This window comes from Aromatoleum sp., assembly GCF_032027225.1.
GTDB lineage: Bacteria > Pseudomonadota > Gammaproteobacteria > Burkholderiales > Rhodocyclaceae > Aromatoleum.
Genome location: NZ_JAVSMM010000001.1, coordinates 1 through 57671 on the forward strand (window position 1 = coordinate 1; position 57671 = coordinate 57671).

Annotated in this window: 51 protein-coding genes (1 of these 51 running past the window's edge); 28 read left to right on the forward strand and 23 right to left on the reverse strand. The window is 65.8% G+C overall.

Translation table 11 applies throughout. The features are described 5' to 3' along the window. Positions 1-304: 304 nt before the first annotated feature. Both ROZ37_RS00005 and ROZ37_RS00010 read left to right on the forward strand, forming a co-directional pair. Positions 305-1282, forward strand: a complete 978-nt coding sequence (locus tag ROZ37_RS00005; protein ID WP_312656489.1) for a diacylglycerol kinase family protein — start codon at positions 305-307, stop codon at positions 1280-1282. Beyond that, a complete protein-coding gene (locus ROZ37_RS00010) occupies positions 1279-2133 on the forward strand; it encodes a metallophosphoesterase (RefSeq protein WP_312656491.1) in 855 nt (284 codons plus the stop codon). Before ROZ37_RS00005 ends, ROZ37_RS00010 begins: the two co-directional genes overlap by 4 nt. A 9-nt stretch (positions 2134-2142) precedes the next feature. Here ROZ37_RS00010 and tyrS read toward each other — a convergent pair whose 3' ends face one another. Continuing rightward, positions 2143-3342: a tyrosine--tRNA ligase gene (tyrS, locus tag ROZ37_RS00015; RefSeq protein ID WP_312657464.1), complete on the reverse strand. Its 1200-nt coding sequence runs from the start codon at positions 3340-3342 to the stop codon at positions 2143-2145. 75 nt (positions 3343-3417) lie between these two features. On the opposite strand from tyrS, the gene ROZ37_RS00020 reads away from it, so the two are divergent. Next, positions 3418-4746 (forward strand): M23 family metallopeptidase, encoded by a 1329-nt coding sequence (locus ROZ37_RS00020; protein WP_312656493.1) that lies wholly within the window; start codon positions 3418-3420, stop codon positions 4744-4746. Positions 4747-4813: 67 nt separating this feature from the next. On the opposite strand, the gene erpA is transcribed toward ROZ37_RS00020, so the two are convergent. The 4 genes from erpA to rplM form a co-directional block, all read right to left on the reverse strand. Further along, positions 4814-5164, reverse strand: a complete 351-nt coding sequence (erpA, locus tag ROZ37_RS00025) for an iron-sulfur cluster insertion protein ErpA (RefSeq protein ID WP_312656495.1) — start codon at positions 5162-5164, stop codon at positions 4814-4816. An 89-nt stretch (positions 5165-5253) separates the two neighbouring features. Continuing rightward, on the reverse strand, positions 5254-6282 hold the full coding sequence (gene argC / locus ROZ37_RS00030; protein ID WP_312656496.1) for an N-acetyl-gamma-glutamyl-phosphate reductase: 1029 nt from the start codon (positions 6280-6282) through the stop codon (positions 5254-5256). A 254-nt stretch (positions 6283-6536) separates the two neighbouring features. Continuing rightward, positions 6537-6929, reverse strand: coding sequence for a 30S ribosomal protein S9 (gene rpsI, locus ROZ37_RS00035; RefSeq protein WP_312656497.1), 393 nt, complete (start codon positions 6927-6929; stop codon positions 6537-6539). Positions 6930-6942: 13 nt separating this feature from the next. Beyond that, entirely contained in the window at positions 6943-7371 is a 429-nt protein-coding gene (rplM, locus tag ROZ37_RS00040; protein WP_312656498.1) for a 50S ribosomal protein L13, read from the reverse strand. Positions 7372-7889: 518 nt separating this feature from the next. Here rplM and ROZ37_RS00045 point away from each other — a divergent pair. Continuing rightward, positions 7890-8309, forward strand: coding sequence for an OsmC family protein (locus tag ROZ37_RS00045; RefSeq protein ID WP_312657466.1), 420 nt, complete (start codon positions 7890-7892; stop codon positions 8307-8309). 48 nt (positions 8310-8357) lie between these two features. Here ROZ37_RS00045 and coq7 read toward each other — a convergent pair whose 3' ends face one another. From coq7 to ROZ37_RS00065, 4 genes are all read right to left on the reverse strand, one after another. After that, entirely contained in the window at positions 8358-8978 is a 621-nt protein-coding gene (gene coq7, locus ROZ37_RS00050; protein ID WP_312656499.1) for a 2-polyprenyl-3-methyl-6-methoxy-1,4-benzoquinone monooxygenase, read from the reverse strand. Between the two features lie 8 nt (positions 8979-8986). Continuing rightward, a complete protein-coding gene (locus tag ROZ37_RS00055) occupies positions 8987-9511 on the reverse strand; it encodes a CNP1-like family protein (RefSeq protein WP_312656501.1) in 525 nt (174 codons plus the stop codon). A gap of 349 nt (positions 9512-9860) precedes the next feature. Further along, positions 9861-10694, reverse strand: coding sequence for a CBS domain-containing protein (locus ROZ37_RS00060; RefSeq protein ID WP_312656502.1), 834 nt, complete (start codon positions 10692-10694; stop codon positions 9861-9863). Between the two features lie 193 nt (positions 10695-10887). After that, complete coding sequence (locus ROZ37_RS00065) at positions 10888-11418, reverse strand: RNA pyrophosphohydrolase (protein ID WP_312656503.1); 531 nt, start codon at positions 11416-11418, stop codon at positions 10888-10890. Between the two features lie 199 nt (positions 11419-11617). On the opposite strand from ROZ37_RS00065, the gene ROZ37_RS00070 reads away from it, so the two are divergent. Together ROZ37_RS00070 and ROZ37_RS00075 are read left to right on the forward strand one after the other, a co-directional pair. Then, on the forward strand, positions 11618-13369 hold the full coding sequence (locus ROZ37_RS00070; protein WP_312656504.1) for a proline--tRNA ligase: 1752 nt from the start codon (positions 11618-11620) through the stop codon (positions 13367-13369). Between the two features lie 20 nt (positions 13370-13389). Next, on the forward strand, positions 13390-14031 hold the full coding sequence (locus ROZ37_RS00075; RefSeq protein ID WP_312656505.1) for a transglycosylase SLT domain-containing protein: 642 nt from the start codon (positions 13390-13392) through the stop codon (positions 14029-14031). A 236-nt stretch (positions 14032-14267) separates the two neighbouring features. On the opposite strand, the gene ROZ37_RS00080 is transcribed toward ROZ37_RS00075, so the two are convergent. After that, positions 14268-14879, reverse strand: a complete 612-nt coding sequence (locus ROZ37_RS00080; protein WP_312656506.1) for a polymer-forming cytoskeletal protein — start codon at positions 14877-14879, stop codon at positions 14268-14270. Between the two features lie 323 nt (positions 14880-15202). Between ROZ37_RS00080 and ROZ37_RS00085 the strand changes: the two genes are divergently transcribed. The 4 genes from ROZ37_RS00085 (at position 15203) to ROZ37_RS00100 (ending at position 19212) form a co-directional block, all read left to right on the forward strand. Further along, the gene (locus ROZ37_RS00085; protein ID WP_312656508.1) at positions 15203-16606 is read left to right on the forward strand and encodes an ATP-binding protein; all 1404 of its coding nucleotides are present in this window, start codon (positions 15203-15205) and stop codon (positions 16604-16606) included. After that, the gene (locus ROZ37_RS00090; RefSeq protein ID WP_312656510.1) at positions 16596-17249 is read left to right on the forward strand and encodes a permease; all 654 of its coding nucleotides are present in this window, start codon (positions 16596-16598) and stop codon (positions 17247-17249) included. The genes ROZ37_RS00085 and ROZ37_RS00090 overlap by 11 nt, the downstream gene beginning before the upstream one ends. Then, positions 17246-18652, forward strand: coding sequence for a sigma 54-interacting transcriptional regulator (locus ROZ37_RS00095; protein WP_312656512.1), 1407 nt, complete (start codon positions 17246-17248; stop codon positions 18650-18652). Before ROZ37_RS00090 ends, ROZ37_RS00095 begins: the two co-directional genes overlap by 4 nt. A gap of 218 nt (positions 18653-18870) precedes the next feature. Next, positions 18871-19212, forward strand: coding sequence for a BON domain-containing protein (locus ROZ37_RS00100; protein ID WP_312656513.1), 342 nt, complete (start codon positions 18871-18873; stop codon positions 19210-19212). A 4-nt stretch (positions 19213-19216) separates the two neighbouring features. Here the strand turns inward: ROZ37_RS00100 and tldD are convergent, their stop codons facing one another. From tldD to ROZ37_RS00115, 3 genes are all read right to left on the reverse strand, one after another. Beyond that, positions 19217-20662: a metalloprotease TldD gene (gene tldD, locus ROZ37_RS00105; protein WP_312656515.1), complete on the reverse strand. Its 1446-nt coding sequence runs from the start codon at positions 20660-20662 to the stop codon at positions 19217-19219. A 114-nt stretch (positions 20663-20776) separates the two neighbouring features. Continuing rightward, positions 20777-21637, reverse strand: a complete 861-nt coding sequence (locus ROZ37_RS00110) for a carbon-nitrogen hydrolase family protein (RefSeq protein ID WP_312657467.1) — start codon at positions 21635-21637, stop codon at positions 20777-20779. Next, a complete protein-coding gene (locus tag ROZ37_RS00115) occupies positions 21637-25542 on the reverse strand; it encodes a YhdP family protein (RefSeq protein ID WP_312656517.1) in 3906 nt (1301 codons plus the stop codon). The genes ROZ37_RS00110 and ROZ37_RS00115 overlap by 1 nt, the downstream gene beginning before the upstream one ends. Positions 25543-25681: 139 nt before the next feature. Here ROZ37_RS00115 and glnE point away from each other — a divergent pair, with 139 nt between their 5' ends. The 4 genes from glnE (at position 25682) to ROZ37_RS00135 (ending at position 31538) form a co-directional block, all read left to right on the forward strand. Next, positions 25682-28378, forward strand: a complete 2697-nt coding sequence (glnE, locus tag ROZ37_RS00120; protein WP_312656519.1) for a bifunctional [glutamate--ammonia ligase]-adenylyl-L-tyrosine phosphorylase/[glutamate--ammonia-ligase] adenylyltransferase — start codon at positions 25682-25684, stop codon at positions 28376-28378. Between the two features lie 84 nt (positions 28379-28462). Then, positions 28463-29956, forward strand: coding sequence for a CHAD domain-containing protein (locus ROZ37_RS00125; protein WP_312656520.1), 1494 nt, complete (start codon positions 28463-28465; stop codon positions 29954-29956). Between the two features lie 83 nt (positions 29957-30039). After that, positions 30040-30492 (forward strand): histidine phosphatase family protein, encoded by a 453-nt coding sequence (locus ROZ37_RS00130; protein ID WP_312656522.1) that lies wholly within the window; start codon positions 30040-30042, stop codon positions 30490-30492. A 116-nt stretch (positions 30493-30608) separates the two neighbouring features. Beyond that, positions 30609-31538: a hypothetical protein gene (locus tag ROZ37_RS00135; RefSeq protein WP_312656523.1), complete on the forward strand. Its 930-nt coding sequence runs from the start codon at positions 30609-30611 to the stop codon at positions 31536-31538. Between the two features lie 57 nt (positions 31539-31595). Here ROZ37_RS00135 and mnmA read toward each other — a convergent pair whose 3' ends face one another. From mnmA to ROZ37_RS00150, 3 genes are read right to left on the reverse strand one after another with little or no spacing between them, the layout of a single operon-like run. Continuing rightward, positions 31596-32693 (reverse strand): tRNA 2-thiouridine(34) synthase MnmA, encoded by a 1098-nt coding sequence (mnmA, locus tag ROZ37_RS00140; protein WP_312657469.1) that lies wholly within the window; start codon positions 32691-32693, stop codon positions 31596-31598. 16 nt (positions 32694-32709) lie between these two features. Continuing rightward, positions 32710-33369, reverse strand: a complete 660-nt coding sequence (locus ROZ37_RS00145) for a hypothetical protein (RefSeq protein ID WP_312656524.1) — start codon at positions 33367-33369, stop codon at positions 32710-32712. A 12-nt stretch (positions 33370-33381) separates the two neighbouring features. Further along, entirely contained in the window at positions 33382-33837 is a 456-nt protein-coding gene (locus tag ROZ37_RS00150) for an NUDIX hydrolase (protein WP_312656525.1), read from the reverse strand. 275 nt (positions 33838-34112) lie between these two features. On the opposite strand from ROZ37_RS00150, the gene ROZ37_RS00155 reads away from it, so the two are divergent. From ROZ37_RS00155 to ROZ37_RS00170, 4 genes are all read left to right on the forward strand, one after another. Further along, complete coding sequence (locus ROZ37_RS00155) at positions 34113-35033, forward strand: branched-chain amino acid transaminase (RefSeq protein ID WP_312656527.1); 921 nt, start codon at positions 34113-34115, stop codon at positions 35031-35033. A 10-nt stretch (positions 35034-35043) separates the two neighbouring features. Further along, on the forward strand, positions 35044-35244 hold the full coding sequence (locus tag ROZ37_RS00160) for a zinc-finger domain-containing protein (RefSeq protein WP_312656529.1): 201 nt from the start codon (positions 35044-35046) through the stop codon (positions 35242-35244). A gap of 109 nt (positions 35245-35353) precedes the next feature. After that, positions 35354-35788: a nuclear transport factor 2 family protein gene (locus ROZ37_RS00165; protein ID WP_312656530.1), complete on the forward strand. Its 435-nt coding sequence runs from the start codon at positions 35354-35356 to the stop codon at positions 35786-35788. A gap of 187 nt (positions 35789-35975) precedes the next feature. Next, positions 35976-37367, forward strand: coding sequence for a phosphomannomutase/phosphoglucomutase (locus ROZ37_RS00170; protein WP_312656531.1), 1392 nt, complete (start codon positions 35976-35978; stop codon positions 37365-37367). A gap of 143 nt (positions 37368-37510) precedes the next feature. Here ROZ37_RS00170 and ROZ37_RS00175 read toward each other — a convergent pair whose 3' ends face one another. Continuing rightward, entirely contained in the window at positions 37511-40069 is a 2559-nt protein-coding gene (locus ROZ37_RS00175) for a bifunctional diguanylate cyclase/phosphodiesterase (RefSeq protein WP_312656532.1), read from the reverse strand. A 76-nt stretch (positions 40070-40145) separates the two neighbouring features. Next, entirely contained in the window at positions 40146-42764 is a 2619-nt protein-coding gene (gene alaS / locus ROZ37_RS00180) for an alanine--tRNA ligase (RefSeq protein WP_312656533.1), read from the reverse strand. A gap of 126 nt (positions 42765-42890) precedes the next feature. On the opposite strand from alaS, the gene ROZ37_RS00185 reads away from it, so the two are divergent. Next, entirely contained in the window at positions 42891-43442 is a 552-nt protein-coding gene (locus ROZ37_RS00185) for a cob(I)yrinic acid a,c-diamide adenosyltransferase (protein ID WP_312657471.1), read from the forward strand. A 122-nt stretch (positions 43443-43564) separates the two neighbouring features. On the opposite strand, the gene dinB is transcribed toward ROZ37_RS00185, so the two are convergent. From dinB to yjgA, 5 genes are all read right to left on the reverse strand, one after another. Beyond that, positions 43565-44644 carry a DNA polymerase IV gene (dinB, locus tag ROZ37_RS00190; protein WP_312657473.1) on the reverse strand — a complete coding sequence of 360 codons (1080 nt, stop codon included), beginning with the start codon at positions 44642-44644 and terminating at the stop codon, positions 43565-43567. A 131-nt stretch (positions 44645-44775) separates the two neighbouring features. Further along, positions 44776-45288 carry a FixH family protein gene (locus ROZ37_RS00195; RefSeq protein WP_312656535.1) on the reverse strand — a complete coding sequence of 171 codons (513 nt, stop codon included), beginning with the start codon at positions 45286-45288 and terminating at the stop codon, positions 44776-44778. After that, positions 45285-46367, reverse strand: coding sequence for a 3-deoxy-7-phosphoheptulonate synthase AroG (gene aroG, locus ROZ37_RS00200; protein ID WP_312656537.1), 1083 nt, complete (start codon positions 46365-46367; stop codon positions 45285-45287). Before aroG ends, ROZ37_RS00195 begins: the two co-directional genes overlap by 4 nt. Positions 46368-46477: 110 nt before the next feature. Then, positions 46478-47068 (reverse strand): molybdopterin adenylyltransferase, encoded by a 591-nt coding sequence (mog, locus tag ROZ37_RS00205; RefSeq protein WP_312656538.1) that lies wholly within the window; start codon positions 47066-47068, stop codon positions 46478-46480. Positions 47069-47120: 52 nt separating this feature from the next. Continuing rightward, entirely contained in the window at positions 47121-47690 is a 570-nt protein-coding gene (gene yjgA, locus ROZ37_RS00210) for a ribosome biogenesis factor YjgA (protein ID WP_312656539.1), read from the reverse strand. 61 nt (positions 47691-47751) lie between these two features. On the opposite strand from yjgA, the gene pmbA reads away from it, so the two are divergent. The 9 genes from pmbA to ribD all read left to right on the forward strand — a co-directional run. Next, positions 47752-49092, forward strand: a complete 1341-nt coding sequence (pmbA, locus tag ROZ37_RS00215) for a metalloprotease PmbA (RefSeq protein ID WP_312656540.1) — start codon at positions 47752-47754, stop codon at positions 49090-49092. Positions 49093-49223: 131 nt separating this feature from the next. Next, positions 49224-50306 (forward strand): TRAP transporter substrate-binding protein DctP, encoded by a 1083-nt coding sequence (locus ROZ37_RS00220; RefSeq protein ID WP_312656541.1) that lies wholly within the window; start codon positions 49224-49226, stop codon positions 50304-50306. Between the two features lie 335 nt (positions 50307-50641). Next, positions 50642-51724 (forward strand): TRAP transporter substrate-binding protein DctP, encoded by a 1083-nt coding sequence (locus ROZ37_RS00225; protein WP_312656543.1) that lies wholly within the window; start codon positions 50642-50644, stop codon positions 51722-51724. 137 nt (positions 51725-51861) lie between these two features. After that, positions 51862-52470, forward strand: coding sequence for a TRAP transporter small permease subunit (locus ROZ37_RS00230; RefSeq protein WP_312656545.1), 609 nt, complete (start codon positions 51862-51864; stop codon positions 52468-52470). After that, on the forward strand, positions 52467-54155 hold the full coding sequence (locus ROZ37_RS00235; RefSeq protein WP_312656547.1) for a TRAP transporter large permease subunit: 1689 nt from the start codon (positions 52467-52469) through the stop codon (positions 54153-54155). The genes ROZ37_RS00230 and ROZ37_RS00235 overlap by 4 nt, the downstream gene beginning before the upstream one ends. Further along, entirely contained in the window at positions 54146-54796 is a 651-nt protein-coding gene (locus ROZ37_RS00240; protein WP_312656548.1) for a histidine phosphatase family protein, read from the forward strand. The genes ROZ37_RS00235 and ROZ37_RS00240 overlap by 10 nt, the downstream gene beginning before the upstream one ends. A gap of 150 nt (positions 54797-54946) precedes the next feature. Continuing rightward, the gene (gene glyA / locus ROZ37_RS00245; RefSeq protein WP_312656550.1) at positions 54947-56197 is read left to right on the forward strand and encodes a serine hydroxymethyltransferase; all 1251 of its coding nucleotides are present in this window, start codon (positions 54947-54949) and stop codon (positions 56195-56197) included. A 72-nt stretch (positions 56198-56269) separates the two neighbouring features. Further along, complete coding sequence (nrdR, locus tag ROZ37_RS00250; protein WP_312656552.1) at positions 56270-56785, forward strand: transcriptional regulator NrdR; 516 nt, start codon at positions 56270-56272, stop codon at positions 56783-56785. Then, on the forward strand, positions 56766-57671 hold the 5' portion of the coding sequence (gene ribD / locus ROZ37_RS00255; protein WP_312656554.1) for a bifunctional diaminohydroxyphosphoribosylaminopyrimidine deaminase/5-amino-6-(5-phosphoribosylamino)uracil reductase RibD. The gene runs 186 nt beyond the window's last position; 906 of the gene's 1092 nt are visible here — the first part of the coding sequence; its start codon is at positions 56766-56768; its stop codon lies beyond the right edge, outside the window. The genes nrdR and ribD overlap by 20 nt, the downstream gene beginning before the upstream one ends.

Below are 57671 nucleotides of genomic sequence, written 5' to 3' on the forward strand. Positions count from 1 at the left end.
ACTACCGTCAACCCCCACCGTGCTTTTTATTTCAACCCGGGGAAGCTTCTCTTGCCGCCGCCTCGTCGCGCCCCAACCAAAACCACCGAGGCGCTGCGAAGAGCGGCGAATTATAGACACTTCAAAATAGGTGTCAACAGGGGAAGAAACGTTTGAGTGGAACCGGTGCTCAAACTAGTCTCATGCGACCATGTCTCATGAAGGTCCAACAAGTTTGCACTCGTGGCTTGACCACTTCAGGCCGGCGTGTCGGCGAAAGGCGAAGCGAGTTCCGCCCGCGTGGCTTGCGTCAATAGGAGGAACATTGAGCCTGCGTTCAACAGAAGCTCTCGTGGCAACGTCGCCTTCTGGCGTCCGCCTCCACGATCTTCCCATCACAGTCATCATGAATGCCGCTTCGGGCAGCGGTCACGCGCCGACCGAGCGCTCCGTGATCGAAGAGGTTCTTGGACAAAGCGGCCGGGATGCACAAGTGTGGACCGCCCCGCACCCGCGGGAATTACCGGCGCTAGCGGAACTGGCTGCGGACTCGCGTGGCGGCATCTTGGCCGGAGCGGGCGGGGACGGCACCCTAAATGCGGTCGCTTCGGTGGCCCGAGCACACGACCTGCCCTTCGGCCTCATTCCGCTCGGCACGTTTAACTACTTCGCACGACAACTAGGGATTCCGCTCCCTCCTGCCGCCGCAGCGTCGAATCTCGTCGAGGGCGCAATTCGTCCGGTAGCAATCGGGGACGTCAACGGCCACCTGTTTCTAAACAATGCAAGCATCGGCCTTTACCGCCGCCTGCTGGAGCGGCGTGAAATCGACAAGCGCCGGTTCGGACGGAGCCGTGCGGTCGCACTTCTTTCAGGAATTGCCTTCTTGCTTCGTGAACATCGGCCCTACCAACTCGTACTCAACATCGATAAAAAGCAAGTCAAACTTTCGACGCTGACCGTATTTTTCGGGCGAAACGCGCTACAGATGGAGCAGCTTGGTCTAGACGAAGCCCTGTGTGTTGCGAGGGGCGAATTGGCCGTACTCGCATTACGGGACGTCGGCCGGGCCGAGCTCCTGCGACTCGCGCTGCGCGGAGCGCTCGCCCGCCTCGAAACGGCCGAAAATCTTCAGCAAGGTTGCGCATCGGAGGTACGGGTCGAGCGCATCGGTGCCGAATCGCGCCGCCTCCGCGTCGCGATCGACGGTGAGTCGGTGCTATGCCGCCTGCCGTTAGTCGTCAGATCGATTCCTGATGGACTTAAAGTTGTGACACCCATAGCGACCGAGGCGCAGGATTGATCCGACTCGCCCACATTTCAGATCCGCACTTCGGCACCGAGGATCCTCCTGTCTGCACCGCACTGACGAGGGATCTTTTGAGAGAGGCGCCGGACCTGGTGGTTCTGACGGGGGATATTACGCAACGAGCGCGAACGGGTGAGTTCCTCGCGGCCCGTACCTTTCTGAATGGGTTGGCACCGCTGCCGGTCCTCGCGCTACCCGGAAATCACGACCTCCCGCTCTTCGATCTGTTCGTTCGCTTCAGAGCGCCCTACGGACGCTTTCTGCGGTATATCGCCCCATCGCTCTGTCCCACCTGGCAGAAGGGAAGTCTCGCAATTCTGGGTATCAACTCGACCCGCTTGCTTCGGCACAAGCACGGCAACCTGCCGAGGGAACTCATCGACGAGGTCGCGCGCGAACTCGAACGAATACCTCAGTGTTTCAAGGTCGTGGCGCTACATCACCCGCTTACTGCCCTTGGGGGAACTGATCGCAAGAACCGGGTGCGTCATGCGGAGGAAGCGATAGGACGCTGGTCGGAAGCGGGAGCCGACCTCTTTCTCGGAGGACATATCCACCTGCCTTCTTGCGTCGCAGGCGGGCATCCGCGAAAGCAAACCGTCTTCGTGCAAGCCGGCACTTCAGTTTCGACGAGGCGCCGGGGCCGCTGCCCCAACTCCTATAACATCATCCGTTTCGAGACAGACGGAACCCGGCGGATGCACATCCAACAGCGCGACCACGACAATGAGAGCGGACGCTTCGTCGGGTCGATCTCGAAGGATGCGGTCTACGGCTCCTCGGGCTGGACAATTCTCACTCACGACCATCCCGAACACGGAGCCGAGCCCCGCGTCGAGCAGTAGCGGCGCCGATCACGCAAGAGTCACAGCCGAAAACTTCCGCTTTCCAACCTGCAACACGACGGTCTGACCCGAAGCAAGGATTGCGCCCTTGTCTTCGACTCGCTCTCCGTTCAGGCGAACCGCTCCCTGCTCGATCATTCTCAGCGCTTCCGATGTGCTGCCGGTCAACCCCGCCTGCTTGATTACCTGAAACACCGGAAGGCCCGCTGCCCCCACCTCAACCTTCACCTGCGGCATGTCATCCGGCAGCGCCCCCCGCTGGAAGCGTGCCTCGAACTCGGACAGGGCGTCCACCGCCGCGCGCTGATCGTGGAAGCGGGCGACGAGTTCCTGCCCAAGGAGGACCTTGATATCGCGCGGGTTCCGACCCTCTTCGACCTCCCGTCTGAGCTTCGCGATCTCACCACTCGAGCGGAACGAGAGAAGGTCGAAATAGCGCCACATCAAGCTATCGGAGATCGACATGATCTTGCCGAAGATTTCGCGCGGCGCTTCGGCGATGCCGATATAGTTGCCGAGTGATTTCGACATCTTGTTCACGCCGTCGAGCCCTTCGAGCAACGGCATCATCAGGACGCATTGCGGCGCCTGCCCGTCCTGCTTCTGCAACTCGCGGCCGACCAGAAGGTTGAACTTCTGGTCCGTTCCGCCGAGCTCTACGTCGGCCCGCATCGCGACGGAGTCGTAACCCTGGCACAAGGGGTAGAGGAATTCGTGGATCGCGATCGGCAGCCCGCCAGCGTAGCGCTTCGCAAAATCGTCACGCTCGAGCATCCGGGCGACCGTGTGACGCGAAGCGAGGCGAATCATGCCGGCGGCACCGAGAGACTCCATCCACGCGGAGTTGAAAACGATCTCGGTCTTGTCCGGATCGAGGATCTTGAACACCTGATCCTGGTAGGTCCTGGCGTTGTCAAGAATCTGTTCACGCGACAGCGGCGGCCGAGTCACATTCTTTCCCGAAGGGTCGCCGATCATTCCCGTGAAGTCGCCGATCAGGAACATGATCTTGTGCCCCAGATCCTGGAAATGGCGCAGCTTGTTTATGAGCACGGTGTGGCCGAGATGCAGATCGGGCGCCGTCGGATCGAATCCGGCCTTGATCCGCAGCGGCCGCCCCGTCTTCAGCTTCTCGATCAGTTCGGCCTCGATGAGCAGTTCGTCCGCCCCGCGCTTGATCAGCTCCAAGGCTGACTGTATTTCACTCATGCACTCTCTCCATTCGTTCGGGAATCGCGCCAAAACTTTGGTACACTCGCCAACGTTTTTTGCCCGAAATTCCCCATGCAGGCACGAAAAGTCAGAATTCTAGCCGAAGTCCCGCGCAGCGCTTCTTCGGGTCGCCGCCCGTGGGTCCTCGCGGCAGTCGTAGGAACATCACTGCTCGGAGTCGTTGCGGCAACAGCAGTCGTCCCCGGACAACCGGAAACGCCCTTCGTAGCGCAACCCATCATCGAAAACCTTCTCCCAGCACCCGCTGCGCAATCGGAAAGTCCGCAGGGTCTGCCATTCGTTTATGACGAACAGATCAAGGCAGGCGACACGATTCACTCGATCTTTGCACGACTGGGCGTTCGGGATCAGGAAGCCCTCGACTTCCTTAATGCGGACGCCAAGGCGCAGTCGGCATTGAAACAGCTGCGCGCCGGGCGATCGGTCCTTGCCGCCATTTCATCCGACGGCAAGATCGTCTCTCTCGACCTTCCGATTGCGAACGGCGTCTCACGATTTTCGATCGTTCGCGTCGGCGAGACGATCCAGACCCGGGGAGAAACTACGGCCCTCGCCGACACTCGCATCGAGATGCGCTCGGGAACGATACGTCAAACGCTGTTCGGTGCAACGGATGCAGCGGGGGTGCCGGACGCCGTCGCAACCAAGCTCGCCGAAATTTTCGGCACCGAAATCGACTTTACCCAGGATCTGCGTCGCGGAGACGAGTTCAGCGTCGTCTACGAAGCCGCGTACGACCGTGGGCTGCCGGTGGGTACGCAGCGGATTCTTGCGGCGGAATTCACCAACCAGGGGAAGAAGCACGCAGTCGTGCTCTACCGTACTCGGGATGGTGCCGAAACTTACTACACGCCGGACGGCCGCGGACTGAACCAGGCTTATCTGCGTTACCCGCTGGAGTTTTCACGGATTTCGTCGAATTTCGGCGGCCGCCTGCATCCGATCCACAAGAAATGGCGCGCCCATAACGGCGTCGACTTTGCTGCGCCCCGGGGTACGGCGGTCAAGGCGGCGTCGGACGGCACTGTGGATTACGTCGGCAATCAAAACGGTTACGGGAAAATCGTGGTCTTGCGGCACCGCGACCGTTACTCGACCGCCTACGCGCATCTCGATGGATTCGCCGGTGGCCTGCGGAAAGGGGCGACGGTACGGCAAGGCGACCTGGTCGGCTACGTCGGCTCTTCGGGGTGGGCGACGGGCCCCCACCTGCACTATGAAATCCGTGTGAACGATGTGGCACAAGATCCGATGAAAATCGCGCTGCCGACGGTTCAGCCGCTCAATCGGGATGCTCTGATCGCATTCAAGAATCAGACGAGCCCGGTTCTTCAGCGCCTCGCTTTGCTCAATCGCACTACGCTCGCGCGAGCGGATTGACCGACAAGCGCACACCACAAAAAACGGGATGCCGAAGCATCCCGTTTTTTTTGACCGAGCGCGTGGCTCACGCCGAAAACGACGACCCGCAACCGCAAGTGCTGGTCGCGTTCGGATTACGAATCACGAATTGCGATCCTTCGAGACCCTCGCTGTAGTCGATCTCGGCGCCGACGAGGTATTGATAGCTCATCGAATCGATCAGCAACGTGACCCCGTCCTTCTCAAGGGCGGTGTCGTCCTCGTTCACCTCCTCATCGAAGGTGAAGCCATATTGGAAGCCGGAGCACCCTCCCCCGCTGACGAAGACTCGCAGCTTGAGTTCAGGGTTGCCTTCTTCCTCGATCAGTTCCTTCACTTTGCTCGCTGCGCTGTCGGTGAAGACCAACAGCTCCGGCGTTTCGACTTCAGTGCTCATGTTTTCTCCTCTCTGGGCTATTAGCGCATGATGCGCCATGCCCGACGTCGACGTCAAAATTCGAACGCGCCTGGCGTCGAAAGTTCCGGCTACGGACTGACCGGCACGATGTCGAGACCGAGGGTCTCGTCGAAACCGAACATGATGTTCATGTTCTGAATGGCCTGGCCTGCTGCACCCTTCACGAGATTGTCGATGGCCGACAGGACGACGACAGTGTCACCCCCCTGCGGGCGGTGCACCGCGATACGACAGAGGTTGCACCCTCGCACCGACCTAGTCTCAGGATGGCTACCTGCCGGAAGGACGTCAACGAACGGCTCGTCACGATATCGCGCCTCGAACAACGCCTGAACATCCACGCCGCTCGTAAGTTTTCCGTACAAGGTCGCATGGATACCGCGAATCATCGGGGTCAGGTGGGGCACGAACGTGAGCCCGACGGAACGTCCCGCCACTCCGCTCAATGCCTGCCGAATCTCGGGCAGATGACGATGGCCGGCAACGCCGTAAGCCTTGAAGTTGTCCCCCGCTTCGGCGAATAGGTTATGAACCTCCGCCTTCCTGCCTGCTCCGGATACGCCGGATTTCGCGTCGGCGATCAAGTGCGAAACGTCGACGACCCCGGCCTCGATCAACGGCAGGAAGCCGAGCTGCACCGCGGTAGGGTAGCAGCCCGGATTTGCAAGAACCCGCGCCGAGCGGATGCGGTCGCGGTTGTACTCTGGAAGTCCATATACCGCCTCGTCGACCAACTGAGGCGCCGCGTGCGACATTCCGTACCACTTCTCCCACTCTGCGATATCGCGAATGCGAAAATCCGCGGCGAGATCGATCACGCGCACGCCTGCTTCGACCAGTTCGGCAGCTTGCTGCATCGCAATTCCGTTGGGCGTCGCGAAGAAAACGACGTCGCACTGATCGAGCCTTGCCTCCTGTGGCGCGACGAAGCGAAGATCCACCCGGCCGCGAAGACTGGGAAACATCTCGGCAACGGGGGTTCCGGCGTCGCCGCGCGACGTGATCGCGACCAGTTGCGCTTCCGGATGCCGCGCGAGCAAGCGAAGCAATTCAACGCCGGTATAACCCGTTCCGCCTACGACACCGATTCTGATCATCCTGCAATCCTCCAAATCCGCTTCTGACCCTGCAATTATCGCATTCTTGCAGGAGGGCCCGAAGCGCGAATCTGCCATCGGCGCCGCCTCGACGCATCACCTGCCTCCAGAACATCGCTCCGATTCGGTTTCGGGGCCGCTCTACCCCAACGGACGGACGCCACGCCCAACCCGCCCGGCATCGATCACCGCGCCGGAGGTGTAAACGAACAAAAGCCGCCTCGATCGGCGGCTTTCGCAATACAGCGTGCGTATTAACGCTTGGAGAACTGCTTGCGGCGGCGGGCCTTCCTGAAACCGACCTTTTTCCGCTCGACCTCACGCGCGTCGCGGGTCACGAAACCGGCCTTGCGGAGCACCGACTTCAGTTCTTCGTCATATTCGATGAGAGCGCGAGTGATACCGTGGCGAACGGCGCCCGCCTGGCCCGACTCCCCACCACCGGTCACATTGACCATGATGTCGAAGCGGGAGTCGTTTTCGGTCAGCACGAGCGGCTGGCGCACGATCATCCGCCCCGTCTCACGCGAGAAAAACTCGTCCACGGGCTTGCCGTTGACAACGATGTTGCCGGAACCCGGCTTGATGAACACCCGCGCAACCGCAGTCTTGCGGCGACCGGTGCCGTAGTTGTAAGTCACAGCCATTGATCGGCTCCTGTCAGATCTCGAGAACTTTGGGCTGCTGAGCGGCATGCGGGTGCTCGGCACCCGCGTAGCACTTCAGCTTCTTCAGCATGGCGTAACCCAGCGGCCCCTTCGGCAGCATGCCCTTCACCGCCTTCTCGAGCACCCGCGCCGGAAAGCGCTGCTGCATTTTGGTGAAGTTGGTTTCGTAGATTCCGCCCGGGAAACCAGTATGACGATAGTATTTCTTGTCCTGCGCCTTGTTTCCGGTCACACGCAGCTTTTCGACGTTAACGACGACGATGAAGTCACCCGTGTCCACGTGCGGCGTGTAAATGGCCTTGTGCTTGCCGCGCAGGCGACGAGCCACTTCGGCGGCAAGCCGGCCAAGCACCTTGTCTGACGCGTCGACCACAAACCAGTCGCGCTTGACTTCGTGCGGCTTGGCAGAAAACGTTTTCATTCGAATCCTCGATCTTGTCCGGCCCGGGACGAAGGCCATTAAACGGAAAGCTCGTGATAATAATGGGAACCGGACCCGGAAGTCAAATTCGACCAAGAAACAAAAAAAACGCAGCCCTTTAAGGACTGCGTTAAATCCACACCAAAGGAGGAGGGTGGAGGAGACACCGCTTGGATCACGAAGCTACTTCGATCCGACTGAGGCCGATTATCCGGAAAGAGCTAACTCCACGCAAGCGCTTTTTTGTGCATTGCAGTATAAATGTTTTGATCGCGACATAAGAATTCTTTATCCAAACTCACATGATTGATTTTGATCAATTTTTCCCAACCTTAATGGGCCTGCGTGAATCTTTCTGCTGCGCTTCAATATGTCAGGAAGAAGCGCGTTTTTGCGGCGCAATAGGGTGTGGCAGCTCGGCAATGGTGCGTAGGGCAGACTTCTGGTTCCCGCCCATCCGGTAGAATCGCGGACCGGTCGCGCGTGACGACCTTTTAACCTCTGCAGCGGAGTGGATGATGGAGTGCACTGTTAAATGGGTCGACGGGATGACCTTTCTTGCAGAAACCGGCACCGGTCACGTTTTGGCGATGGACGGAGCCCCGGAGGCTGGCGGACGCAATCTCGCGCCGCGCCCGATGGAGTTGTTGCTCGCGGGCGCCGGTGGCTGCACGGCTTTCGACATCGTGTTGATCCTCAAGCGCGGCCGTCAGGACGTGCGGGACTGCCAAGTTCGGCTCTCGGCCGAGCGAGCCGCGGCCGACCCGAAGGTGTTCACCCGCATCGCCTTCACGTACACCGTGAAAGGCAAAGGATTGAAGCCTGACGCGGTCGAGCGGGCGATCCACCTGTCCGCGGAGAAATACTGCTCGGCCTCGATCATGCTAGGCAAAACCGCCGAGATCACCCATGAGTGGGAAATCGTCGAAGTCGAGTAGCCGTCTCCCCGGACCCCGCGACGGACCCGCACGCAGCCTGTCGCGAGGTCAAATCCGGTACGTCGCCGTCGTCATCACCCGCGACGCGAGCTTCATTACGGCCTTGACCGGTGCGGGCAGATCGTGCGCCCCCAGACCCCGCGCGGTCTCGGCGTGTCGCGCCTCATCCGCCTTCATCTGCTCGACGATGAGTCGGGACTTCTGGTCGTTCACGGGAAGTCGATCGAGATGGCCCTGAAGATGGGCCTCGACCTGCTGTTCGGTTTCCGCTAGGAAACCCAGGTTCCAGCGGTCGCCGAAACGTCCTGCCGCGATCCCGATGATCAGCGACCCCGCGTACCACAAGGGATTGAGCAAGCTCGTGCGCCCGCCCAGTTCCGCGATGCGATGCTCGGTCCAGGCCAGATGCTCGGTTTCCTCGTTCGACGCTTGCTGCAGTTCGCGGCGCACCGAATCGTCGCGCGAAATCAGCGCCTGACCCTGGTACAGCGCTTGAGCGCAAATTTCCCCGCAGTGATTGACCCGCATCAGAGCGGCGGCGTGGCGCCGTTCCTCGTCCGTCATCGGCTCTTCGGGCAAATCGCCACCGGGAATCGGGCGTGCGCTGCGCGCGGGCGCGAAAAGTGTGCGCAGCCCCTTGTCAAATTGGGTGATGACCTGATCGATCATTTAGTGCCTCACGGGTTGGGGTTCAGGCGGCGGTGGTCGATGCCGCGCAAGCGCCGCAGGACTTCGTCGCGATTGCGAGGCACAACAGCACCGTCGCAGAAGTAGTCGTTTGCGAGAACGGCGCGGGGCCGGTTGTATGCATTGTCGACAATGGGCTTCCAGCTGTCGTCCCGGACATTTGCCCACTGTCCGCCGGGGCGCCCCGTCGCATAGATCCGCCACTCGCGGGTTTCGCAGCGGATCCCCTCGTAGGTCGAATTCTCCGCACCTCCACCCCCGCGAGCGAGCATGACGTAGCGGACGACGCCATCACCCCCGACCGACAGCGAGTTCTCGTCGACCAGGAAACGGTTGCGCGATTTGCCGTCGGTCTCGATCTCGCGCAGAGTCGCGTCACGCGACGAGGCCGGGATCTCGTACTCGCCCTCCGTCCAGTCCGGATTGGGATCGGTGAAGAGTCCGGCCCATGCCGGGCCCGAAATACAGACGAGGGCGACGAGGCCCCCGCGGATGAGGCGATGACGTCGAGTCAAAGTCGCGAGTCTCCATAAACAAGGATTGCGGACCGCCGAAGCATCCGTTCAGGTCGCAGCCGCCGATGCGGGCCACGGGTTGCCTCAGCAGCGTCGCGCCCGGGCTCGACTCGGCTAACACTGCGAAGCGAGCGGCGCCGCCGCTCGTCATTTTCCCGCTCCGGGTCCTCGTTCGCAAATCGCGGACAACCGGCTAATGTCGTCAGCCTCCCACGCCGGACGTTTTCAACCGCGGCGCGACATGCACACTCCGCGGACGACTCGAACTCATGCGCGCAGTCGTCGGGCATTCACTGCCCTCGATCCGACTGTGCCGCAATCACGCGGCCTGCCACCCCGGCAACTCGTGCTATGCGGATATCGCAGCCTCGATCTCCGCGAAGCTGCGAGCGATTTCGGTCGTCGTCGGCTGCGGCTCCCCGAGCTGGCGCGCGATCTGCGACGCGGAAAAGATGCCGCGAATCGTGCCCCGACCGCCCTCTGCGCGTTCGAGCACGAGCGCATGCTGTCTGCCCGAGCGTCTGAGCGTGGCGAGGACATGGCCGACGTCCGCACGCATGACCTCGTCGAGTTCGACCGCTTCGGTGCGCTCGAGCGGCGTCATGAGCTTGGCGACCATCAGTTCGGCAGGCGGCAGTCCGTGTTCGCGCGCGATACGAACCGGCTGTTCGCCGAGGAGGTCGGCGACCGAAATCACGCCGGTCACGACATGGCGCGAGTCGGTGACCAGCAACAGCCGTACTCCACGCAGCATCATGGCCCGGTTGGCATCCGCGAGCGAGGTTTCCGCAACGATCGTCGCCGCGGGAATCCGGGTGAGGTCGGTCATCACCTCGACCGCCGGCGAATTCACGGTTACCTTGCGGCTGAGGTCCGTTCTTGCAACTTCACAGTGCAGACCGGCCAGGCGAGCCTGGGGAAGCGGTTCGAATTCCCGGTTCATGAGCATCTCCCGTTGGGACGATCGTCGATCGGGAACGCTGACCGGAACATGCCGGGAACCGAGGCTGCCGAGTAAGCGCGTCCCGTACCGATGGCAGACCACCAGGAACCGAAAGGCATGGCGGCGCCACCACGAGCGTTGCGACAGCGGCAAATCAGGGAAGTTCACCGACAGTCGAGACGTCGCCAGCAAGATGAAGCAGAGACGGGCGGAGCGCCGAGGACGCAAGTCGACGCGCAAAATGCCGGGGCATTCGGCGCGCGATCGGCGAAACCGATTACGGGCCCTCGGGACGGGCGCCGAGCCGCCGGCCGCAGGAGCGAAGCGCGGAACACAAACGCGAGAAGCGAGCGGCCCGGCCCGGAAAGGGTCGGGCCCCAAGGCCCTCCGACTGCTCGTCGAGCCCGGCCCTGCCCCAACCGGAAACGCCCACCTAGGTCTGGCGGACCTCCGCCAGACCCCGATAGGCTTCGGGCAACTCGCACGGCCTCGCCCGGAAAAGGGTCTTCGACAACTCGAACAACGCTTGTTGATAGACCTGCCGCTTGAACTCAATCACGGCATCCAGCGGGACCCAATATTCACTCCAACGCCAGGCATCGAACTCCGGATGGTTGCTGGCTCGCAGACAGACGTCGGAATCGCGCCCCACCAATCGCAGCAGAAACCAGATCTGCTTCTGTCCCCGGTAGGTATTGCGCCATTCCCTCTTTATCCAGTGTTTCGGAACGTCGTACCGCAACCAACCACGCGTGCGGCCGAGAATCTTCACATGCTCGGGGCGCAGACCCACTTCTTCGAAGAGCTCCCGGAACATCGCCTGCTCCGGCGACTCGCCGTGCTTGATGCCGCCTTGCGGGAACTGCCACGAATGTTCACGGATCCGCTTGCCCCAGAAAACCTCATTGCGCGTGTTGACCAGAATGATGCCGACGTTCGGGCGATAGCCTTCACGATCGAGCATGATCAAACCTTCAATTCAAGAACTGCGACAATTCTTCCATAATTACAGGACGTTGGAAAGGAGCGCCAGGGCGCCCCCACTAGCGACCGACCCTCATTACAAGGTAGTCCACGACGCCGTCCTGCGCCCGCGCCGCCCGCCTGCGCGCACGACAGGCTAAAATCCCGCGTTTGCCACACAGCCTTTACCGGACCCCAGCATGCGCGCCAGCCAGTACTTCATCTCCACTCTCAAGGAAGCCCCGTCCGACGCCGAGGTCGTCAGCCAGAAGTTGATGCTGCGTGCCGGCTTCATCCGCAAGGTTGCGGCCGGCATCTACAGCTACCTGCCGATCGGACTGCGCGTCATCCGCAAGGTCGAGAACATCGTGCGCGAGGAAATGAACCGTGCCGGTGCGCTCGAACTGGTGATGCCGTTGGTGCAGCCGGCCGAACTCTGGGACGAAACCGGGCGCTGGGAAAAGATGGGCGCTGAAATGCTGCGCTTCAAGGATCGGCACGAGCGCGACTTTGCGCTGCAGCCGACGTCCGAGGAGGTCGTGACGGACATCGCGCGCCAGGAGCTGAGAAGCTACCGCCAGCTGCCGAAGAATTTCTATCAAATCCAGACGAAGTTCCGCGACGAACGCCGTCCGCGCTTCGGTGTGATGCGCGGACGCGAGTTCACGATGAAGGACGCGTACTCCTTCGACCGCGACGTCGAGGCCGCGGACCGCAGCTACGACGCGATGTACGCCGCGTACTGCCGGATCTTCGACCGCCTCGGCCTGACTTACCGTGCGGTCGCGGCCGACACGGGCGCCATCGGCGGCGACCGCTCGCACGAATTCCAGGTCATCGCGGACACCGGTGAGGACGCGATCGTCTATTGCCCCGACTCCGATTACGCGGCGAACATTGAACTCGCCGAAGCGCTGCCGCTTCTCGCGCAGCGCGGGGAGCCCCGGAAGACGCTCGAAAAGACGCCGACTCCGGGGGCGGCAACCTGCAAGGAAGTCGCGGTGCTTCTGGGCGTGCCACTCGAGACGACGGTGAAATCCCTCGTGCTCGCGACCGACGACGTCGACGACGCCGGCAAGCCCGTGGGCGCGACGGTGTGGTTGCTGCTCCTGCGCGGCGATCACGAGTTGAACGAGGTCAAGGCGGGCAAGGTCCCCGGCCTCACGGCCGGCTTCCGCTTCGCAACCGAGGCCGAGATCCTCGAACATTTCGGCAGCGAGCCGGGCTACCTCGGGCCGGTCGGAATGAGAAAACCGGTGAAGGTGATCGCCGACCGCACGGTCGTGAACATGTCGGACTTCGTCTGCGGCGCGAACGAGGCCGACTACCACCTGACCGGAGTGAACTGGGGCCGCGACCTGGCGGAGCCCGATCTCGTCGCCGACCTGCGCAACGTCGTCGAGGGCGACCAGAGTCCGGACGGCAAGGGCAAGCTCGCGATCCAGCGCGGCATCGAGGTCGGCCACGTCTTCTACCTAGGCACGAAATACTCGAAAGCGATGAACGCGACCTTCCTCGACGAGGACGGCAAGCCGAAGCACTTCGAGATGGGCTGCTACGGGATCGGCGTCACGCGCATCCTCGGCGCGGCGATCGAGCAGGGCCACGACGCACGCGGGATCATCTGGCCGGATGCGATCGCGCCGTTCCGCGTCGTCGTCTGCCCGGTCGGATGGGGCAAGTCGGAGGCGGTGCGCGCCGAGGCGACGAAGGTCTACGAGCACCTCGTCGCCACCGGTGTCGATGCGATCCTCGACGACCGCGACGAGCGTCCCGGCGTGATGTTCGCCGACTGGGAACTGATCGGCGTGCCGCACCGCATCGTCATCGGCGAACGCGGGCTCAAGGAAGGGATGGCGGAATACCTGGGGCGGCGCGACAGCGAGGCGACGAAGGTCGCGATCGGCGAGATCGCATCCTTCCTCGACGCAAAGCTCCTTCAGTCGGCCTGAACGCTGCCGATAACGGCAGCATGACGCCCGCCCGCCGAATCCTGTCGCACGTCGCGCTTTGCGCCGGCCTCGCCGCGGGGTCGGCGTTCGCCGGCAACCAGGCCTACGAACCGATGTCGGCGAGTGTGCGGGCCGCGCTACACGCTGCCGTCAGCGACGCGGGGGCGCCCGAATTGCCGATCGCGGACGCGACGGAGCGCGCGGGATGGCTCGCGGAGATGTCCCGCCGCCTCGAAAAGCGCATTCCCGATCGGAATTATCGCGAGGAACTCCTCACAGCGGTCCACTACGAGGCCACGCGCGCAGGCCTCGACCCGCAGCTCGTTCTCGGTCTGATCCAGGTGGAAAGCGCGTTCCGCAAGTACGCGGTGTCGAGCGCCGGCGCGCGCGGTTTCATGCAGGTCATGCCGTTCTGGATCAAGACGATCGGACTGCCCGCGGACAATCTCTTCCATTTGCGCACGAACCTGCGCTACGGGTGCACGATCCTGCGTCACTACCTCGACGTCGAAAAGGGCGACCTCTTCCGCGCCCTCGGACGCTACAACGGAAGCCTGGGGCGGCCCGAATACCCGAACCTCGTCCGCGCGGCGTGGGAAAAGCACTGGGGCTGGGACCCGATGCGGCTCGCCGTGGGCGGCTCGGGGCGAAGCGCGAACTGACACTCACGACCGAGTCGGCGCGCACACCCCCGCGTACGTCGCACGCTCCGGGGCACCCTCATAGATGCCCGATCAGCCGTTACGGCCCGGCGTTCCCCGCTTCGGCTACGCGCCGTTTTCCCGCCCCTCCGCCCTCGTTCTGCGGAGCCGAAGCGGAAACAAGCCGCGAACGAAAGGTCGAGGGCACCTTGCCTCATCAGCAATGAGGTCGGGCGTCGTCAACGCCCGACACCCGGTCAACCGGCTGCCGCGACCGGAATGACTTTCGGCGGCTCCTCACGCGACCCGGTGCGCGACGAGTCCTTGCTCGATGACAGCGACTGGACGTCCCCGGAAAGCTCACCGCCCTCCTCGATCAGGATCTTTCCATAGCGGATCTTGCCGCTGACGCGTCCGGTCGAGTGGATGATCAACTGGCTCCGCGCGGTCAGTTCGCCGTCGAAGCGTCCCCGGACTTCCGCGACGTCAATGCCGACGGTCCCAGCGAACGAGCCGTTTTCGGCGATGCGGATCACGCGACTATCCATCGTCGCCTCGACGCGGCCTTCGACGACGAGCGTGTCGCAGTCGAGAATTTCGGCACCCTTCAGCTTTACGTCCGGACCGACAATCAGGCGGCTGCCGGCATTCTGGTCATCGGCGCCCGGAGTCTGGCCGGAGGACGACGCCGCTGACGGCGAGGACGAAAGGGGTGAATGGGAAACCGGCTCACGCAGGCCATGGGCCGGGTCGCTCGACGAAGTCAGGCTGGATGCGGGACCGGACGCGACAGCGCCGGGGCCGGTACGTTGGCCACGCGCGGGCTGGGGATCTGCCATCTTTGGGAACACGGAGGTTTTGCTGAACATGGTCTCTCCTTGGTGAATTCGGGTCCGACGGCTCTCACCGTGAGCACGTGCTGAGCAATACCCATACCAACATGACTAAATTTAGTGACTTCAATCACTTGAAGGGAACTGCTGCGAGACCATCAGAACATTTCTACGCACAATGTCGGTGTTTGGCGACATCGGCAACGCCGATTTCCTGCAACTCATTAGTTTGCAAGGAATGTTTGTTGTCGCTGTCGAGCGACATGGCCCGCGCCGGCCGCGCCAACTTGCATTTTCTTACGCCCGCCCTGAGGGGCCGCATCTAAACTTGCCGACCGGACTACGCTCGACCCCGCCTCGTGTCCCGCCTGTCCTTCAGCCATACGCTGCTTGCGAGCTTCCTGCTGATCGCTTCGATACTCGGCTCCGCAGCGCTCGGCGGTCTTCTTGCGCTCGAAGATTTTGCTGGGCGCAGTCGCGACGGAACCTTCGACACGTTGCAGCTTTCCACGGCAGTCCAGCAACTGGGCGAACGCACGGTCGACATGGAGCGCAGCGCGCGCCAGTTTCTCGTCCTCGACGACCCCGTGCTGCTGCAGCGTTTTCGGCAGGCCCGCGACGAGGCGCTCCGCGCGCTCGACCGCATCACCGAAGTGGGCGGACCGAAGATGGACACGCTCGTCGTGCGGTGGAAGGACGCTTTGGGCAACGCGGAAGCCGCACTGGAGGCGCGCGCGGGACCTGAACCCACGCTCGACGCACTTGCGCACCTGCCGACGCTGAACGATGAACTCACGGACGCGATCCGTGTGCAGACCGAGCGCTACGGCCAACAGCTGCTCGAAGAACTCGAGCACAACCGGACGCGGCTCGCCTGGCTGCTGCTCGTCGCGCTGGTCGCTGCATTCGTGCTTGCGGCGCTGACCGGATGGTGGATCGTACGTCCGCTGAAGCGGGTCGAACGCGCGATCGATGCACTCGGAGAAAGCCGCTTCGATCAGCCGGTATTCATCTACGGTCCCGCCGACCTGCGGCGCGTCGGGCGGCGGCTCGACTGGCTGAGGATTCGCCTCGCCGACCTCGAGGCCAACCGGATGCGCGTGCTGCGCCACGTCTCGCATGAACTGAAAACGCCGCTCGCGTCGGTACGCGAAGGCATCGCTTTGCTCGCGGACGGCGTCGTCGGCCAATTGAGCAGCGAACAACGGGAGGTCGTAGGCATCCTCGAACACAACACCCGCTCCTTGCAGCAACGGATCGAAGGATTGCTCGGCTACAACGCCGCGGTGTTCGACGCCCGCAGCCTGAAGCGGCGTCGGCTCGAGCTGCGCGCGCTCGCCGAATCGGTGGTCGCCGAACAGCAGCTGTCGATCCAGAAGCGCAACATCCGCGTCGAAGTCCGCGGCAATCCGCCACCGTTTCTGGCCGACGCGGACAAGCTCCACATCGTGCTCACGAACCTGCTCGCGAACGCGATTTCGTTCAGCCCACACGAAGGAGAGGTCCGTCTCGAACTCGGCGCCTCGCACGGGAAGGTCCGAATCGACTGCATCGACAACGGGCCCGGCGTATCGGCCGACGAAGCCGAGCGGCTTTTCGAACCTTTTTTCCAGGGCAGCCGTCAGCCCGAGACGCCGCGCCACGGCAGCGGACTCGGCCTGTCGATCGTCCGTGAATTCGTCACGGCCCACGGCGGCCACGTACAGCTCCTGCCGTCGAGCGCCGGAGCCCATTTCAGGATCGAACTCCCGCATGAAAAATGACCATCCGCGACACCCCGCTTCATTTCGGAAACGGTCGAGCGGCGCGCGACGTCTCTTCGGTGCGCACACCGCGCTGATGCTGGTGGTAGTGGCGTCGCTCGCCGGCTGTGCGGATGTGCCCACGAAAGACGCGGGCCCATCCCGCCCCCCAGCGGCGACGCGTGAGGAAGCTGCGGACGGCGTGACGGCCGCGCTCGAATACCATCGTCTTCTCGCGACCGCCGCACCGGCGGAACTCGCGAGCGAACGCGCGGCCCTAAACAATGCACCCGCGACCCCGCTGGTTTTGGTCCAGCAGGCTATCCTGCTCAGCCACCCCGAGCGCCCCACCAACCTCCCCCGCGCGCTCGCGCTGCTCGGGGCAGTGGCCGCGCAGCGGACGCCAGACGCGATCGCGCTGCATCCGCTCGTCCGGCTGCTGTCCGACCAGCTGGTCGAGCGCCAGCGGCTGGAAGCCACCGCCGAACGGCTGACCCAGCAGCTCGAGCGCGTCGGCCAGCAACTCAAGGACAGCCAGCGCAGCGGGGAACAGTTGCGGGAGAAGCTCGATGCGCTGACCGAAATCGAACGCACGCTGCCGACGCCTCCCGGAGCCTCGTCTCCGCCCGCACCGCCCACCTCGCCACGGAAACCGCCGCGATGAAGTCCACCCCGCCCTCTGCTCCGACGCGCGACGCCCACCTGCTGCTCGTCGACGACGACACCGATCTCCTGAAGCTGCTGTCGATGCGGCTGCGCGCGAGCGGCTACCGCGTCAGCACGGCGGAGACCGTCGAAGGCGCGCTGAATCGGCTGGCGGTCGACCGCTTCGGTCTTGTCGTCAGCGACGTGCGGCTTCCCGACGGCGACGGCCTCGCGCTCTTCGAGGAAATCCAGCGCACGTGCCCGGGCCTGCCGGTGATCCTGCTGACGGCGCATGGAAGCATTCCGGACGCGGTCGAGGCGACCTCGCGCGGCGTCTTCGGCTATCTCACGAAACCGTTCGACAGCAAGGCGCTGCTCGAAAAGATCGCCCAGGCGCTGCAAGTCGGCGGCGTCGCACACGCGCCGGAGGACGCTACCGACATCGGCTGGCACGACGAGATCATCAGCCACAGCAATCACATGGCGACCGTGCTCGACGAAGCGCGACTGGTGGCCGCGTCCGACGCGAGCATCCTGATCCGCGGCGACAGCGGCACCGGCAAGGAGCTGCTCGCGCGCGCAATCCACCGCGTGAGCCCGCGGGCGAAGGCGCCGTTCGTCGCGATCAACTGCGGCGCGATTCCGGAACAGCTGCTGGAATCGGAACTCTTCGGCCACGTGAAAGGCGCATTCACCGGCGCGGCGACCGCCAACACCGGGCTTTTCCTCACCGCGAATCGCGGCACCGTGTTCCTCGACGAGATCGGCGACATGCCGCTCGCGCTGCAGGTGAAGCTGTTGCGCGTGCTGCAGGAGCGCGCGGTGCGTCCGGTCGGCGCGAGCCGCGCCGAGCCGATCGACGTGCGCATCATCTCGGCGACGCACCGCGACTTGGAGCAGGCGCTCGCCGAAGGGCAGTTCCGCGAGGACCTGTTCTACCGGCTCAACGTCGTCAGCCTGACGCTACCGACGCTCGACCAGCGGCGCGAGGACATCCCGCTGCTCGCGAACCACTTCCTGCACGTGCTGAGCCGCAAATATCAAAAGCGACTGCGCGGCTTCGCGCCCGAGGCGCTCGAAGCGCTCGCGACGGCCGCCTGGCCGGGCAATATCCGCCAACTGCAGAACGTCGTCGAGCAGGCGTGCGCGCTCGCGACGACACCGCTGATTCCCCTCGCGCTCGTCGAACGCGCGCTGCGGGTGCCGAGCATCGAAGCCTTGAGCTATGCGGAGGCGAAGCAGCGCTTCGAGCGCAACTACCTGATCCAGTTGCTGAAGCTCACCGACGGCAACGTGTCGGACGCCGCCCGGCTCGCCGACCGCAACCGCACGGAGTTCTACCGCCTGCTGCAGCGGCACGCGCTGACACCGAGCCTGTTCCGCGGCGAAACCGGCGACGTCTCCCGCGAGCGACAGCAGTAAACTCCTGTTAATCAGGGAGTTGTGGAACAGGCACGGCCACGCGTCGCCGCGCCCCGACACTTTTGCCCGGTCCGTTCCATTACGCAAGCAACCGACGTTCCCCGTGGCCCCGCGAAGCCCTTGAGAAACCGGCACATCCCGCTGCTGGCACGCGACCTGCAAAAGGACCGCGGCGGTCCTCGCCGCCGCTTCCGACAACAACGAAGAAGGGACCCCGGATGATCACACGCAAGACAATCGCCTCGATCCTCACGACCACCGCGATTGCGTTCGCCATCGCGCCGCCCGCGCTCGCGGCAAGCATGGCGGCCGCGGCACAGGCGACCACGCCGGTCCTCGGGGACGATCGCGACCGCAACACGCAGCGGGAGGTCAAGAATGCGATCGTCGCCGACCCGGACCTCGCGCAAGCGCACATCGCCGTCTCCGCCTACAGCGGACAGGTGACGCTCGCCGGCGTCGTTCGCAACGAGGAACAACGAGAACGCGCGCAGCGCGCCGCTGGAACGGTTCGAGGCGTGCGCGGGATCGACAACGCGATCGAAGTCGTCGAGCGCTAAGCCGTCACGCGGTGCCGCCGACGGTCAGGCCATCGATGCGGAGCGTCGGGAGACCGACGCCGACCGGTACGCTCTGGCCGTCCTTGCCGCAGGTTCCGACGCCCGGATCGAGTTGCATGTCGTTCCCGATCATCGATACGCGGGTCAGCGCATCGGGGCCGTTGCCAATCAGCGTCGCGCCCTTCACGGGGCGTGTCACCTTGCCATCCTCGATCAGGTAAGCCTCGGCGGTCGAGAAGACGAATTTGCCCGAGGTGATGTCGACCTGTCCGCCGCCGAAGTTCACCGCGTACAGGCCTTTTTTCACCGACTTGATGATCTCCTCGCGCTCCTTGTCGCCGTTCAGCATGTAGGTGTTGGTCATGCGCGGCAGGGGCAGGTGCGCGAACGACTCGCGCCGACCGTTGCCGGTCGACTTCACACCCATCAAACGCGCGTTCATCGTGTCCTGCATGTAGCCGGTCAGCACGCCATCTTCGATCAGCACCGTGCGCTGCGTCGGGTTGCCCTCGTCGTCGATCGTCAGCGACCCGCGACGGTCGGGCAGCGTGCCGTCGTCGACGACGGTGACGCCTTTCGCCGCGACCTGTTGGCCGATGCGGCCCGAAAAGGCCGAGCTGCCCTTGCGGTTGAAGTCGCCTTCGAGTCCGTGTCCGATCGCCTCGTGCAGCAGGATTCCCGGCCAGCCCGGGCCGAGGATGACGCTCATCGTGCCCGCCGGCGCCGGTCCCGCGTCGAGATTGACGCGCGCCTGATGCACCGCCGCCCGCGCGTATTCGCGCAGCCGGTCGTCGTCGAAGTACGCGTAGTCGAAGCGCCCACCACCGCCGGCGCTGCCCTGCTCCCGATTGCCCTTGTCTTCCATGATGACGGTGAGCGAGACGCGGGCGAGCGGCCGGATGTCCGCGGCCCGATGCCCGTCGCTGCGCATTACCATGATCACTTCCCACGAACCGGAGATGCTCGCCATGACCTGCGTGACGCGCGGATCTTCGGCGCGCGCGAAGCCTTCGAGCCGCTCGAGCAGCTTCACCTTCGACGTATCGTCGAGCGAAGCGAGTGGATCGTCGCTGCGGTACAGCCTCGGGACGTCGACGTTCGCGCGTACCGCGACGTCGCGGCGGCTGCCCGCGTCGGCGATCGCACGCGTGGCCTCGGCCGCCGACACCAGCGCCGGCAATGAAATGTCGTCGGAATAGGCGAAGGCTGTCTTCTCGCCGCTGATCGCGCGCACGCCGACGCCCTGCTCGATGTTGAAGCTCCCGGATTTGACGATCCCTTCCTCGAGGCTCCAGCCTTCCGAGCGGTGGTACTGGAAATACAGGTCGGCGTAGTCGAGGCGGTGGCTCATCAGCTTGCGGAACGTCTTTTCGAGTTCCGCCTCGCCGAGCTGGAACGGGCTCAGGAGGTAACGGTCGGCCACCGCGAGGGAGTTCTGTGGAGTATTCATCGTTCGTCCATGTATGAAGCTGACCGGTTCGACCGGGGCAGACTGAAAAGGGTCACTGCGAAACGCGGAAAACGGGGGGGCTCGGTCGAAAGCCGCTTCCGCTCGACGCTGCACTCACGTCAGACAACGGTGGCGCAGCGCGGGAAGGTTCGCGCGCACCGTCGCCAGGCGGGACGCGTCCAGGTCCGCGCAGACGACGCCTGCGCCCTCGTCGCGGCAGGCGAGCACTTCGCCCCACGGATCGACGACGAGGCTGTGCCCCCAGGTCACGCGCCCGCCCGGATGCTTGCCGCCTTGCGCGGGCGCCAGCACGTAGCACTGGTTCTCGATCGCACGGGCGCGCAGCAGGACTTCCCAGTGCGAGCGGCCGGTCGTCCAGGTAAACGCCGCCGGCAGCACGATCAGACTCACGTCGCCCATCGCGCGGAAGAGTTCGGGAAACCGCAGGTCGTAGCACACCGACAGCCCGACGCGCCCGCAAGCGGCGTCGAACGTCACGACGTCGCGCCCGGGTTCGATCGTCGCCGCCTCGTCGTAGCGCTCCTCGCCCTTCTGGAAACCGAAGAGATGGATCTTGTCGTAACGTGCGACGCGCTCACCGCGCTCGTCGAACACGAGCGTGCTGTTGCGCACCTTGCTGTCGCTATCGGAGACGAGCGGAATCGTCCCCCCCACGAGACAGATGCGATGCCGCCGCGCCGCTTCCCGCAGGAAGTCCTGCAGCGGGCCGGCGCCGTCCCGTTCGCGGATCGCGACCTTCGCGGTTTCGTCGGGGCTGATGAGCGGGAAATATTCGGGCAGCGCGACGAGTCGCGCGCCGGCGGCGGCCGCTTCGGCAACGAGTTCGCCGGCGACGCGCAGATTCTCGGCGACGTCGGGACCGGACACCATCTGGATCGCCGCGACCCGGAACAGGGGCGCCGGTTCGATCGGCGCAACCGGCGAGGGCTGCGGGGTGGACTGGCTCACGCTCATCATTCCTGTCTGGTTGGGGGCTTGCCGTCCCGCGCGCGGTCGGCGAGCTTTTCGACTTTCGGGTCGTCCCAGCTTCCGGTGATCTGGTAATCGAACGCGAACAGGCGTTCGATCGGGTCGCTGAGCGCTTTCTGCGCAACGTAGGCGACGACGCCAGCGACGGGATTGATCAGTCCGGCGGCCGCGCCGATCGCGACCGACTCCGACAAGGTCGGCTGAACCGTCACCCGCAGGTCCTGCGTTTCGTTCTCGACGTTCGCCGAGCCCCGCATCTGGATTCTTGCAGCGGGCCCGCGGATCAGCAGGTCCTCAGTACGCATCACGCCGGCAGTCACGTCGATGCTACCGGAAATGCGATCGAAGGCGAATCCTTCACTGAACACGTCGCGAAAGTCGAGCGTCAGCCGCCGCGGCAGCGCCTGCAGGCTCAGCACGCCGAGCAGCCGCCCCATGCCCGGCTCGAGCTTGCGGAACTGGCCGTTTTCCGCCTCCAGCGTCAGCGAACCGGACAAGGACGGGTAATCGATCTGCGTCGGTGCGCCGCGCCAGCCGAGTTTTCCCGCCAGCACCGCGTTGCCGCCGCGCACCGCCTGCTCGTAGCCCATGCGCGCAGCGAAGCGCCCGATGTCCTGCGTTTCGAGGCGGAAGTCCAATTCGGTGAGCGGCCGCGCGCCCGGTCGCCACTGCCCGGTGCCGGTGACGCGCCCGTCCGGGTTCGACACCGCGAGCGAGTCGAGATGCCAAAGGTCGCCCCGGTTGCGCGCCTGTAGTTCCAGCCGTCCGAGCTCCATCCCGCGTACTCGGAACTGCTCGGCGACGATGTCGAGTTCGGGCAGGCGTCGCGGCGATTCCTCCGCGTCGGCGCCCGCTGTCGCTTCGTCGCCCGACGCCGCCTTGGCGGTTTCGTCGTCGGCGCCGATCACGAGACGCTTCAGCCGCGCACGCAACGCGCCGTCGCCCGCGTCACGCCAGTCGAAACTGCCTTCGATCTCCGGGCTCGCGACGCGTCCCTTCCAGCCGGTCGGCGTCGTCTGCGCCGAGACGTTGAGACCCGACAACGACTGCCCGAACGCGCGCGCGCGTTTCGCGCGCAGTTCGATGCCGGCGAGCGGCAGCGCACGCCCCTCTCCGGCTTTCCCCTCCGTCGCGTCGGTCGCCCGATCCCGGTTGAACGCATCGCGCCAGCCGTCGACATCGAGCTCGTCGAGGTTCGCAGTCACCAGCACACCCCGCTCGGCGCTGCGCAGCGGCGTGAAGAACGCAAGCCCGCCACGTTCGACGATCCACTCAGCACCCTCGCGCCGCCGGACGACTTCGAGCTGCGCGCGATCGTCGAGGCCGGCGCGGACGGTCTCCCGCGCGTCACCCGCCGGAAAATCCAGCTCGAAGACGGTCGGCCATTTCGTCGTCGCGCTCTTGTTCAACGGTTCCGGCAAACTCGACGCGACGCCGACGAGGTCGGATTGCACCGTGACCTGCGTACCCTTCGCGCCGACGTCGATGACCGCCTGCCAGGGCGCCGAGCCGGACAGGTGCGCTAGCACCGGCCAGTCGTGCGCGGCGCGCACTGCCTGGACGGCCGCCGCGCCGCTCGCGCGGAACGTGACGCCGCCGTCCTTCGCGGTTGCCGCCGTCAGCTGCATCGGTTCGCCATACAGCCGGGCCCGCCCTTCCGGAATCGCGAGGTCGTTCTCGGTAAAACGCACGGTCGCGACGGCATTTAGGAGCGGAGGCAGGGCGTCCACGACCTTCAGCCGGTTGCCGGTAAACCGGTACTCGCCTTTGACGGTCGTGTCGGAAACGTGGTGCAGGGGCATCACCAGCTTCAGATCGAGCGCGCCGTTACCCTCCGCCTGCATCCCGTCGGTGAACCCGCCGATACGCCCGCTGACGGGACTTTCGGCCACGAAGCGCAGGAACCCGGCCGTCGGGCCGCTCGCGCGCCCACGCACCGTCATGATCTCGCCCTCCGAGGCGCCGAGTTCCGGCACTTCGGCGACCACGCCATTCAACGCGACGTCGAAGATGCGCGCTCGCTGCGCCGAAATCCGCATCAGCGGCCCTTCGAAGCGCACTTCGCCGTCGATGTCGGTGATCGCCGGCCAGCCTTCGGCGTAATCGAGCCGCGCACCGGCAATGCGCGTGGTGACGAGGAACTGGCCGGATTTGCCGTCGGCAAACGGGAAGTCGGCGAGGTTTCCCTTCAGCCGCAGCCGCGCGTCAGGCACGAGGCCGCCGGTGAGGCTGCGCCGGAGCCAGCTCCGCGTGTCGTCGTTCACGACGTGGGGCAGGTAGCGCCAGACCGATCGACTGTCGGCGCGCGTCAGGCGCGCGGAAAGATCGATCTCGCCGGGCCCGGCGTCAGCGAAACGGTAGCGTCCGGCTGCGCTGCCCGCAGCGTCCGGATTTTCGAAGTTTGCGCTGTCGAGCGCGATCTCGAGCCGCCCGTCGCGCCGCGCCCAGCCGCCGTCGGCGCGCAGCCGCGAAAAGACGAGGTGCGACTCGGGAAACACCGCAGGCAGTTCCAGCGCCGCGTCTTCGCCGGCGAGCCGGAAGCGTCCGGCGCGTTCGTCGCCGGCGATTTCGCCGGAAAAACCCGACACGCCCGGAATGCGTTCCTGCGGGCCGAACCCGATGCCGTCGAACCGGGCGTTGAGCGACCACGCGACCGGCGCGTCGAGCGGACCGCGCCACGTCAGGCGCAAGGCGTCGAGCCTGCCGCGCGGATCGAACGCGGCGAGGCGGGCGCGGACACCGGGTTCGAACGGCAGATGTGCGGCGAGCGCGGCGAGCGTGCCGAGATCGAGGCGATTCGCCGCGAGCGCGCCTTCGCGGTACTCGCCGTCGGTGCGCTCGCTCAACGCCAGGTCGAGGTCCGTCGGCTCTACCCGGAGGCCGTCGGCGGTGACGAGTTCCAGTGCGCGCGTCGCGAACGTGATTGCGCCGCGCGCATCGCGCGTTCCCGACAGCGCGCCGCGCGCGCTGGCGAGCTGCAGGTCCGGCAGATCGGGGCCGAGCCGCGTCGTCGCGCCGGCGAGCGCGAAGTCGGCCGCGAACGTCGTCGGCTGTCCGCGTTCAAGGCCGAGCCACGCCCGCACACCACCGGTGCCGGTGAGCTCGACGGGGTAATCGACCCACGTCCGCCAGGCGCCGAGGTCGGTGCGGTCGAGTGAGACGAAGAGCTCGCCCGACCAGGTCGACGGGTCCGCGGGCTCGCGGCTGACGATGTCCCCGCGCACATCGAGGGTGCCCGCGAGGCCGGCGGGCGGCTGCGCCTGAAGACCGAACCGGTAGCGCCCGCGGACATGCGCCAGGCGCAGATTGACGTGGTCGAGCCGCAATTCGGGTGCCATCCGCTGCGCGTCGGACCACGTCAGCGCCGCGTCGCGAATGACGATTTCACGTTGCCCGAGGAGCCAGTCCGAAAAACCGCCGCCCTCGCCGCCGGCTTCGATCGGGATGCCGGCGACGAAGATGCGGCCGTCGGCTTCGCGGCGCAGCGCGAGCTCGGGAGCGCGAATTTCGAGGCGCTGGAAATGCGGCTCGCCGCGTAGCAGCGACGACCACGCGATCGTCGCATCCACGGCGTCGAGACGCAGCGCGGGACGCCCGGCACGGTCGAGCAGCAGCAGCCCGGACAGATGCAGGCGCGGATGCCAGCCCGAGAGGTCTCCCGACAGCGTGTCGATCGTGACCGGCAACCCGACCGCGTCGCCGATCGCCCCGGCGATCTGCGTGCGGTACTGGTCGGCGCGCGGCAGCACCACGTCGCGCACGAACAGGAACAGCCCGCCCGCGACGAAGAAGAGAACGACGGCGACGGTCGCGAGCACGCGCAGGAGCTTGCAGCCGGCTCCGGCCGGGATGGCGCGTTGCGTCGCTGAAGGGGCTGAGGGAGCGTTCATTTCGAAGAAACCGGGCCGACGGGCTGCACGACTGGAACCGGGCTGGCTTGGCTACAATCCGCTCCATGTCCACCGCCTCCGCGCAGTGATCCGGCGCATGGAGCCCGGCATTCTACCAACGAACGGGAACCCTCCCCTCATGTCCGTCGATTCCGCGCAGCTCGCCGACGATCTTCGTCGCGCCGCGTCCATTTCCCGCTTTCTCGCGCGCATGCTCGACAGCCGGCCATGGCTCGCCGACCGGCTCCTCGGGTCGCTCACGCGACCGCTCGACGGCGACGCGATGGAGGCCTTTCTCGACGAGCACGGCACCGACGAATCGTCCTTGCGCGCGAGTCTTCGCCATCTGCGCACCTGGGTGATCTGCCACGTGATGGTGCGGGATCTGGCCGGGCGTGCCGATCTCGCCGAAGTCACCGGGACGATGTCGCTGCTCGCCGAAGTCACGATCCGCCGCGCCGAGGAAGTGCTGCGCGCGGCGCTCGTCGCCCGCTATGGCGCCCCGCTGTCGCAGACCGGCTGGGAGCAGGAGCTCCTGATCGTCGGCATGGGCAAGCTCGGCGGGCGCGAGCTGAACGTATCGTCGGACATCGACCTGATCTTCATCTATCCCGAGGATGGCGACACCGGCGGCAACAAGGTGATCAGCAACTTCGAGTTCTTCGAGCGGCTCGGCAAGCAGCTGATCCAGGCACTCGCCGAAGTCACCGAGCACGGGCAGGTGTTCCGCGTTGACATGCGGCTGCGCCCGAACGGCGACTCGGGCCCGCTGGTGTGCTCGTTCGACATGCTCGAGAACTACTTCATCACGCAGGGGCGCGAGTGGGAGCGCTACGCGTGGATCAAGGCGCGGGTGCTGGCCGGCGAGCGCTACCACGAGCTCGAACAGATCGCCCGCCCCTTCGTGTTCCGCAAGTACCTTGATTACGGCTCGATCAACGCGATGCGCGCGCTGCACGCGCAGATCCGCCGTGAAGTCGCGCGTCGCGACCGGGTGCACAACATCAAGCTCGGGCCGGGGGGCATCCGCGAGATCGAATTCGCCGCGCAGGTTTTCCAGCTGATCCGCGGCGGGCGCGAGCTGGAGCTGCAGGTCCGTCCGACCCTGAAAGTGCTCGCACTGCTCGGCGAGCGCGGCATTCTCGCGCCGCAGATCGTCGATGAGCTCACCGAAGCGTACGACTTCCTGCGCCGGCTCGAACATCGGCTGCAGTACCTCGACGATGCGCAGACGCACGACCTGCCGACGAACGACGAGGATCGCGAGCGCATCGTCCGCGCGATGGACTTCCCCGACTGGGACGCGCTGATGGAAGTCGTCGACCGCCACCGCTCGGCGGTCAGCCGGCATTTCGACCACGTCTTCGGCGACCCCAGCGAGGAAGCCCACACCCTCGACAGCATGTGGGCGTCGGCCGGCGACGTGGACCACGCCGCGCCGATCCTCGAACGCCTCGGCTACGCCGACCCGACGGCAGCGGCCCGCCGCCTCGCGGCGATGCATTCGAGCACGCGCTACCAGCAGCTGCCGAACCACATCCGCAGCCGGCTCGACGCGCTGATGCCGCGCGTCGTCGAAGTCGCCGCGGCGACGTCCGGCCCCGACGATACGCTGTCGCGCTGCCTCGATCTCATCGAAGCGATCAGCCGCCGCGGCGCCTACCTCGCGCTGCTGCAGCAGTACCCGCAGGCGCTGCGCCGCGTCGCCGATCTCGTCGCCGCGTCGCGCTGGGCCGCGCAGTACCTCACGCGCCACCCGATCCTGCTCGACGAACTGCTCGACGACCGGAATCTCCACACCGCGCCGGACTGGGACGGCCTGCGCGTGCGCCTGCGCGAGACGCTGGAGAGTTTCGAACCGGACATGGAGCGGCAGATGGACGTGATGCGCGAGCAGCATCACGCGCAGGTGTTCCGGCTGCTGACGCAGGACATCGCCGGCCTGCTGACGGTCGAGAAACTCGCCGACCACCTCTCGGCGCTCGCCGACCTGATGCTGGAACTCGCGGTCCCGCTCGTCTGGCGCAAGATCAAGACGCGCCATCGCGACGCGCCGAAGTTCGCCGTCATCGCGTACGGCAAGCTCGGCGGCAAGGAGCTCGGCTACGCGTCGGACCTCGACCTCGTCTTCCTGTTCGACGACGCGCCCGAAACCGGCGAAGTTTACGCGCGGCTCGCGCAGCGCCTCAATACCTGGCTATCGAGCCAGACCGCCGCGGGCATCCTGTTCGAAACCGACCTGCGGCTGCGGCCGAACGGCGAGGCGGGCCTGCTCGTGACGTCGGTCGAATCCTTCCGCCAATACCAGCTCGAATCGGCGTGGGTGTGGGAGCACCAGGCGCTGACGCGCGCGCGCTTCGCAGCCGGCGACGCAGCGATCGGCGCCGCGTTCGAAAGCATGCGCTGCGACGTGCTGCGGCTGCCACGCGATCTCGGCACCTTGCGCGCGGAGGTGCTCGCGATGCGGCGCAAGATGAGCGACGCCCATGCGGGAAAGAGCCCGCTCTTCGACCTGAAGCACGACGCGGGCGGCCTCGTCGACGTGGAGTTCCTCGTGCAGTACCTCGTGCTCGGCCACGCGCACGCGCATCCGCAGCTCACCGGCAACCTCGGGAACATCGCGCTGCTGCGCATCGCCGGCGAGATCGGCCTGATTCCGGCCGAGCTCGCGGCTCGCTGCGGCGACAGCTACCGCCTTCTGCGCCGCCTGCAGCATCGCCAGCGGCTCAACGGTCAGCCGTCCCGGGTCGCGCCCGACGAAGTCGCCGCCGCACGCGAGCCGGTGAAAGCGCTGTGGGCGTCGATCTTCGGCGACGCGCAGGACGACGGGAATTGAAATATTTCAAGATGCGCCGGCAAGCATGACGGCGCACCGCGGCGCCGCTAAGATCGCCCTCTTGGACTACCGGCCGGTCATCCAATGAGCCAGGAAATCGAACTCAAGCTGAGCCTTCCGCCGAGCGCGCTGCCCGCGCTGCGCCGCCACCCGCTCTTCACGGGCGGCGCGAAACAGGGCGACGCGACGGTGCTCGACAACACCTACTTCGACACGCCCGACCTGGCGCTGAAGGCGCGCAAGGTCGCGGTCCGCACGCGCCGGCAGGGGCGCCGCGTGCTGCAGACGGTGAAATGCGCGACCGAATCGGTCGGCGGACTGACCGCCCGGCCGGAGTGGGAGCAGGCCTTCGCGGGCAAATTCGACTTCTCGGCGATCGACGCGCCGAAAGTGCAGAAGCTGCTGCGGCGCCACGAAGCCGAACTCGCGCCGATGTTTACGACGCGTTTCCGGCGTGAAACCCGCCTGTACGAATCGGACGGCGCGCGCATTCTGATGATGATCGACAGCGGCGAAGTGATCGCCGGCGACCGCCGCGAGCCGATCTGCGAACTCGAACTCGAACTCGTCGAAGGCAGCGCACGGGACCTGCTCGAACTCGCCCGGCGCCTTGCCGACGACCTTCCGCTGTGGCCGAACGACGCCAGCAAGGCCGAGCGGGGTTTCCGCCTGCGCCTCGGCGAGCCCTTGCAACCGGTTTCCGCGTCGGCGCCGCCGATCGATGGCATCGAGAATCCGCCTGAAGCCTTTCGCACCCTCGCGTTCTCGTGCCTGCGGCAATGGCAGGCGAACGCCGCGGGCGCGGCCGTCGACGGCGACCCGGAGTTCGTGCATCAGCTGCGCGTCGCGCTGCGGCGGCTGCGTTCGCTGCTCGCGCTGTTCGCGCCAGTACTGCCCGCCGAATTCGTCGTCGAGTGGCGCAACCGTCTGAAGGAAAGCGCCGATCGGTTCACCGAAGTCCGGGATCTCGACGTGCTCCACGACGAGATCCTCGCGCCCCTCGCCGCAAAAGCCAGGGATTACGGGATCGATCGGCTGCTCGAACTGGCACGAGCGACAAATACGGAGGCGCGCGCGGCCGCTCACGATGGGCTCGCTCCGGCGCAGGGTCGCCTGCTGATCGATTTCACGGCGGCGCTGCACTCGCTGACGCCGCCGGACGGCAGCGCCGATAGGGACCTGAGGAGCTTTGCGCACACGCAGCTGAAGTGCCTGAACAAGAAGGCCCGCAAGCGTCATGCCGCGGCCCACGATTGCACCCCCGCGCACCTGCACGCGCTGCGACTCGCGGTCAAACGCCTGCGCTACGCAGTCGAATTCTTCGCGCCGCTGCTGCAGGGGAAGGACGGCAAGGGCTACCTGCGCGCACTGTCGAAGGCACAAAGCCGCCTCGGAGTCGTTCACGACATCGATGTCGCGCGACAACGCCTCGCGAACTGGGCGAACGAGGATTCTCAACGGGCGGCCGCTGCCGCGTTCGTCTCCGGCTGGCATGGCCAGCGCCAGCGGCGGATCGCGCGGCGCGCACTGCACGACCTCGAAGCGCTGTTGTCCCGTACGCCGAACTTGCGCGACTGAATGCACGTGGCCCCTCGTGGGCACTGTCATCGGCACGCAATCGGGGGCGCGCATGCTGCGGCGTTTTTTGGACGGAGCCGGCAATGGATCTGCTGCTATGGCGTCATGCGGAAGCGGTCGAGGGGAGCCCCGACGCCGCACGCGAACTCACGGAACGCGGGCTGAAGCAGGCGCAACTGACGGCCGCGTGGCTCGAAGAGCGGCGCCCGAAACGTCTGCGCGTCCTCGTCAGTCCGACCTTGCGCACGCGGCAAACGGCCAGCGCCTTTGCGCGCGAGTTCGAAATCGTTCCTTCGCTCGGCCCCGAAGACGGCGTCGCCGACATTCTCGCGGCGACCGGCTGGCCCGATTCCCGCGGCGCCTGCCTCGTCGTCGGCCACCAACCGGCGCTCGGCCGCCTCGCCGCGCTGCTGCTGTCGGGCACCGAGGCGGACTGGACGATCAAGAAGGGCGCGCTGTGGTGGTTCACGAACCGGGTTCGCAACGGCGAGACGCAGACCGTCCTGCGCGCGGTCGTGGCGCCCGACCTCGTGTAAGCTCGAGGACCTTCCCCAATTCGGGCATCGGGAAACGGGCATGCGCGATCTTGCGCCGCACAACGGAGCGATTCCTGCCTACACTGTCGCTCATCGCCCCGACAGGCAGCCCGCCCATGAATGCACCGATCGCAAACGGCACCGTGCGCGTCATCGACGGAGAAGAGCGAGTCTTCTACGACGGTTACTGGATCAAGGCCTACGATCCCCCCGCCGACACGCTGCGAGCGAAAAAACAGCTCATCGAAGCGCTGACGCGCCGCCTGTTCAATCACGTCGAACACGGCATCAACATTCCCGGCCGGCGCCTGGATGAAGCCCGGCGCGCGTACGAAGCGGAATCCGATCCCGAGCGCAAGCGGGTCAAGGGCGCGATGCTCGCCGGCGCGTTGTTCAATCGCGCGGCCGACATCTTCAACAAGCTGATGGAGCTGCAGGAGCTCGGCGTCGAGATCGACGACGACAACGCGCTGATGCGCGAGTGCGGCGTCTGTCTGCAGGAAGCGCTCGACTTCGGCCGCGGCGTGCTGCACCGCAGCGGAGAGGAAGGCATCGACGAACTGTGGGGAGAGCCTTTCCGCGCGTTCTCGATTCCGGTCGACGCGTTCTACGAGAGCCGCTACATCAAGATCGCCCAGACCCTGCGCGACATCGACCGGATCGGTGACATCATCGTGAAGACCTTCGCCGGCCACCGGCTGTTCGAAGGCATCGAAGAGCTTGCGACGCGCTTCACCGAGGCGGCGAAAATCAAATGCGAGACCCTGCGCACCGACCCGGCGATTTTCGACGTCTGGGCGGATTTCGCGGTCGCGAGCGAGCGGCTCGGCGCGTTCGCCCCGCGACTCGCCGGCGCGACCTCGGCCGAAGATCTGCAACTCGCAACCGACGGCCTGCGGCTGATCATCCAGGGCCGCGACCTCATTGGCTACATCACGCGCGCGCGCGTGCCGATGCCGAAGAGCACCCGCGAGTATTTCGAGGCGTGCGCGCACTACCTCCGCCGGCTTCACGAACGCTACCGGCCGTCGCCGAGCGCGTCGTGACGCCGCACGCCGGGTAGTGGCAGCCGATCCGTCCGCGATCGACCGCCGCCGCCCGCTTCAGACGATCACGCCGCCGCCGAGGCACACCTTCGATTCGTATACGACGACGCTCTGCCCCGGCGTCAGCGCCCATTGCGGCTGCGCGAACACGATTTCGGCGCGCCCACCGGCGACCGATTCGATTTCGCACGGCATGTCGGGCGTGCGGTAACGGGGTTTCGCGGTATAGACCCAGTGGGTGTGCGGGTCGCGCCCGCCGATCCAGTTCAGGTCCGCCGCGGTCAGCCGAGCCTTCAGCAGCGCCGGATGCTCATGCCCCTGGACGACATGGAGCACGTTCGCCTTCACGTCCTTGCCGGCGACGTACCACGCATCATGCTCGCCGGCCTCGTCCTGCCTGCCCTTGATGCCGCCAATGTGAAGCCCCTTGCGCTGCCCGATCGTGTGGTACATCAGCCCCTGGTGCTCACCGACGACGCGATCGTCGTCGAGCGAGCGGATCTCGCCCGGCTTGGTCGGCAGGTAGCGCATCAGGAACTCGCGGAACGGCCGCTCGCCGATGAAGCAGATCCCGGTCGAATCCTTCTTCTCGGCGACGTGCAGGCCGGCGTCCGCGGCGATCTTGCGCACCTCGCGCTTGTACAGGCTGCCGAGCGGGAAAAGCGTCTTCGCGAGTTGCTGCTGGTTCAGCCGGTACAGGAAGTAGCTCTGGTCCTTCGTGCCGTCCTCCGCTTTCAGGAGCTGGAACTCGGAGCGCCCGTCATTGACCCACTCGCGCACCTGCGCGTAGTGCCCCGTCGCGATCCGCTCCGCGCCGAGTTCCATAGCGTGGTCGAGGAAGCAGCGGAACTTGATCTCGGAGTTGCACAGGATGTCCGGGTTCGGCGTGCGCCCGGCCTCGTACTCGCGCAGGAAATCCGCGAACACGCGGTCCTTGTACTCGGCCGAGAAGTTAACGACTTCGAGGTCGACGCCGATCACGTCGCACACCGACGCGACATCGACCAGGTCCTGGCGCGTCGAGCAGTATTCGTCGTCATCGTCGTCCTCCCAGTTCTTCATGAACAGGCCCACGACGTCGTACCCCTGCTGCTTGAGCAGCAGCGCGGTCACCGACGAATCGACGCCGCCGGACATGCCGACGACCACCTTCATTCCGTTTGGATCGGTCTTACTGGACATTCGGTCCTTCTCCATTCATCCATTCTTGCAGCGGCAGCACGACCGCGGGCTCACCGTGCTCGACGAACCAGCTGTCGACGACAAAACGCCGAGCCACGGGCTGCGCCGGCTGCACCTCGGGCTCGCCGGCGCGCGGGAATTCCTCGTCATTCTGACAGTCGCACCGCGCGAGCAACAGCGGCTCGCGGCCGCGTTCCCGCTCGGGGGCGGGCGCCGTCTCTTCGATGACCGCGGAAAAATGCTGGAAGATGAGCCGCACGCGTCGTGCCCGCTCCGCAACGCGGTGAAACCGCAGCCATCCGCGCGACTCCAGCAGAGAGAGGAAGCGCCCGGTCGTCGTCGAATGGTCGATGCAGTCCATGCGTCCGTTCGAGCCGCCGTCGAGGTAATTGCCGCCACGGTCGGCGGCGACCGGCGATTGCCGGCCGGCGATGCGGTACATCCGGCCGACGGCCGCCGCGACCGCGTCGCGTTCGGCCGCCGCATCGGGCGCATCGGCGAGCAGCGCGCGGATTTCCGCGAGCTGCGCGTCGGAAAACCTGACCCGCGCGCCGCCGGTGCAGCCGTAGTTGAAGCAGACGTCCACCGACTCCGCGCCTCGCGCGACGAGTGGCGCGACGAGAATCAGCACGAGCAGCAGGCCCCGCATGGGTCGCCGAAGTCAGGACGAGTAGTGCCGGATCAGCTCGAGCGGATAGCGCCGCCCCGCGATCCAGTCGTCCACGCATTGCAGCACGAGCGGACTGCGATGACGATCGGCACACGCGCCGAGCTCGTCGCGCGTCATCCACAGCGCGCGCACGATGCCGTCGTCGAGCTTGCGATCGGACGCCCCGCCGACGACGCTGCCGCCAAACGCGAACCGCAGGTAGGTGACCCCGCCATTGGGCACCTGCCACTGGTACATGCCGACGAGAAACGCGGGCTCGAACCGGTGCGCGGTCTCCTCGAGGGCTTCGCGGACCGCGGCCGCGACGAGCGATTCGCCCTCTTCGAGGTGTCCCGCGGGCTGGTTGAAGCGCAAGCCGTCGGCGGTTTCTTCCTCGACGACGAGAAACCGGCCGTCACGCTCGACGACCGCCGCAACCGTCGCATTCGGCTTCCAGGCTCTGTCCATGGCTGAACTCTTCAAAAGCCGCGATTTTACCGTGCGACAGATGTTCTCGCCGGCGTTCGGCCGCGCGACGCGAAAGAGGCGGAACTCCGGGCGGGGCTGCGGACGTCACAATGCCCCATCTCCGACCTCGACAGCGCCCGGCCCGACCAGGAATCCGGGCAACGGAGCCCGCTCGAAATCGGCCAGACCTACCGCCTTTGCGCTAAAATCGCGAGCTTTCGCTCGCTTCTCGCGCGAGCACCTTCACCCCTCTTATCCCGCTGGAGAACTGCAACATGTCCATGTCCGACCGCGACGGTTTCATCTGGCAGGACGGCAAGCTCGTGCCTTGGCGCGAGGCGACGACGCACGTCCTGACCCATTCCCTGCATTACGGCCTGGCCGTTTTCGAGGGCGTACGCGCGTACAACACGGACAAGGGCACTGCGATCTTCCGTCTCGCCGAGCACACGCAGCGGCTGATCAACTCGGCGAAGATCTACCGGATGGCGATTCCGTTCTCGAAGGACGAACTGATGGAGGCGCAGAAGGAGGTCGTGCGCGCGAACAAGCTCGAATCCTGCTACCTGCGTCCGCTCGCGTTCTACGGCTCGGAGAAGATGGGCATTTCGACGCGCGGCGCGACGGTCCACGTTGCGATCGCCGCCTGGCCGTGGGGCGCCTACCTCGGCGAGGAGGGTCTCGAGAAGGGCATCCGCATCAAGACGTCGTCGTATGCCCGTCACCACGTCAACGTCACGATGCCGCGCGCGAAGATGTCCGGCAGCTACGCGAACTCGATCCTCGCGAACCTCGAGGCGACCGAGGACGGCTACGACGAAGCGCTGCTGCTCGACACGCAGGGCTTCGTCGCCGAAGGCTCCGGCGAGAACCTCTTCGTGGTCAAGGACGGCAAGATCTACGAACCGGAAATCGCCTCGGCGCTGACCGGCATCACGCGCGACTCGGTGATCAACATCGCCCGCGAGCTCGGCCTCGAGGTCGAATCGCGCCGGCTCACGCGCGACGACCTCTACATCGCCGACGAGGCATTCTTCACCGGCACCGCCGCCGAAGTCACGCCGATCCGCGAACTCGACAACCGTGTGATCGGCGAAGGTCGCCGCGGTCCGATCACGACCAAGATCCAGTCCCGCTTCTTCGATATCGTCAATGGCCGCGCCCCGGAATACGCGCGCTGGCTCGCTTACGTCTGAGGATTCCTTCATGGCCGAAACCCACGACAAGATCCAGTCGATCGCCGTCACCGCCCACGACCTGCCGCTGCACTGCCCGCGCCCCGGCGCGCCGCTGTGGGCGCAGCATCCGCGCGTGTTCCTCGACGTCCTGAAGACAGGCGAAGCGGTGTGCCCGTATTGCAGTGCCAAATATGTCTTCACCGGCGAGCGTCCGAAAGGTCATCATTGAGACCTTCGCTGCGACGGCTGGTCGAATGACCGGAAGGGGGCGGAGACGCCCCCTTCCCTTTTCGACTGCCGAATTTTCGACCGACTCAAACCGCCCCGAGCCCTTCATCGTGAGCAACAAACCGATCTTCACCTCGGCCGCCGAAGCCGAAGCTGCCTTCTATGACGCGATCACGAAATCCGACCTCGACGCACTGATGGCCGTGTGGTCCGAGGACGAAGAAGTCGTCTGCGTGCACCCGGACAATCCGCGCCTCGTGGGCCTTGCCGCGATCCGCGAATCATGGCGGCAGCTTTTCTCCGGCAACGTGAAGATCAGCATCCGCACGTCGCACCGCGTCGTCACGGCGAATCCGCAGCTCGAAGTGCATAACGTCGTCGAGCACATCGCGGTGGAAGGCGAGAAACGGCTGCAGCCGCCGATGATCGCGACCAACGTTTACATCCGGGGCCCGCTCGGCTGGCGCCTCGCCATGCATCACGCATCCGCCGCCCCCGACAGCCTGCACGCCGGCCGTCCCGACGCGCCGCGAATCGTCCACTGACCCCTCCCCCGCCGGGCACGTCGACCGGCGCGCCGAAGGCCGTCACCAAAACGGCCCAGGGCGCGAATTTCCGTTGTCGAGCCGACCCGCACACCCGCAATTTGAAACGAAGCTCGCCATCGAAATCCCGCTGACGCAGGCGTCTGCGATAATCGCGGCAATTTTAACTGCGAGGACACGATACGAGATGACAGCGACCCGCTACGCGCCGCCCGCCCCCGAGATCTTCAAGGCCTACGACATCCGCGGCATCGTCGGCAAGACGCTCACCGCCGATGCCGTGCGCGCGATCGGACACGCGCTCGGCTCGGAAGCCCGCACGCGATCGCAGCGCGCGATCGCCGTCGGGCGCGACGGCCGCCTGTCGGGACCGGAGCTCGCCGGCGCGCTCGCCGACGGCATCCGCGCCGCGGGAATCGACGTGATCGACATCGGCTGCGTGCCGACGCCGCTGACCTACTTCGCCGCGTACCACCTCGGCACGGATTCGTGCGTCAGCGTCACCGGCAGCCACAATCCGCCGGACTACAACGGGCTGAAGATGGTCCTCGGCGGACAGACGCTGTACGGCGATCTGATCCAGGACCTGCGCCGCCGCATCGTCGATAACGATTTCGTGCATGGCGGCGGTGACCTGCACGAGGAAAACGTCGTCGACGCCTACCTCGACCGCATCGTGTCCGACGTCAGACTCGCACGGCCGATGAAGATCGTTATCGACTGCGGCAATGGTGTCGCCGGCGCGGTGGCTCCGGACCTCTTCCGACGCCTCGGCTGCGAGCTCGTCGAACTTTTCTGCGACGTCGACGGCAACTTTCCGAACCATCACCCCGACCCGTCGAAGCCGGAGAACCTGCAGGACGTCGTCCGCGCGCTGCGCGAGACCGACGCCGAACTCGGACTCGCGTTCGACGGTGACGGCGACCGGCTCGGTGTCGTCACGAAGGCGGGCGACATCATCTTCCCGGACCGCCAGCTGATGCTGTTCGCCGCCGACGTGCTGTCTCGCGTCCCGGGCGGCGAAGTGATCTACGACGTCAAATGCACGCGCAACCTCGCGGGCTGGATTCGCGAGCACGGCGGCAAGCCGACGATGTGGAACACCGGTCATGCGCTGGTGAAGGCGAAGCTCAAGGAGACCGATGCGCCGCTCGCCGGCGAGATGAGCGGCCACGTCTTCTTCAAGGAGCGCTGGTTCGGCTTCGACGACGGCCTTTACGCCGGCGCACGCCTGCTCGAGATCCTGTCGCGGTCCGCCGACCCGAGCGCAGTGCTCGACGCGCTGCCGGATGCGATCAGCACGCCCGAGCTGAACATCAAGATGGCCGAAGGCGAGCCGTTCGAACTGGTGCGCAAGTTGAAGGAGTCGGCGCGCTTCGACGGCGCGAACGAGGTCATCACGCTCGACGGCGTCCGCGTCGAGTACCCGGACGGCTTCGGCCTCGCGCGGCCGTCGAACACGACGCCGGTCGTCGTGCTGCGCTTCGAAGCCGACTCGAAGGAAGCCCTCGCCCGCATCCAGGCGGACTTCCGCCGCGCGATCGAAGGCGTCTGGCCCGGCGTTCAGCTGCCGTTCTGACGGGCGCGTCGAATGCGGTAACGGGACGGCCCGACGGGCCGTCCCTGCTCCCGACGCTCGCCGGCGCGGCGTGAGACTGCGTGCTCCGGGCGGTCAGACTCCCGACATTCCGTCTTTCGCGCCGCGCTCGCGCGCGACGGCTGTCAGGCGCCGTCCAGCGCCTCGGCGATGGGATGGCGCTCCAGGAATGCGGTTGCGTCGCGGTCGCTCAGCGGACGCGACAGGAAGTAACCCTGCATGACGTCGCAATCCATTGCGGCGAGCGCATCCCGCTGCGCCTCCTGTTCGACGCCCTCGGCAACGACTTCCAGGCCGAGCCCGTGCGCGAGGCCGATCGTCGAGCGGACGACGTGCCCGCCTTTCGGATCGAGCACCGTGTCGATCATCGACTTGTCGAGCTTCAGGCAGTCAACCGGCAGCCGCTGCAGATAGGTCAGCGAACTGTAGCCGGTGCCGAAATCGTCGATCGCGATGCGCACGCCGAGCGCGCGCAGCCGTTCGAGCGCACCCTGCCCGTCCTGCAGGTTGTCGATGACCATCGATTCGGTGATCTCGAGCGTCAGCGTCGGCGGCGCGACCCCGGTCTCCGCCAGCACCTCCCGCACCGTGCCGACGACGTCGGACAGAAGGAGTTGGCGCGCCGACACGTTGACGTTCATCCGCAACTCCGGCCGGCCGCCGGCTTGCCAGCTCAGCAATTGCCGGCAGGCAGTTTCGAGGATCCAGCGCCCGACCTCGACGATCTGGCCGCTGCGCTCGAGCAGCGGAACGAACTCGGCGGGCGAAACGAAGCCGAGTTCGGCGTGCTGCCAGCGCAGCAGCGCCTCGAAGGACACCACGTCGCCGGTGCGTAGATCGAGCTTCGGCTGGTACGCGAGCGAGAACTGCTGCGCACGGACCGCAAGCGCGAGCTCGCGGGTCAGCCGGGTCTGCCGCTCGGCCTTGCGCCGCATCTCGTCGTTGAACATGCGGTAATGCCCGGTTCCGGCGGCGCTCGCCTGACGCAGCGCGTGGTCGGCGCAGATCATCAGCTCGGCGCTGTCGGCCGCATCTTCGGGGAAGACCGTGAGACCCGCCGACAGGGACAGCTCGACCTTGTGGCAGCCGAGGATCAAGGGCTCGCGGAAGGCGGCCATGATCCGTTCGGCGACGTGCACGGCGCTTTCAGGGCGCTCGAGTTCGTCGAGGATCAGCGTGAAATCGTCCCCCCCGAGACGCGCGAGCGACGGCCCGCTGTCGCGCAAGCCCCGCAGCCCGACTTCATCGGAAATTCGCAGGGTTTCGCGCAAACGCGTCGCAACCGCGGCGAGCAGCGCATCGCCGGTCTGATGGCCGAGCGTGTCGTTGATCCCGCCGAAATTGTCGATGTCGAGCGACATCAGGCCGACCCGCTTGCCGTGCCGGCGCGCGCGGGCGATCGACTGATCGAGCCGCTGCACGAACAGCCGGCGGTTCGGCAGCGAAGTCAGCGAATCGTAGAGCGCGAGCCGTATGAGCTCCGCGTGGTGGCGCCGCTGATCGCGAATCGCGCGAAAGAAAATCAGCATCAGCACGACCAGCAGCACGAGGCGGGCGCCGACTGCGCCGTTGCGCTCCTGCCGCAGCGGCGCCACGAGCGCGTCGATCTCCGCCGGCGCGAGGTAGTGATGCAGGCGCATCGTCCCGTCCGTGCGAACGTGCACGTCCATCGCCGCCCAGCGGCCGGGAAGGTGCGAGCGGGCCGCCTCGACGCCCTGCGAAAACGCCGCATTGCGCCGATCGAAGATCTCGATGTCGTGCTCGTCGTGCGTCACCGCGAGGTCCGACGGCGCCTGCGGCATTTCCCAGCCTTGCGCGGCGGCCTTCGCGCGATCGCTCGCGGTCACGGGAATCAGCGGCACGCCGACGAGCATCGCTTCGATCACGTTAACGCGCAGGATCGCGGTGACCAGACCCTTGAAGCGCCCGTCCTCGTTCCCATACATCGGTACCGAGTAGAGCAGGCCGTACGTGTCACGGACCTCGCCGTCGGCCGCGGTGTATTGCGTGTTGTCGCAAGTGGGCAGCAGCGGGGACAGGATCGCCGGGATGCCGTCGATGTTCTCGGAGAACGTCCATTGCGGGAAGCGCAGGCGGAACCAATCGAGCTGGCGGACGTAGTGCGCGTACTCGCTCGACTCGTCCTCCTGCGGCTCCTCCGGCCCGTTGCCGTCGGCGGCCGCAGCCTCGTTCTCGTCCGAATGAGCGTCGTACATCAGCAACGGCACCTCGCCCTGGTCAGGACGAAAACCGTCGAGCACGGTGTAGATCTCCGAAAGCTGGACGTTGCGCGACAGATTGACGAAGATCTGCCGCACCGTCTGATCGGTGTCGACCGACAGGCGCCCGTCGCCCACCGCGCTTTCACCCGCGTCGTGCCGGTTCCCGCCCGGAACGGAACGGATCGCCGGAATCAGCGAGATCGTGCGCAGGTGCTGGTAGATCGAGCGGAAGACGGCTTCGATCTCCTCGCGCTTCTTGTCGAGCACCGCCTCCTGGTACGCGCGCAGGAATTGCTCCTCGCGCGCGTCGTAGTCGGCAAGGACGGTCCGCAGGTTGAAGAGCCAGAAGCCGACGATGACGACGACCAGGGCCCACACCAGATACGAGTGCGCGAAACGGTCGAAGACCCCCGACCACTCGCCCTGTCGCTGCTGTACGGCACTTCGAAATTCGAAATTCATGAATCCCTGTTGGTTCTCACGCCGCATGAATGAAAAAAGCCGCCCTCGGGCGGCTTTTCGCGCCAGCAGCCGAAGCTCAGAGCCGCGCTTCGACCCAGCCTCGCATCGAGGCGAGAGCTGCCGGCAGGTTCGCCGAATCCGTCCCGCCCGCCTGCGCCATGTCCGGGCGACCGCCGCCCTTGCCGCCGACCTGCTGCGCGACCATGTTCACGAGTTCGCCGGCCTTCACTTTGCCGGTGAGGTCGGCGGTAACGCCGGCGATCAGACTAACGCGGCCATCGGCGACCGACGCGAGCACTATTACCGCGGACTTCAATTTGTCCTTGAGCTTGTCGAGGATTTCCCGCAGCGTCGGCACGTCGGCGCCTTCGAGCACGGCCGCGAGGACTTTCGCTCCCTTGACGTCGACCGCCTGCGCCGCGAGGTCGTCACCCTGGCTCGCGGCGAGGCGCGACTTCAGCCGCGCAAGCTCCTTCTCCAGCGCACGAACGTTGTCGAGGATGCCGGCGACCCGCTCGGCCGCCTCGTCCGGCTGCACCTTCAGCAGCGCCGAAATGCCCTGCACGCGGCGCTCCTGCTCCTGCGCGTAGCGCAGCGCGTTCGCGCCCGTCACCGCTTCGATGCGGCGCACGCCGGCGGCGACGCCGCCTTCCGACACGATCTTGAACAGCCCGATGTCGCCGGTGCGCGCGACGTGGGTGCCACCGCACAGCTCCTTGCTCGAGCCGATCGCGAGCACCCGCACCTCGTCACCGTATTTTTCGCCGAACAGCATCATCGCGCCCGATTTCTGCGCGTCGTCGATCGGCATCACGCGCGCCTCGGTCGCGACGTTCGCGAGAATTTCCGCATTGACGATCTCCTCGACCTCGCGGATTTCCTCCGGTGACAGCGGCGCCGTGTGCGCGAAGTCGAAGCGCGTCTTGTCCGGATCGACCTGCGAACCCTTCTGCTGCACGTGCGCGCCAAGCACTTCGCGCAGCGCCTTGTGCATCAGGTGCGTGACCGAGTGGTTGCGCTGCGTGCTGGCGCGCGCCGCTTCATCGACGCGCGCGACGACCTCCTGCCCCACCGCGAGCCGGCCCGTCTTGACGACGCCGTGGTGGCCATACACCGCGGCCTGAATCTTCTGCGTGTCCTCGACCTCGAACAGCGCCGCGCCGCGCAGCTCGCCGCGATCGCCGACCTGGCCACCCGACTCGGCGTAGAACGGCGTGTTGTCGAGCACCACGACGCCGATCTCGCCTTCCTGCAAGGCGTCGACCGGCGCGCCGTCACGGTACAGCGCCAGCACGCGGCCGCGCTCCTCGAGCCGCTCGTAGCCGTGGAACGCGGTCTCCGGGCCTTCGTATTCGAGGTTCGCCGCCATGCGGAACTTGCCCGCCGCCCGCGCCTGCTCCTTTTGTCGCGCCATCGCCGCGTCGAACGCCGCCGCGTCGACGGTAACTTCGCGCTCGCGGCAGACGTCGGCCGTCAGGTCGAGCGGGAAGCCGTAGGTGTCGTGCAGCTTGAACGCGGTGTCGCCGTTGAACACGTTCGTCCCGGCGTCATTCATCGCCGCGAGCTCGGTCTCGAGGATCGCCATGCCGTTCTCGATCGTCGAGAAGAAGCGCTCCTCTTCCTGGCGCAGCACGTCCATCACGCGCGACTGGCCCGACTTCAGCTCCGGGTAGGCGTCGCCCATCTCGGCGACGAGGTCGGGGACGAGGCGATGGAAGAACGCGGCGCGCGCGCCGAGTTTGTAGCCGTGGCGGATCGCGCGACGGATGATCCGGCGCAGCACGTAGCCGCGCCCTTCGTTGCCGGGAATCACGCCGTCGGCGATCAGGAACGCACAGGCGCGGATGTGGTCGGCGATGACCTTCAAGCTCGGGCTCGCGAGGTCGGCACATTGCGTCTCGCGCGCAGCCGCACGGATCAGGTTCTGGAACAGGTCGATCTCGTAGTTGCTATGCACATGCTGCAGCACCGCCGAGATGCGCTCGAGGCCCATGCCGGTGTCGACGCTCGGCTTTGGCAGCGGATGCATCACGCCGGCCTCGTCGCGGTTGAACTGCATGAAGACGTTGTTCCAGATCTCGATGTAGCGGTCGCCATCCTCGTCGGGCGACCCCGGCGGCCCGCCCCAGATGTCGGGCCCGTGGTCATAGAAGATCTCGGTACAGGGGCCGCAAGGGCCGGTATCGCCCATCATCCAGAAGTTGTCCGACGCGTAGCGCGCGCCCTTGTTGTCGCCGATGCGGATCACGCGCTCGGCCGGGACGCCGACTTCCTTCGTCCAGAGGTCGTAGGCCTCGTCGTCCTCGGCGTACACCGTCACCCACAGCTTGTCCTTCGGCAGCTTGAACACGTCGATCAACAGCTCCCACGCGTAGCGAATCGCGTCGCGCTTGAAGTAATCGCCGAAGCTGAAGTTGCCGAGCATCTCGAAGAAGGTGTGGTGCCGAGCGGTGTAGCCGACGTTTTCGAGATCGTTGTGCTTGCCGCCGGCGCGCACGCATTTCTGCGACGTCGTCGCGCGCGAGTACGGTCGCTTGTCGAAACCGAGGAAGACGTCCTTGAACTGGTTCATCCCGGCATTCGTGAACAGCAGCGTCGGGTCCTCGTGCGGCACGAGCGAGCTCGACGCGACGATCTGGTGACCTTTCGATTCGAAGAACTTCAGGAACTTCTCTCGGATTTCAGCGCTTTTCATGGATGGGCTTCGCGTGGACTGGCCAGAACGGGCAGCGGTTACGTAAAGCGGCGATTCTAACGGATGAAAGGAGACCGCAACGCTTCCCCTATAATCCTGCGCTTCAACTGGGAGGAAGGCGACGAAATGGGACATCGGCTCTCTAAGATCTACACCCGCACCGGCGACGCCGGCACCACCGGGCTCGGCGACGGCAAGCGCGTCGCGAAGAACAGCCGGCGCATCGACACCCTGGGCGAAGTCGACGAGCTGAACGCGGTCGTCGGACTGTTGCTGTGCGAGGATCTGCCCGACGACGTGCGCGGCCTGCTGACCGACGTCCAGCACGATCTCTTCGACCTCGGGGGCGAAATCTGCATCCCGGGGATGAGCATGATCAGCGAGAAGCACGTCGACAAGCTCGAAACCGAGCTCGACCGCCTGAACGAGCCGCTCGAACCGCTGAAGGACTTCATCCTCCCCGGCGGCAGCCGCGCCGCGGCACTGGCACACCTCGCGCGCACGGTCTGCCGCCGCGCCGAGCGCGCGATCGTCGCGCTCGCGCAGGAAGAGGCGGTCAACGACGGCCCTCGCCAATACCTGAACCGCTTTTCCGATTTGCTGTTCGTGCTCGGCCGCGTGCTGAACCGGGCGGCCGGCCGCGGCGACGTGCTGTGGCAGAAGGGCAAGAACGCGTAAATACGCTTTACGGGGCGACGGGCGTCGTCCCCGCGACATATTCGTCGTTACCGTAGATCGGTGTGAGCGCTGCGAAGGCCGACGTGACCGGTCGGCTCCCCGCCCGGCTGGCCCATCGGTCTTCAGCGCTCCTGCCCGTCCATCGCGACCTGCGCGAACAGCGGCAGCTGGGGATCCGGCTCCAACCCGGCGGCGAAGCGCACACCGACGCCCAGCAGTCGCACCGGCAGGCTGCGCCGGCCGTGCGCTTCGGTGAGGAGGCGGCGCCAGGTTTCCGCTCGGGGCGAGGTTTCGACGCACTCGGCCGTCGTGCGGCTGAAATCGGAAAACCTCACCTTCACGAAGGCCTTGTGCACGATTTCGCCGTCCCGCAGCCGCAGCATCCGCTGCGCGAACTCTTCGGCCAGCGGCGCAAGCGCGGCAAGGCAGGCGGCAAGATCGGGCAGATCGCGGTTGTAGGTCGTCTCGACCGACAGCGATTTGCGCTCGCGGTCCGGCGCCACCGGGCGCTCGTCGATGCCGCGACACAAGCGGTGCAGGCTCGCGCCGAAGCGGCCGAACTCCCGCGTCAGGTCGGCGAACTCCCACCGACGCAGATCGGCGCAGAAGTCGACACCCAGGCGATGCAAGCGCTCGGCGGTCACCTTGCCGACGCCGAAAATCTTCTTCACCGGCAGCGCGGCGACGAACGTATCCACCTCGTCGGGCCGCACCACGAACTGCCCATTGGGCTTGTTCCAGTCGCTCGCGACCTTCGCGATGAACTTGTTCGGCGCGATCCCGGCCGACGCCGTGATGCCGACCTCATCGTGAATCCGGCCACGGATTTCGCGCGCCATCAGCGTCGCGCTGCCGCGACAGCGATCGACCGCGGAAACGTCCAGGTAGGCCTCGTCGAGCGACAGCGGCTCGACGAGCTCCGTGTAGTCGCGGTAGATCGCGAGGATCTGCCGCGAAGCTTCGCGATAACGCGTGAAATCGGGCGGCAGCAGCAGAAGTTGCGGGCACAGGCGCAGCGCCTGAGCGCTGGACATCGCCGAGCGCACGCCGAACGCGCGCGCCTCGTAGTTGCAGGTCGCCACGACGCCGCGCTCGCTCGGCTTGCCGCCGACCGCGATCGGCCGGCCGACGAGCGAGGGGTCGTCGCGCATCTCGACCGACGCGTAAAAGCAGTCGCAGTCGCAGTGGATGATCTTCCGCACCGCAGCCGGCCTCATCGCGAGCGACGACTCCGCCTCCGTCGGTCCCGGATCGCGCGGCGCGGGGGCACCGGCCGACATGCCTTACCTTCCGCAGCTCCGCACGCTGCGGGATCGGAGAACCGATCGCGCGCTCATTCCGCTACGTCGAAAACGAGAACCGCCGCGATTTCCGGCAGCCCGATGCGCAGCCGCCACTGCCCATCGGCGGGGAGCGGCGCCGTCGCGACGTAACTGCCAGGCGCTTCGCGCGATGCGGTGGCGGTCAGTGGCGTCGTCTCGCGATCCGGCTGCTCGAACGCGATCGTCGGCACGAGGCTCGCCGGGGCCGGCTGGCCCGTCGGCGAGACGAGGTCGAACGCGACGTGGACGCTGCGCTGCGCGTCGATCGCAACCTGTCCGCGCAGCTCCCAGGTGCCCGCAGCCCCGGAGAAGACGACGCCGCCGCGTTCGGAACCGGCGCCGGGAGCCACCGGGCCGATCGGATTGAGCCGCGCCTCGTCGCGGACGATGAACGCCATCGTGACGAACGCGAGAATCAGCAGCAGGAAGGCGCCGCCAATTGCCAGCGCGGCGATGCGCGCGCCGTTGTTCTCCGCGGCGCGCCGCCGCGCCACTCCGGACTCGTCCACAGCCACCGGTTTCACTCTTGGTCCGCGAGCCGCACGCGGCGCTGGCGCACGGCGTCGGCGAGGATGTCGAGCACCGTCAGCGTGTCTTCCCAGCCGATGCACGCGTCGGTGATGCTCTTGCCGTATTCGAGCTCCTTGCCCGGCATGAGGTCCTGGCGCCCTTCCTTGAGGTGCGACTCGACCATCACGCCGATGATGCGATCCTCGCCCGTCGCCATCTGCGCGCCGACGTCACGCGCGACGTCGATCTGCAAACGGTGCTGCTTGCGGCTGTTCGCGTGCGAGAAATCGATCATGACCTTGCCGGTGACGCCCGACGCCGCGAGCTCCTTGCATGCCGCATCGACGCTGTCGGCGTCGAAGTTCGTGCTCTTGCCGCCGCGCAGGATCACGTGGCAATCCTCGTTGCCGAGTGTCGACACGATCGCCGAATGCCCGGCCTTCGTCACCGACAGGAAATGGTGCGGCGACTGCGCCGCCTTGATCGCGTCGACCGCGATCCTGACGTTGCCGTCAGTGCCGTTCTTGAAGCCGACTGGGCATGACAGGCCGGACGCGAGCTCGCGGTGCACCTGGCTTTCCGTCGTGCGGGCGCCGATCGCGCCCCACGAGATCAGGTCGCCGATGTACTGCGGCGTGATCATGTCGAGGAACTCGGTGCCCGCCGGCAGCCCAAGCTCGTTGATCTCCCACAGCAGCTTGCGCGCGAGCCGGACGCCTTCGTTGATGCGGAAGCTGTTGTCGAGGTAGGGGTCGTTGATCAGGCCCTTCCAGCCGACGGTCGTCCGCGGCTTCTCGAAATACACCCGCATGACGATCAGCAGGTCGTCCTTCAGGCGGTCGGCCTCGGCCTTCAGCTTCCGCGCGTATTCGAGCGCGGCGTCGATGTCGTGGATCGAGCACGGCCCGACGACGACCAGCAGGCGGTCGTCCGCCCCGTACAGGATGCGATGGATCCCCTGTCTCGCCTCGTACGCGACCTCGGCCGCGCGCGGTGTCGCAGGAAACTCGCGCAGCACGTGGGCCGGCGGAATGAGTTCCTTGATTTCCCGGATGCGGACGTCGTCGATATGGATCTGGAGCGAGGCGGTCATGGCAAAACTCGGACGGATTCGTTGGCAAGCGATCGATTCTAGCCGAAGATCGGCCGCGCCCGAGCCGCGATCGCCAGTCGCTGCGAGCGCTCGACTGGCGAAGCGGAAACTCAGTCCTTCTTCGGGCGGATCGCCTGTTTCGGCCGGAACGCCTTGATCACGGTTTCATCGGTCTCGACATAGGGCCCGCCGACGAGGTCCACGCAGTACGGAATCGCGGCAAAAATGCCGACGTGCGTCACCGAGCCGTCGGCGGCGCGCACGCCTTCGAGCGTCTCGCGGATCGACTTCGGCTGGCCGGGCAGATTGACGATCAGGCTCGCGCCGCGAACCACGGCGACCTGGCGCGAAAGGATCGCGGTCGGCACGAAGTTCAGGCTGATGCGCCGCATCTCTTCGCCGAAACCGGGCATCTCCTTGTCGCCGACGGCGAGCGTCGCTTCCGGCGTGACGTCGCGGGGCGCCGGGCCGGTGCCACCGGTGGTCAGGATCAGCGAACAACCGACCACGTCGGCAAGCTCGATCAGCGTGCGCTCGATCGTCGCCCGGTCGTCCGGGATCAGCCGCGCCTCGGCGCGCCACGGCGACGTCAGCGCGCGTCCCAACCAGTCGCGCAACGCCGGAATGCCCTGGTCCTCGTAAGTACCTTCGGAGGCACGGTCGCTGATCGACACCAGCCCGATCGTGATTTCGTCGCTCATCGAAACTCCCTGTGGATCATTCGGCGCGCCGGTCCGCAGACGCTCCCGGCACTCAATCTTCCGCTTCGTCCTGCGCGTCGGCGGCGTCGGTCGCGTCGCCGCTGTCGAGTTCGCGCAGCACGCGGAACAATTCGCGGAACGCGCGCGGCGGTTTGTTCTGCTCACGCTCCTTCAGCGCGTTGCGGCGCAGCGTGCGCAGCTGCTGGAAATCCGCGTCAGGCCAGGTTTCGCCGATCGTCTGCAGCGTCTTCTCGTCTTCGAGCAGGTCCGCGCGCAGGCGCTCGAGGCGATGCTGGCGCGCGACCTCGGCTTTCGACACGCCGTTGAACACATCGAGCTGCGCCTGGATCGGCGCCGGGTCGATGTTGCGCATCAGCTTGCCGACGTACTGCATCTGGCGGCGCCGCGCCTCGTGCTTCGTCATCCGCTTCGCTTCGCGCACCGCATCGGCGAGCGCATCGGGCATCGGCACTTTCTTGAGCTGATCGAGCGACAACGCGACGAGCTGCTCCCCGAGATCCTGCAACGCATGCATTTCGCGCTTGAGCTGGCTCTTGCTCGGAGGCAGCGGTACGCCCTCCTCGTCGCCGGAGAGCAGGTCGTCGTGGTCGGCGTGGATCATGAAAAGTACAGGCGATGGGAACGGGGTAAGATTATAGCCCTTTGCTCATCGGTCCCCGCCCATGTCCGCTCAAGGCTTCTCGTTCCCACCCGACCGCCTCCATGAAATCGCCGCCGACGTGCTGAAGTTCGCGAAAAAGCGCGGCGCTTCGGACTGCGAAACCGACGTCTCCGAAGGCTTCGGCCAATCGGCGACGGTACGCAAGGGCGAAGTCGACACGATCGAATACAACCGCGACAAAGGCATCGGCGTCACTGTCTACCTCGGCCAGCAGCGCGGGCACGCAAGCACGTCGGACTTCTCGAAGGAAGCGCTCGAAGCAACCGTCGACGCGGCCGTCTCGATCGCGCGCTTCACGGCGCCCGACCCCTGCGCGGGCCTTGCCGACGCCGCGCTGATGGCGAAGGATTTTCCCGATCTCGATCTCCATCACCCGTGGCGGCCGAGCGTCGAGGACGCGATCAGCGCCGCGCGCGAGTGCGAGGGGGCCGCATTCGCGGCGAGCCCGAAGATCACGAACTCCGAAGGCGCGAGCGTCTCGACCCAGGAGTCGCACTTCGTCTCGGCGAACAGTGCGGGCTTTTTCGGCGGCTATGCGACCTCCCGGCACAGCCTGTCCTGCTCGGTCATCGCCGGCGAAGGCGATGGCATGCAGCGCGAATTCTGGTACGACTCGCGCCGCGACCACGCCGACCTGATGGATGCGCAAACGGTCGGGCGTCGTGCCGCCGAGCGCGCGCTCGCGCGTCTGGACGCGCGCCAGATCAAGACTTGCGAAGCGCCGGTGCTGTTCGAAGCGCCGCTCGCGGTCGCGCTGGTCGGCAACTTCGTCCATGCGGTCAGCGGCGGATCGCTGTACCGCAAATCGTCCTTCCTGCTCGACAGCCTCGGCCAGCAGATCTTCTCGCCGATCGTGAACATCTCCGAGCGCCCGCTGATCCGGAAGGGTTTCGGCTCGAGTGCGTTCGACAGCGACGGCGTGGCGACGCGCGAGCGCGAAGTCGTCACCGACGGCGTCCTGAACGGCTATTTCCTGTCCACGTACTCGGCGCGCAAGCTCGGCATGCAGACGACCGGCAACGCCGGCGGCTCGCACAATCTGATCGTCGGTGCCGGCGACATGGATTTCGACGCACTCGTGAAGCACATGGACCGCGGACTGATCGTCACCGAACTGCTCGGTCACGGGGTCAATTACGTGACGGGCGATTACTCGCGCGGCGCCGCCGGCTTCTGGGTCCAGAACGGCAAGATCAAGCACGCGGTCGAGGAAATCACGATCGCTGGCAACCTGCGCGACATGTTCCGCAGCATCGTCGCGATCGGCAACGACGCGCTGCCGCGCGGCGCGAAGCACTGCGGCTCGGTCCTCATCGAGCGGATGAAGATCGCCGGACGTTGAGCGCCTACCGGATTCGCATTACCGGGGGCGGAGGCTGGGCTATGATTCGCGCCCGTGCCGCCCGCCGCTTCGGGCCGGCAACGTTCGGGCATCTGATTCCGCATTTCGATAGATAGACACAAGGAGCCATCTTGGAGCGTCGCAAATTCCTAAAGAGCGCGGGCCTTGCCGGCGTGCTCGCCAGCGGCACCGCGCCCGCCATCGTCAACGCACAGGAAAACATCCGCTGGCGCCTCGCGTCGAGCTTCCCGAAATCGCTCGACAGCCTGATCGGCGCCGCGGAGACGTTCGCGAAGAATGTCTCGGAATCGACCGGTGGCAAGTTCACGGTGTCCGTGCACGCGGCCGGGGAGCTGGTGCCGGCGTTCGGCGTCGTCGATGCGCTGCAACAGGGCACGATCGAGTGCGCGAATACGGCGCCGTATTATTTCTTCGGCAAGGACGAGGCTTTCGCGTTCGACTGCGCGATCCCCTTCGGAATGAACGCGCGCCAGCTCACGGCGTGGATGTACGAAGGCAACGGCCAGAAGCTGATGCGCGAGTTCTATGCGCAATACAACATCGTGAGCCTGCCGATGGGCAACACGGGCACGCAGATGGGCGGCTGGTTCCGCAAGGAGATCAAGTCCGTCGCCGACTTCAACGGCATGAAATTCCGCGTCGGCGGATTCGGCGGCCGCGTGCTGGCGAAGCTCGGCGTCGTCTCGCAGAACATTCCGGCCGGCGAGATCTATTCCGCACTCGAAAAGGGCACGATCGACGCGACCGAGTTCGTCGGTCCGTATGACGACCTCAAGCTCGGCCTGCACCGCGTCGCGCCGTATTACTACTACCCCGCGTGGTGGGAAGGCAGCGCGCAGACCACGCTGTACATCAACGCGAAGGCGTTCAACGGGCTGTCGAAAGAGTACAAGGCCATCGTTCGGCAGGCGGCATCGGACTCGCACGTCGTCACGCAGGCCCGCTACGACGCGCACAATCCGACGGCGCTGAAGAAGCTGATCGCCGAAGGTGCCAAGCTGCGGCGCCTGCCGAAGGACGTCATGGACGCGGCGTTCAAGGCGTCGCGCGAGGTGTACGCTGAGCTCAACGACAAGAACCCGAACTGGAAGAAGATCTACGCGGACTACTCGCGCTTCCTGCAAGAGCAGTACCAGTGGTCGGGACTCGCCGAAAGCAGCTACGACCAGTACATGGCGGCGCAGAAGCTCTGACCGTCCTCATTCCGCCCGTCGAATATCGGGCACACCCGGCGGCTCTCCGGCCGCCGGCTTCCCCCTCCTCCCTCCCTTCCCGACTGCCGTCGGCGCGCTCCACGCGAAGACCGCGGCCGCCCCCATCCTTCGCCGCGCACGCTGCCGCCACCAGCCCCGACCGGCCCTGTCGCGGCGCACTTGCCGCTTCCGCCGCATCGAATTCCCGCCCGATGCGTAAAACGTCACACTGCCTCGCCCTATACGACTTTGGTTAGGGTTTTCCGCGGTTTTTCGGCCTACTTACAAGCCTGTACTCTCTGCGCCATTACAACGAGGAACAAAGAGGAGATAACGTGGAGCGTCGTTCCTTCCTGAGAAACGCCGGCCTTGCAGGAATCCTTGCCGCCGGCACGGCCCCGGCCATCGTCAGCGCGCAGCAGAACATCCGCTGGCGCCTTGCATCGAGTTTTCCGAAATCGCTCGACACCCTGTTCGGCGGCGCCGAGGCGTTCGCGAAGAACGTCAGCGAGGCGACCGGGGGCAAGTTCACCGTCAGCGTCCATGCGGCGGGCGAGCTCGTCCCCGCCTTCGGTGTCGTCGACGCGCTGCAGCAGAACACGATCGAGTGCGGGCATACGGCGCCGTACTATTTCTTCGGCAAGGACGAGGCTTTCGCGCTCGACTGCGCGATTCCGTTCGGCATGAACGCGCGGCAGATGGCCGCGTGGATGAAGGAAGGCAACGGCCTCAAGCTGCTGCGCGAGTTCTATGCGCAATACAACATCGTGAACTTCGTGATGGGGAACTCGGGTGCCCAGATGGGGGGCTGGTACCGCAAGGAAATCAAGTCGGTTGCCGATCTGAACGGCCTGAAGATCCGCATCGGCGGCTTCGCGGGGCGCGTGATCTCGAAACTCGGCGCAGTGCCGCAGAACATCCCCGCGGGCGAAATCTACCAGGCGCTGGAGAAGGGCACCGTCGACGCCGCCGAGTGGATCGGGCCGTACGACGATCTGCGGCTCGGGCTGCACAAGGTCGCGAAGAACTACTACTACCCGGCCTGGTGGGAAGGCAGCACGCAGTTCTCGCTGCTGGTCAACAGCAAGGCTTACAACGCGCTGTCGAACGAGTACAAAGCCATCGTGGACCACGCCGCCGCGGACGCCCACCTCGAAGTCCTGGCACGTTACGACGCCCACAACCCGACCTCGCTGAAGCAACTGATCGCCGAAGGCGCGAAGCTTCAGCGCCTGCCGAAGGACGTCATGGACGCGGCGTTCAAGGCGTCGCGCGAAGTCTATGCCGATCTGAACGACAAGAATCCGCAGTGGAAGAAGATCTACGGCGACTACTCGCGCTTCCAGGCCGATGCCTACCAGTGGCAGGGCATCGCCGAAGGCAGCTACGACCAGTACATGTCCGCGCAGAAGCTCTGAGCCGACTTCGAACGGCCCGCACCAGCGGGCCGTTTTTACTTCCGTCGCGCGAAGCGGAGCTGTAGCATCCGCTCCCCGGCGCGCTCGACCTCCCGGTCGCGCACGAGTTCCACCCCTCGCTCCAGGCAAAACACCCGATGGGAATCCTGCTCAAGTTTTCACAATGCGTCGACGCGCTGAGCCGATTGATCGGCAAGGTCGTCATCTGGTTCATCCTGGCAACGACGGTCATCAGCGCTGTCAACGCCATCGCGCGAAAGGCCTTCAGCATCGGCTCGAATGCTTTCCTCGAGATCCAGTGGTATCTCTTCGCGGCGGTGTTCATGCTCGGCGCGGGCTTTGCGTTCCTGCAGAACGCCCACGTTCGCATCGATGTTCTTGCCAACAAGCTCAGCCCGCGCACGCGCAACTACATCGACATCGTCGGCATCATCGTCTTCCTGCTGCCGCTGTGCTACTTCATGATCAGCTTCTCGTGGCCGGTGGTCGAGAGCGCCTATGTCTCCGGTGAAGTGTCGTCGAACGCCGGCGGCCTGATCCGCTGGCCCGTCTACGCGCTGGTTCCGGCAGGCTTCGCGTTGCTCGCGTTGCAAGCGCTGTCCGAACTGATCAAGCGCATCGCCTTCCTCACCGGGCGCGGGCCGGACTGCCTCGCAAACGATACGCACAACGACGCCGAAGACCACGTCCAGGCCGCGACCGGCGATGCCTCCTCGAACCACGCCGCCGACGAGCCCCAGAAATGATCGAATTCGTCTCCGCCAACCTCGCCCCGATCATGTTCGGGGTGATCGTCTTCTTCCTGCTGTCGGGCTTCCCGGTCGCTTTTTCGCTGTCGGCCTGCGGCCTCTTCTTCGGTTTCATCGGCCTCGAGCTCGGCCTGATTCCGCCGGCGCTGTTTCAGGCGCTGCCGCTGCGCGTGTTCGGCATCATGCAGAACGACACGCTGCTCGCGATCCCGTTTTTCACGCTGATGGGGCTCATCCTCGAACGAAGCGGCATGGCCGAGGATCTGCTCGAGACCGTCGGGCAAGTGTTCGGCTCGGTCCGGGGCGGCCTCGCGCTCGCGGTGATCTTCGTCGGCGCGCTGCTCGCCGCGACGACCGGCGTCGTCGCCGCGTCGGTGATCTCGATGGGCCTGATCTCGCTGCCGATCATGCTGCGCTACGGCTACAGCCGCCCCATCGCAGCCGGCGTTATCACCGCGTCCGGCACGCTCGCGCAGGCAATTCCGCCGTCGCTGGTGCTGATCGTCATGGCCGACCAGCTCGGCCGCAGCGTCGGCGACATGTACAAGGGCGCGATGATCCCGGCGCTCGCGCTCGTCGGCCTGTACGCGCTGTTCATCATCGGCCTCGCGATCTTCCGGCCCAAGATGGTGCCGGCACTGCCGCCCGAAGCGCTCGCCTACCGCGAACCCGACGGCGGTTCCGGGTTACGCTCGCTCGGCATCCTGGCGATCCTCGTGACCGCGGCCTCGATCGCGCTAGGGAAGAACTACGACGCGGTGCTCACCTGGCTCGAGGGCCGGGAAGTCCTGCCGCCGGCGCTCGACGAAACGATCGTCGTCGCCCTGACCTTCGGCACGATCTTCGCGCTCGTCCTCGCGCTGATCAACCGCGGACTCAGGCTCGGGCTGCTATCGCGGATCGCCGAACGCGTCACCTTCGTGCTGATTCCGCCGCTGATCCTGATCTTCCTCGTGCTCGGAACGATCTTCCTCGGCGTCGCGACGCCGACCGAAGGCGGCGCGATGGGCGCGGTCGGAGCGATGATCATGGCCATCGTGCGGCGCCGGCTCGACTTCAAGACGATGGTGCAGGCGCTCGAATCGACCGCGCGGCTGTCGATCTTCGTGATGTTCATCCTCGTCGGCTCGACGATCTTTAGCTTCGTCTTCACCGCGATCGACGGTCAGATCTGGGTCGAGCACCTGTTCGACCGTCTCCCCGGCGGGCAGCTCGGCTTCCTGCTGTTCGTGAACGTCGTGATCTTCTTCCTCGGCTGCTTCATCGACTTCTTCGAGATCGCGTTCATCCTGTTGCCGTTGCTCGGACCGGTCGCGGAAAACATGGGCATCGATCTGATCTGGTTCGGCGTCATCATCGCGATCAACCTGCAGACCTCGTTCCTGACGCCGCCGTTCGGCTTCGCGCTATTCTATCTGCGCAGCGTCGCACCCAACTCGGCCTACATCGACCGCGTCACGAAAAAGCACATCGAAGGCATGAAGACCGGCGATATCTACCGCGGATCCGTCGCGTTCGTACTGATCCAGATCGTGATGGTCGCCCTCGTGATCGCGTTCCCGGAGCTCGTGTCCGGCGGCCTCGACAAGAAGACCGAGGTGGATCTCGACAAGATCCAAATCCAGGCTCCGCCCGGCGGTGCCGGCGGCTGGGGCGAGGAGAGCGGCGGGGCATGGAAATGACGGATATCTCACGGCTCTGCCTCGTCCGGCACGGTGAGACTGCGTGGAACGCCGAACGACGACTGCAGGGACACCTGGACGTCCCGCTGAACGAGACGGGCCGCCTTCAGGCCGAGGCTGCGGCCCGCAGTCTCGCCGGACACACTTTCGCCGCGCTGTATTCCAGCGACCTGGGCCGCGCGCGGGAGACGGCGACCGCCGCCGGGCGCGCGCTGGCGCTGGACATGACGATCGAGCCCGCGCTGCGCGAGCGGCATTACGGGGATTTCCAGGGTCTCACCTATGACGAGGCGCGGGCGCGTTTCCCCGCCGATTACGACCGCTTCCACGCCCGCGACGCGGATTTCGCCTTCGCGGGCGGCGGCGAAAGTCTGACCGCCTTCGCCGCGCGCATCCGACGTGTGCTGTCACGCATCGCAGTGGCGCATCCCGGGGAACAGGTATTGGTCGTCACGCATGGCGGGGTCCTCGACGTCGCACATCGCCTGACGAGCGGAAAAGCGCTTGAAGCGAAGCGCGATTTCACGATTCCCAACGCGGCGCTCAACTGGATCGAGTTCGACGGCGGCGCCTGGCGCCTCGTCGCCTGGGCGGACGAAGCCCATCTGCAAGGCGCGCGCGACGAGCTGCCGAACGGCTGAGTTCACCGCGCGTTCGCCACGAACTCGAACCCATTCTCGCGACGGCGGCCGCGGCTTCCCACCGCGCCGCCCCGGCGCCCCCCGCTAGCCTGCCGGTCGGCGGCCCATGCTAATATCCGCTTTTAAAACCAATCGCTTCGAGTCCGTCCCATGTTCTCTGCGCAAGACACCCTCGCCAAGGTCGATCCCGAACTGTGGGCCGCCATCCAGGCCGAAAACCGTCGCCAGGAAGACCACATCGAGCTCATCGCATCGGAAAACTACGTCTCCCACGCCGTGATGGAAGCGCAGGGTTCGCAGTTGACGAACAAGTACGCCGAAGGCTACCCGGGCAAGCGCTACTACGGCGGCTGCGAGCATGTCGACGTCGCCGAACAGATCGCGATCGACCGCATCAAGAAGCTGTTCGGCGCGGAAGCCGCGAACGTGCAGCCGAACTCCGGCTCGCAGGCGAACCAGGCGGTGCTGATGGCATTCGCGAAGCCCGGCGACACGATCATGGGGATGAGCCTCGCCGAAGGCGGCCACCTCACGCACGGCATGCCGCTGAACATGTCGGGCAAGTGGTTCAACGTCGTCGCGTACGGCCTCGACGCAAATGAAGAGATCGACTACGAGCAGATGGAGCGCCTCGCGCGCGAACACAAGCCGCGCATCATCATCGCCGGTGCGTCCGCCTATTCGCTGCGCATCGACTTCGAACGCTTCGCGAAGATCGCGAAGGAAATCGGCGCGATCTTCTGGGTCGACATGGCCCACTATGCCGGCCTGATTGCCGCCGGCTACTATCCGAACCCGGTTCCGCACGCCGACGTCGTGACCTCGACCACGCACAAGACGCTGCGCGGCCCGCGCGGCGGCATCATCCTGATGAAGGCCGAGCACGAGAAGGCGATCAATTCGGCGATCTTCCCCGGACTGCAGGGCGGTCCGCTGATGCACGTGATCGCGGCGAAGGCGGTTTCGTTCAAGGAAGCGCTGATGCCGCAATTCCGCGATTACCAGGAACAGGTGATCGCCAACGCGCGCGTAATGGCGCGTGTGCTCGGTGAGGAGCGCGGCCTGCGCATCGTGTCGGGCCGTACCGAAAGCCACGTGTTCCTCGTCGACCTGCGTGCGAAGAACATCACCGGCAAGGCGGCGGAAGCCGCGCTGGGTGCTGCGCACATCACCGTCAACAAGAACGCGATCCCGAAGGACCCGGAAAAGCCCTTCGTGACCTCCGGCATCCGTATCGGCTCCCCGGCGATGACGACGCGCGGCTTCACCGAAATCGAGGCCGAACAGATCGCCCACCTGATCGCCGACGTGCTCGACGCGCCGCAGGACGAAACCGTGCTCGAGCAGGTCCGCAGCAAGGTTGCCGAGTTGTGCGCGCACCACCCGGTGTATGGGAAGTAAGCCCGGGTCTTCCCCCGCATCGACGGCGCGTCCGGCTACGGCCGCGCCGCACTGCTCCGTCCGGCCGCCGCAATGAAATGCCCGTTCTGCGGCGACCCGAATACCCAGGTCACTGACACGCGTGAGAACGAAGGCGGCGAAGTCGTTCGCCGCCGCCGTCGCTGCGCCCGCTGCGACAAGCGCTTCACGACTTACGAGCGCATCGATTTGAAGATGCCGGTGATCATCAAGCGCAACGGTCTTCGCAGCGAATTCGACCACGAGAAACTCGCCGGAAGCATGAAGCTCGCGCTGCGCAAGCGCCCGGTCTCCCTCGAAGCGCTCGAAGCGGCGGTCGATCGGATCGAGGCGAAGCTGCTCGCACTCGGCGAACAGGAAGTACCGAGCGAGAAGGTCGGCGAGCTCGTGATGCGCGAGCTGAAGAAGCTCGACAAGGTCGCGTACATCCGCTTCGCGTCCGTCTACCGCAACTTCGCCGATGTCGACGAATTCTCCGAGGTCATTCGCGAAGTCAAGGCACGTCCAAAGCGCAGTCGCGGCGACGAGCCATCCGAACCGCCTCCCGAAAATGACCTTTTCGGCAGCTGATCACGCGTCAATGGCCCGCGCGCTGCAACTGGCGCGCTACGGCCTCGAGACGACGACGCCGAACCCACGGGTCGGCAGCGTCATCGTCAAGGACGGTCGAATCGTCGGCGAAGGCTGGCATCGACGCGCTGGTGAACCGCACGCCGAAGTTCTCGCGCTGCAGGCCGCCGGAGAATCCGCCCGAGGCGCGACTGCATATGTGACGCTCGAACCGTGCGCACATCACGGACGAACGCCGCCCTGCGCCGAAGCCTTGATCGCGGCCGGCGTCGCGCGCGTGGTTGCGGCGATGGAAGATCCCAACCCGCTCGTCGTCGGCGGCGGCATCGCCCGCCTGCAAGCGGCGGGCATCGCGGTCGACACCGGCCTGATGGCGGACGAGGCGCGCGAGCTCAATATCGGCTTCGTCTCGCGAATGACGCGCGGGCGGCCGTGGCTGCGACTGAAGGCGGCGGCGTCGCTCGACGGCAAGACCGCGCTGAATAACGGCGTCAGCCAGTGGATCACCGGCGAGGCCGCGCGTCGCGACGGTCACCGGTGGCGAGCGCGCGCCTGCGCGGTGCTCACCGGAATCGGCACAGTGCGCGAAGACGACCCTCAACTCACGGTTCGCGCAGTGCCATGCGAGCGCCAGCCGCTGCGCGTGCTCATCGACGCCCGCCTCGAAGTGCCCTTGTCGGCGAAGCTGCTGCAGGGCGGCAACTCCCTCGTCGTCACGGCGGTCGACAATCAGCAGAAAGCGGCCGAACTCGCCGAACTCGGTGTCGAGGTCGTCCACCTGCCGAAGTCGCAAGGCAAGGTCGATCTGCCCGAACTGATGTGGGAACTCGGCCGCCGCGGGATCAACGAGGTGCACGCGGAAGCCGGACTGAAACTCAACGGTTCG

Bases quoted from the DNA above. Each gene is read 5' to 3' on its own strand.
- tyrS (WP_312657464.1), bottom strand. From the start codon at position 3,342: ATGAGTGAAATACAGTCAGCCTTGGAGCTGATCAAGCGCGGGGCGGAC.
- ROZ37_RS00020 (WP_312656493.1), top strand. From the start codon at position 3,418: ATGCAGGCACGAAAAGTCAGAATTCTAGCCGAAGTCCCGCGCAGCGCT.
- erpA (WP_312656495.1), bottom strand. From the start codon at position 5,164: ATGAGCACTGAAGTCGAAACGCCGGAGCTGTTGGTCTTCACCGACAGC.
- argC (WP_312656496.1), bottom strand. From the start codon at position 6,282: ATGATCAGAATCGGTGTCGTAGGCGGAACGGGTTATACCGGCGTTGAA.
- rpsI (WP_312656497.1), bottom strand. From the start codon at position 6,929: ATGGCTGTGACTTACAACTACGGCACCGGTCGCCGCAAGACTGCGGTT.
- rplM (WP_312656498.1), bottom strand. From the start codon at position 7,371: ATGAAAACGTTTTCTGCCAAGCCGCACGAAGTCAAGCGCGACTGGTTT.
- ROZ37_RS00045 (WP_312657466.1), top strand. From the start codon at position 7,890: ATGGAGTGCACTGTTAAATGGGTCGACGGGATGACCTTTCTTGCAGAA.
- coq7 (WP_312656499.1), bottom strand. From the start codon at position 8,978: ATGATCGATCAGGTCATCACCCAATTTGACAAGGGGCTGCGCACACTT.
- ROZ37_RS00065 (WP_312656503.1), bottom strand. From the start codon at position 11,418: ATGCTCGATCGTGAAGGCTATCGCCCGAACGTCGGCATCATTCTGGTC.
- ROZ37_RS00070 (WP_312656504.1), top strand. From the start codon at position 11,618: ATGCGCGCCAGCCAGTACTTCATCTCCACTCTCAAGGAAGCCCCGTCC.
- ROZ37_RS00075 (WP_312656505.1), top strand. From the start codon at position 13,390: ATGACGCCCGCCCGCCGAATCCTGTCGCACGTCGCGCTTTGCGCCGGC.
- ROZ37_RS00080 (WP_312656506.1), bottom strand. From the start codon at position 14,879: ATGTTCAGCAAAACCTCCGTGTTCCCAAAGATGGCAGATCCCCAGCCC.
- ROZ37_RS00090 (WP_312656510.1), top strand. From the start codon at position 16,596: ATGAAAAATGACCATCCGCGACACCCCGCTTCATTTCGGAAACGGTCG.
- ROZ37_RS00095 (WP_312656512.1), top strand. From the start codon at position 17,246: ATGAAGTCCACCCCGCCCTCTGCTCCGACGCGCGACGCCCACCTGCTG.
- ROZ37_RS00100 (WP_312656513.1), top strand. From the start codon at position 18,871: ATGATCACACGCAAGACAATCGCCTCGATCCTCACGACCACCGCGATT.
- tldD (WP_312656515.1), bottom strand. From the start codon at position 20,662: ATGAATACTCCACAGAACTCCCTCGCGGTGGCCGACCGTTACCTCCTG.
- ROZ37_RS00110 (WP_312657467.1), bottom strand. From the start codon at position 21,637: ATGAGCGTGAGCCAGTCCACCCCGCAGCCCTCGCCGGTTGCGCCGATC.
- ROZ37_RS00115 (WP_312656517.1), bottom strand. From the start codon at position 25,542: ATGAACGCTCCCTCAGCCCCTTCAGCGACGCAACGCGCCATCCCGGCC.
- glnE (WP_312656519.1), top strand. From the start codon at position 25,682: ATGTCCGTCGATTCCGCGCAGCTCGCCGACGATCTTCGTCGCGCCGCG.
- ROZ37_RS00125 (WP_312656520.1), top strand. From the start codon at position 28,463: ATGAGCCAGGAAATCGAACTCAAGCTGAGCCTTCCGCCGAGCGCGCTG.
- ROZ37_RS00130 (WP_312656522.1), top strand. From the start codon at position 30,040: ATGGATCTGCTGCTATGGCGTCATGCGGAAGCGGTCGAGGGGAGCCCC.
- ROZ37_RS00135 (WP_312656523.1), top strand. From the start codon at position 30,609: ATGAATGCACCGATCGCAAACGGCACCGTGCGCGTCATCGACGGAGAA.
- mnmA (WP_312657469.1), bottom strand. From the start codon at position 32,693: ATGAAGGTGGTCGTCGGCATGTCCGGCGGCGTCGATTCGTCGGTGACC.
- ROZ37_RS00145 (WP_312656524.1), bottom strand. From the start codon at position 33,369: ATGCGGGGCCTGCTGCTCGTGCTGATTCTCGTCGCGCCACTCGTCGCG.
- ROZ37_RS00150 (WP_312656525.1), bottom strand. From the start codon at position 33,837: ATGGACAGAGCCTGGAAGCCGAATGCGACGGTTGCGGCGGTCGTCGAG.
- ROZ37_RS00155 (WP_312656527.1), top strand. From the start codon at position 34,113: ATGTCCATGTCCGACCGCGACGGTTTCATCTGGCAGGACGGCAAGCTC.
- ROZ37_RS00160 (WP_312656529.1), top strand. From the start codon at position 35,044: ATGGCCGAAACCCACGACAAGATCCAGTCGATCGCCGTCACCGCCCAC.
- ROZ37_RS00170 (WP_312656531.1), top strand. From the start codon at position 35,976: ATGACAGCGACCCGCTACGCGCCGCCCGCCCCCGAGATCTTCAAGGCC.
- ROZ37_RS00175 (WP_312656532.1), bottom strand. From the start codon at position 40,069: ATGAATTTCGAATTTCGAAGTGCCGTACAGCAGCGACAGGGCGAGTGG.
- alaS (WP_312656533.1), bottom strand. From the start codon at position 42,764: ATGAAAAGCGCTGAAATCCGAGAGAAGTTCCTGAAGTTCTTCGAATCG.
- ROZ37_RS00185 (WP_312657471.1), top strand. From the start codon at position 42,891: ATGGGACATCGGCTCTCTAAGATCTACACCCGCACCGGCGACGCCGGC.
- aroG (WP_312656537.1), bottom strand. From the start codon at position 46,367: ATGACCGCCTCGCTCCAGATCCATATCGACGACGTCCGCATCCGGGAA.
- mog (WP_312656538.1), bottom strand. From the start codon at position 47,068: ATGAGCGACGAAATCACGATCGGGCTGGTGTCGATCAGCGACCGTGCC.
- yjgA (WP_312656539.1), bottom strand. From the start codon at position 47,690: ATGATCCACGCCGACCACGACGACCTGCTCTCCGGCGACGAGGAGGGC.
- pmbA (WP_312656540.1), top strand. From the start codon at position 47,752: ATGTCCGCTCAAGGCTTCTCGTTCCCACCCGACCGCCTCCATGAAATC.
- ROZ37_RS00230 (WP_312656545.1), top strand. From the start codon at position 51,862: ATGGGAATCCTGCTCAAGTTTTCACAATGCGTCGACGCGCTGAGCCGA.
- ROZ37_RS00235 (WP_312656547.1), top strand. From the start codon at position 52,467: ATGATCGAATTCGTCTCCGCCAACCTCGCCCCGATCATGTTCGGGGTG.
- ROZ37_RS00240 (WP_312656548.1), top strand. From the start codon at position 54,146: ATGGAAATGACGGATATCTCACGGCTCTGCCTCGTCCGGCACGGTGAG.
- glyA (WP_312656550.1), top strand. From the start codon at position 54,947: ATGTTCTCTGCGCAAGACACCCTCGCCAAGGTCGATCCCGAACTGTGG.
- nrdR (WP_312656552.1), top strand. From the start codon at position 56,270: ATGAAATGCCCGTTCTGCGGCGACCCGAATACCCAGGTCACTGACACG.